Below are 57,671 nucleotides of genomic sequence, written 5' to 3'. Positions count from 1 at the left end.
AGGAGGGAGTACGATGACCGATTTAGTTCGTTATAATGAAGCCTCAAATAATTATGGTACATTATTGTATAGTGGTTGTAATATTCATGATTTTACCAGATCGTTGGTAGCGGCTAATATTGCTGCTAAAATTACTTCTTTTACTGTCGAAAATTCTATTGTAAAAAATGTGAATACTGCTGCAGGAGGTGATTTTATTGATTTCAGATTGAGTTACGTAGGAGATATAATGGTTAAAAATAATACTTTTAATAATTGTTCACCTGAAAGAGATTTTGTGAGAGTTGATGCAACAACCAATTTTACTGGGAATATCAATGTTACGTTAGAGAATAATACGATGTATAAAGTAAGCAATAGTTCAACGACTACTTACAGAAGAATATTCTATACTCGTTTTTCAACCCATACATTGGTTTCAAAAAATAATATTTTTGATAGCACCAATGCATTGTATGCTAATCAAAGTACAACAAGCACACCAACATTTACAAATAATAATTATACTAATACAGCTAATTTAATTACAGTTGCTGCATCACCTATCAAGTATGATGCTTCAGGGACTTCGTTAGATCCTGGATTTACAAATGCTGCAACGGGAGATTTTACCATTAGCAATCAAACTTTGAAAGATAGACTAGTAGGGGATTCCCGTTGGATTAAATAACAGTTTTTTTATATAAATATTGAATAATAAACCAAGAGGTATGTCATTGGCATACCTCTTTAGGTATGATATTCTTTTGTCTTATTTTATTGTTACAATAACAACAGCTTAGCTGTATTAACAATTAATTAATCATGAAAAATTTTTTTAAAATATTCTTTTTGCTTTTGCTTTTTTCTTGTTCTAAAGATGATGTAAAAGCTTCCGAAAATACAGATGTTAACGTGGTCTATGTTTCTTCAATTGGTATTTCAGGAACTGATATTACTTCGGGGACAACTTCACAATTAACTGCGAGTGTTTTACCTTCTGATGCTACTTCAAAAATAGTGACTTGGAGTTCGTCTGATAACAGCATCGCTACTGTTTCTTCGACAGGTTTAGTTACGGCTCTTAAAAACGGAACAGTAACTATTACGGCAACAGCATCGGATAAAAATATAATTAAAGCCACAAAAACGATAACAATTTCGTCTTTTATTACTGGGCCAACATACACCTATACCGTTTCAAACGCGACAGAATTACTGGCTGCTTTATCTAAAGTGAAGGCCGGAGAAACCGTATTTTTGAAAGGAGGAACTTATACAATGAATTCAAAAATTACTTTAAGTACTTCGGGAACTGATGGCAACCAAATTACCATTTTGGGGCAAATGGATGGAACTAGGGCGAAACTTGATTTTTCAGCAATAGGAGAAGGTTCTTCAAATCAAGGAATTGTGGTTGCTGGAAATTATATTCATATCAAAGCAATTGATGTTTATAAAGCAGGAGATAATGGAGTACAGGTGAAAGGAAGTAATAATACGATAGAATTTTGTTCGTTTTCAGAATGTTCTGATTCAGGATTGCAATTAGATAACGGAGCTTCAAACAACACAATTTTAAACTGCGATTCTTATTTCAATGCCGATTCTACTTTGGAAAATGCCGATGGATTTGCCTGTAAATTAAATGTGGGTTCAGGGAATAAATTTATTGGTTGCAGAGCCTGGCAAAATCTCGATGATGGTTGGGATGGCTATTTAAGAGGAGCGGATAATGTTACAACAACTTATACCAATTGCTGGGCTATCAAAAATGGATATTTAAAAGATGGTAGCAAAGGCGCCGGTGATGGAAACGGTTTTAAAACCGGAGGAAGTGATGACAAATTATTAAAGCATAACGGTATTTATAAAAACTGTATTGCAGCAGGAAATGTAGCCGATGGATTTGATCACAACAGTAACCGTGGTAATGTGGAAATTTATAATTGTTCGGCTTATGATAATGGGAACAATTATAATTTTAGTTCAACAAATCCTTTAGCTAAATTAACTTTGAAAAATTCATGTAGCATTGGAGCTTACGGAAGCGTAAAAGCCGATGTTTTAGATGTTACTAATAATGGATGGCTAAACGGTTTAGTTACTGATGCTGCCGATTTTGAGAGTACAGAAATCAGTCAGTTAATTCAGGCCAGAAAAGCGGATGGAAGTTTGCCGGACGTAACTTTTATGAAACTAAAAACAACGTCTGACCTTATTGATAAAGGAGTTGTAATCGAAGGGATTCCTTATCTTGGTGCAGCTCCCGATTTAGGTGCATTTGAGTTAAAATAATTATTTCTAAATAAAATCTAAACTATTCCTAAAAGCACAACTATTGTAAAAGTAGTGGTGTTTTTAGGAATAGTTTTTTTAAATTCATCCTTTCGAAAAAATAAAAAGATAAAATGGGAAAAATAAAGTGTTGTATTAAAAGTGTAAGCGTAGTGTTTTTGGGAATGCTTTCTTTTCAAAGTCTGAATGCCCAATATTTAAAGGGATTGACCAATGTTAGGGATACATCCTACAACACCAAAGCCGATTTTAAAAAAACACTGAAATACTTTCCTAAGGCTACAATGGTTCCTGAAATAAATTTTGAAAACGTAAAGCAAAAGAACGATATTACGTATTGTAGTTATGGCAAACGCAAGATGAAACTGGACGTTTTTTTTGATAAAAATGTGCAGCAAAAACAAACAGCGATTATCATTATCCATGGCGGTGGCTGGCGTTCGGGAAACAGACAACAGCATCATCCGATGGCGAAGAAACTGGCTTCTTTGGGCTATGTGTGTTTTACGCCCGAATACCGTTTGTCAACCGAAGCGCTTTTTCCGGCAGCTGTTTATGATGTTAAAGCAGCTATTAGATGGCTTCGAAAAAATGCGGCAAAATACAATGTGAATCCTGACCAAATTGTAACTTTGGGATTTTCTGCCGGTGGCGAATTAGCTGCCTTTATGGGAACTACAGGGAATATGCCTTTGTTTGAAGGTGTAGTGACTAATTCCGATTCGCAATCCCAAGTCAATGCAGTAGTCGATATTGACGGAACTTTATCTTTTGTACATCCTGAAGGAGGTGAAGGTGATGACAGCAAAAAGATTTCTGCAGGAACCTATTGGTTTGGCTATTCTAAAAAAGACAATCCGAAACTTTGGGAAGCGGCTTCGCCTTTAAGTTATGTTAGTGCTAAGACTCCGCCGTTTATTTTTATCAATAGTTCAGTAGCCCGCATGCATGCAGGACGTGATGATTTCAGAAAGGTTTTAGACCAAAACGGCATTTATTCGGAAGTACATGAATTTGAAAATTCGCCCCATTCTTTTTGTTTGTACAATCCCTGGTTTGAACCCACTATTGAGTATATCGATGGGTTTTTGAAAAAAGTTTTTAAGAACTAAATGGCAAAAAAAAAAGACAAAGCCTCAGGTGTTCTTAGGCTTTGTCATTTAATTTGCACGGGCGGAGGGATTCGAACCCCCATCAACGGTTTTGGAGACCGCTATTCTACCCTTGAACTACGCCCGTAGAAAAGGTTTGTGGGCGCAAATATAGCTTTATTTGGCTAAAAAACTAATAGCTTTTCAAAGCTAAAATCAATAAATATGATTTTTGTTTTTTAAGATGTTGTTAATCTGTACATTGAGCTTTGTTTTATTTTAAAATCAGGTTGATTTTGTTTAATTCTTCGGTGCTGAAAGCAGTATTTTCTATAGCTTTAATAGAATCCAAAATTTGTTCCGGTTTACTCGAACCAATTAATACCGAGGTTATTCTCTCGTCACGTAAAATCCAGGCCAAAGCCATCTGGGCTAATTTTTGACCTCTTTCTTTGGCAATTTTATTTAGTGCGACAATTTTCTCTAATCTTTTAGGAGTAATATGATCGGCTTTTAGGAATTGTCCGCTGGTGGCTACTCTGGAATCGGCTGGGATTCCGTCTAAATATTTATCGGTTAATAATCCTTGTGCCAAAGGTGAAAAAGGAATGCAGCCAACCTGTTCTTTTCCTAATAAATCCAAAAGCCCGTCTTCAACCCAGCGCTCAAACATCGAATATTTAGGCTGGTGAATCAGGCAGGGTGTCCCCATTTCTTTTAATAATTGAATTGCTTTTTCAGCTTCGGCTGGGCGGTAGTTGGAGATTCCCACATACAAAGCTTTTCCTTGTTGCACGATTAAATTCAGCGCCGCCATAGTTTCCTCCAGAGGAGTTTCAGGATCCGGACGATGGTGGTAAAAAATATCAACATATTCTAAATCCATTCTTTTTAAACTTTGGTCTAAACTGGAAACCAAATATTTTTTCGAACCCCAATCGCCATAAGGGCCGTCCCACATGGTATAACCCGCTTTTGACGAAATGATCATTTCGTCTCTGTGGTTTTTGAAATCCATTTTTAAAATTTTCCCCATACATTCTTCTGCCGAACCCGGAGGCGGACCATAATTGTTAGCCAAATCAAAATGGGTAATTCCGTTATCAAAAGCCGTTTTTATCAGGTTTCTGCTGTTTTCAAAATCACTGTTCAGTCCGAAGTTGTGCCAAAGTCCTAATGAAAAAGCCGAAAGTTTCAATCCCGAGTTGCCACATCGGCGGTATTCCATATTTTCGTATCGTTTGGCTGCTGGTTGGTATGTCATTTTTTATTGTTTATACGTAATCGTTTACGGTTATTATTTAAAATTTTTTTAGTTCTTTTTTGAAGATTCTCTTAGTATTAATGTTGGAGTCAAAACTCGTTTTTGGCTGTTTGTTTTTTCTCCTTTTTTCGAAATCAATTCATAAATAAGGTTGAAGGCTTCTTCGCCCATTTGCACTGTTTTTTGATCGACTGTAGAGAGTGAAGGTGTGATGTGTTCGCCAAATAAATCATTGCAAAAACCGATAATTCCAAATTCTTCGGGTACTTTGACTCCTATTTCTTTTAATTCTTTCAATGCTCCAAGGGCAGTAAAATCTTCGACTGCAAAAATAGCGTCGGGTTTGTTTTCTAAATTAAGAAAGTGTTGGACGCCTTTTCTTCCTGCTTCAATACTGATGTCGCCATTGTAAATGAAGTTATTGTCGAAAGGGATGTTGTATTGGTGTAAAGCGGCTTGATAACCCCGAACTCTTTCTGCAAATGCTTTACTGTGTTGAGGTCCGGAAATGTGAGCAATCCTGTTGTATCTTGATTTTATTAGGGATTCGGTTGCTAGGTAAGCGCCCAGATAATCATCTATACTAACAGACGAAATTCCCAGATTATCATTAGTGCGATCAAAAAAAGCAATGGGGATATTTTTTTCTTTAACCAATTCGAAATGGGAGTAATCAGTAGTGTTTTTAGAAATGGATACTAAAATCCCGTCGACTCTGGCGTTAATAAAAGTTTTGATGCCTTTTTTTTCAAATTCTTCCGATTCATTCGATTGGTAAATTAAAACATCGTATCCCTGTTGACTTGCCAGATTTGAAATGCCGTGAATCACAGATCCAAAGAATAAATGTTCGGCTGTAGGGATTAAAACACCTATCAGTTTTGTTTTTCCGGAACGTAGCGAGGAAGCCATTTTATTGGGGCTGTAGTTCATACGTTCAGCAACTGCTTTGACTTTTTTCTTGGTAGCGGCACTTATTTCTGGGTGGTTGCTCAGGGCACGAGATACTGTGGCGGGAGCAATTCCTAATTCTTTGGCAATATCGCTAATGGTGATTTTTGTTTTCATTTTTTTTCGTAATCGTTTACGAAAATAGAATTTTATTTCGAATTATGGTAATTTAATATGGTTTTCATTTTTAGAGTAGTTAAAAAGATGTTCGTTGGTTGTTTTTTAAAACGAAAGCATTAGACTGTTTGTAAGGTTAGTTTTCTGATAAAATAAAAATTTGTGTTAAATTTTTAAGATATTCGAAAATCAATTATTTATTTTTAGATTTGACGCAATAATGGCAAAATATAATCTAAATGACATTAGTTAAAGAATATACCGATATAGATCTTGTAAAGCGTCTTCAGGAAAATGAAGAAGAGGCTTTAACAATAATTTATAACAAGTATTGGGAGGTTATGTATTTAGCAGCTTACAATCTTGTTAAAGACCGGTCGGTATGTGAGGACATTGTTCAGGAGGTTTTTATTTCGCTATGGCAAAGAAGGGAAAAAGTACAAATAAAGGTTTCGTTGAAAAGTTATTTATATACCAGTACGGTTTATAAAGTCTATGATCATTTTAATAAGAATAAAAAAATGCTCAAAGATGAGTTGTTTGATGATTTTGAGAATAAAATTGAAACATCAAATCCCGAAACCAAATTAATGCATCAGGAATTGATAACGTATTTAGATGCGATTATTGAAACTTTGCCGGATAAATGCAAAGAAGTTTATAAGTTAAGCAGAGAAAATATGTTGTCTAATAAGGAAATTGCTGAGCAGTTAAATATTTCGCAGCGCACTGTTGAAGGGCATATTTCTAAAGCTTTGAAAATTATAAAAGAATCGCTTGGAGTAGCTGTGAGTATTGAGTTTATATCTTATTTTTTAAGATAAAAAAACGATATGTATAAAAAAAAGTAAAAATTTTTGCTAATTGAGCAGGTGTGAAATGTTTTTTTAGAGACTTAGTTATATAAGCACATAAAAAAACGGCTCGATGAATGTAAATCCACAACAATATATTTCAGAATTAGTCACTAAACTTCATGATGGTACAATTACCAAAGTGGAGTTAGATAGGCTATTGTATTTTTTTCTAAATAATCAGGAAACTGAAAACTGGCCTGATTATTTAGGTTCAAAAGAAGCCGTTCAAGAAAGGATTCGTGAGAAAATCCGATTGGAATTGGATTTTGATAAACAGCAAAAAATTAAAGTTGTTCCTTTCTACAAAAAAACATTGTTTAAATATGCTGTAGCTGCATCTGTAGTGCTGTTTGTTACATACACTACAGTTTTTAAGTTCCAAAATCAGGAGGAAACTATTGCTAAAGTTCTTCCTAATAAAATTGAAATTGGTACTGATAAAGCAATGTTAACTTTAGAAGATGGATCAACTGTTGTTTTAGAAAAAGGGAAAACCTATAACAATAAAAACGTAAACAGTACCGGAAAAGAGTTGTTGTATAAAAACTCTAAATCATCATCAAACAAAGTGGTTTATAATTATTTGACTATTCCAAGAGGAGGGCAGTTTGCCATTACACTGGCAGATGGTACCAAAGTTTGGTTGAATTCGGAAACCAAATTGAAATTCCCAGTCAATTTTGAAGAAGGTAAAAACAGAGGTGTTGAACTGGTTTATGGTGAGGCTTATTTTGATGTTTCTCCAAGTACGGCTCATCAAGGTGCTGGTTTTACAGTTTACCAAAAGAATCAGCAGATTCACGTTATAGGTACCGAATTTAATATTAAAGCCTACAAAGATGATTCTAATATTGCCACGACTTTAGTAGAAGGAAAAGTCGAAATGCAATTTGCAAATACGAAGCAAAAATTAATTCCAAATCAACGTGCCAACTTTGACCTTAAAACGCATAAAGTAAAAATAGCTAAGGTTGATGTTTACAGTGAAATATGTTGGAAAGACGGGGTTTTCAGTTTTGAAGACAAACCATTGGATGAAATTATGAAAGTACTATCGAGATGGTATGATATTCAGGTGGTTTTTGAAAATGAAACCATCAAGAAAGAGGAGTTTAATGGTGTTTTAATAAAAGACAGAAAAATTGATGAAATTTTGAGGTCGATTAAAAACTCAGGAATTATAAATAAATATGAATTTAAAAATAAGACTTTGATATTGAAATAAAAAAAAGAGGGGTAGTAGTTTAGATATTTAGCGGTTTCCTTACTACTTCCCTCCCTATACATTAATTAAACTATTGTTCAACTAACAACCACAAAACTATGAAAATTAATTCTATTAATTGTCGTTTTGAATTTCAAAAACGGCTTCTGTTGATTATGATGAAAACATTTCTAATCCTATTCTGTACAACCGTTTTCAGTTTTAATACTGAAATTACTTTTTCGCAGGCAAAAATATCTATTGGTGAAAATCAAATAGTATCGGTCAAAGAAGTTTTTAAAATAATTCAACAGCAAACCAACTACAGTTTTATTTATCCAAACGACTTTTTTAAAGACGCTCCAAAAGTGCAATTGAAAAAAGGTACCATTGAAATTTCTAAATTATTAGAACCAATTTTTAAATCGCGTAATTTAAATTTTGAAATCACAGCGGATAAAAATATTATAATCAAAGAAGCTTTAAAAACTGAAGTAAAAGAAAGAATCATTGAAGTAAAAGTAGCTCAGGACATAAAAGTTTCAGGTAAAATTACTGATGAGAATAATCAGCCTATTCCCGGAGCAAGTGTGCTTGTTAAAGGAACTCAAATAGCCACTCAGACTGATCTAGACGGTAAATATTCCATAAAAGTTCCATCAGAAGAGAGTGTTTTGGTGGTGTCATTTATAGGTTATGGAACCAAAGAAATAAAGACTAATAAACAATCGGTTATTAATTGCCAACTTTTGCCAGAAACCGCTAAACTGGACGAAGTTGTTGTTGTAGGATACGGTTCCAGTAAGCAAAAAGACTTGACAGGGTCTGTTTCTTCAGTTAAATCAGAAAACTTTAATAAAGGACCACAATTGAGTGCTCAACAGGCGATTCAAGGAAAAATGGCCGGTGTTGTAATCGCTCAGAATAGTGGAAAACCAGGAGGTTCTAATACGGTTATTATCCGTGGAGGAACTTCGTTAACAGGAACAAATGATCCTTTATACGTAATTGATGGTGTGCCCATTTCTACTACCGCAGGAGTGAGTTCGGCAAATATCAGAGGAAATGGAACTGACTTTTTTGATCAGGAACCTACGAATCCTTTGATGACAATCAATCCAAACGATATTGAATCAGTAACGGTTTTAAAAGATGCTTCGTCAACAGCTATTTATGGTTCGAGAGGAGCTAATGGGGTAATTGTTATTACTACTAAAAAAGGAAAATCAGGTAACCTAAAAGTAAACTTGGATGTTACAGGAGGAATTTCGACAGTTTCAAAAAAATTAGATGTATTATCCGCTGACGAATACAGAAAAATTAATACGGATTTGAATTTGACTTTTTCTGATTTAGGAGGAAACACTAATTGGCAGGATGAAATTTACAGAACCGCGAAAACACAGGATTACAATTTATCTTTTTCAGGAGGTACAGACAAAACAGCTTATAGAGCTTCATTAGGCTATGGAGATCAGGAAGGTGTTTTAATTGGGTCGGCATTACAAAGAGCAAACGCCAGAATTAATGTTAATCATACTGCACTTAATGACCGATTAACATTTGATTTAAAAGTGAATTACGGAGAAACATTTTCTAATAATTCTCCAGTATCTAATACAGTAGGTAGTGAGGCAGGGACAAGTATTAACTACGAATCCTATGTTTTCAACCCAACATATCCTGTGTATGATGCTAATGGAAATTACAACCACGTTCCTCCTTATAGAATCAATCCGGTTTCTTTTTCGAATGATGTTTTAGATGAGGTAAGAAACAATCGTTTTATAGGAAATTTATCTACGACCTATAAGATTTTCAAACCTTTAAGTTTTAATGTGAATTTGGGTTACACCAATCAGACTATCAGTAGAAATTCATATGTGAAAAAATCCAACCCATTGGGTGAGGGAATGGGCGGTTATGCGAGTGTTCAAAAATTAGGAGATTACAGTAAATTATTGGAAACAATTTTAAGATATGATGAACAATTTGGAAAACATAGTGTCAATGCTATTGCGGGGTATTCTTATCAATACTTCCTTAATGAAGGAATTCGTAATGTAGTTTCCGGATTTTTATCAGACGAATTCCGTTGGTATAGTTTACAGGCTGCCAGTACTAATCAAGGGGTAACTTCATTTATGGGAAGTAATAAATTGATTTCGATGTACGGTAGATTGAATTATAATTTTGACGATAAAGTTTTGCTTACAGCAACAGTTAGAAAGGATGGTTCCAGCCGTTTTGGTTCAGGAAATCAATGGGGGATTTTCCCTTCAGGGTCTATTGCCTGGAGAATTTCTAACATGGAATTTTTTAAGTCAAAAACAATTACTGATTTAAAATTAAGAACCAGTTATGGTGTTACAGGAAATCAGGAAATTGGTAACTTAAATTCGATTACAAGATTAGGTGCAACCTCTGCCGGATATATTGTAGGAGGTCAGAGAATTACAACTGTTTTACCATTACAATATGCTAATCCAGATTTGAAATGGGAACAAACAGCTCAGTTCAATACAGGTATTGATTATACTTTGTTAGGAGGGAGAGTAAGAGGTAGTATCGATTATTATATCAAGAAAACAACGGACCTTTTATTACGTATTCCAGTACCATCACCAACAGCTGTTAGTACCCAATTGGCCAATGTAGGAAGCGTACAAAATAAAGGTATTGAATTAGAAATTTCTGCTGATATCATTAAGAAATCCGATTTTACTTGGAGTACTTCTATTAACTATACCCGAAATAGAAATAAAGTTTTAAGTCTGTCGAATAGTTTATATAAAGGAGATAATATTCAGGTAGCACCATTACAAGGGCAAGGTTTAACAGCGGGTATTTATGCTCAGTTAATTCAACCGGGATTGCCTGTGGGGACTTTTTACGGACGCGAATTTAAAGGAATCGAGAATGGTGTTGAAATCATCGATCCTGAAATGAAAGTAATCGGTTGTGCTCAACCTGATTTTACTTTTGGTATTACAAACTCATTGACTTACAAAAGATTTTCATTAGGATTTAACTTTAGAGGATCTGTTGGTAATGATGTATACAATTTGACAGCAAATAACTTAGGTTATTTAAGTAATCTTCCTGGTCGAAATGTATTTAAAGAAGCAGTTACAAGTGGTGTCTTAAGAAGTCAGCCAAAACAATATTCTTCCAGATGGATTGAAGATGGTTCTTTTGTGAGATTGGACAATATTACTTTAGGTTATGATATCGATCTTAAAAATGTTCCAGCAATTACTAATGCAAGGTTGTTTATTACCGGACAAAATTTATTGTTGTTTACTAAATATTCCGGTTTAGATCCTGAGGTGAATTCAGATGTTTCAGCTACCGGAATTGCTCCTCTTGGTGTGGATTATTTAGCTTATCCTAAAGCTAAAACAGTAAGCGTTGGTTTGAGTTTGTCGTTTTAAGCATAATTTCAATTAATAAAATACTACTATCATGAAAATATATAAAATCAAATTAATATTGTGTTCATTCGTTGCTTTGCTTTGCATGCCTGGATGTACTAATTTGGATGAAGAAACATTCGGAAGTTTATCACCTGATACTTATTATAATAATGAAGCTGAGGCGCTTTCTTCTGTTGTTGGAGTTTATCAGTCATTGTCACAAGTTGTTCATATTGGAGATCCTTGGCGTATTGCCGAATTTGGAACTGATGAATTTATCGTTCCAGGTAGAGCCAGTGGAGGTTGGTTTGATCAAAATAACATTGATATAATAAATCATACTGTTGCCCCTACAAATGCGACTTGCGGAAGAGCATGGAAAAATATTTTTCAGGAAATAGGTGTTGCTAATGCTGTTTTGGAAAGTTTACAGGCTTCTCCAAATAGTGGTAATCTGAAAGCTTTAATAGCTGAAACGCGTGCTTTGCGTGCTTATGGTTATTTTTATGCTATGGATTTTTGGGGGAATGTACCTTTAGTAACTGTGGCCAGAATTGATCCTAATAATTTGCCTGGTAATACTCCACGAAAAGATGTGTTCACTTTTATTGAAACAGAAATGTTAGCAGCAATAGAAGATTTACCTTCGATTACTACTGTCAATAAAGCAAGTTATTATCCAAGATTTACTAAAGAGGCTATTTATGGATTGTTAGCAACTATGTATTTGAATGCAGAGGTTTACACAGGAACTCCAAAATGGACAGAAGCTGTTGCAATGTGTGATAAAATTATCAGTACGAATAAGTATTCTCTGGAGGCTGCTGTAGTTGATAATTTTAAAGCTACTAATGAGAAAAATTCAACAGAGATTATCTCTTCATTCTCAATTGCTCCGGCACAAAATGCAGGTGCTAATCAGTTTATTTTGTATACTCAAAACGGTTTAGATAAATTAAAATATAATTTGCCATTTACTCCGGCAAATGGATACAGTACGTATCAGGAAGCGCTAGATAGATATGAGAATCAAGATGTGCGTAAATCATTGATTGAATATGGACCACAATATTATTTGGATGGTGTCACTCCTTTGGCTTACCCAAATGGAACACAGTTAAATATCATTGCAGTGCAAAGTTTAATTAGTGCAGAGGATAATGAAGGTTACAAAGTTTTGAAATATACTCCTGTAGGAACTTCATGGTCTGGCTTTAATGCGGATAATGATTTGGTTTTAATGCGTTATGCAGATATTTTGTTGATAAAAGCTGAAGCTTTATTTAGAGGGGGTACTACTACAATTGCTGATACTCCATTAAATTTGATTAATACAGTAAGAGGAAGAAGTAATGCTTCTGTTTTATCAAGTTTAACATTGAAAAATATTGAAGACGAAAGAGCCAGAGAATTGATTTGGGAAGGGCATCGTAGAAGAGATATGATTCGTTTTGGTACTTATTTTACCGGAACTTGGGCATTCAAAACTACACAAACAGAAACTTTCAGGGGCTTGTATCCAATTCCTCAGGAGCAGAGAACAGCCAACCCAAAACTAAATCAGAATCCAGGTTATCCTGAAAATTAATATTTAATTTGGTTAGTAATTAAATTGTTGCCCCATGTAGGTGTAGATAATTCTAAACTACATGGGGTTTTTTCTTAATTTGATTTTGTAAAATAGCAATATGAATTTTAGATGCCCATTTCTTGTAATGTTGGTCTCAATATTATTTTTAAGTGAAGTATATTGTCAGTCTTATAAAGGTGTTACTGGAATAAGTGACACTTCTTATTCTACTAAAAACGCTTATAATCATGATGTAAAAACGCATCCGAACATTAAGATTGTTTCTGAATTTCATCTTGAAACAGTAAAAGAAAAACGAAATGTTGTTTATTGCGAAATTGGAAAACGCAAACTGAATCTAGATGTTTTTTATAATGCTGATAAGTCATATTCTAAACAAACGGCGGTTATTGTTATTCACGGTGGCGGTTGGCGTACCGGAAGCAGAACACAACATTATCCAATGGCTCAAAAGTTAGCCAGTTTAGGTTATGTGTGTTTTACACCGGAATACCGTCTCTCAACCGAAGCACTTTTTCCGGCAGCAATATTTGATGTTAAGTCGGCTATACGTTGGGTTCGAAAAAATGCTGTGGCTTATAATTTTGATCCTAATAAAATTGCCATTGTTGGTTTTTCGGCTGGTGGAGAAATGGCTGCTTTTATGGGAACAACGGCGAATATGCCGTTATTTGAAGGAACTTCTTGTAACTTAGACGCAAAATCCAATGTGAATGCAGTTGTTGATATCGACGGAACTTTATCATTTGTACATCCGGATGGGAGGGAAGGAGATGATTCCAAAAGTACTTCGGCAGGAACCTATTGGTTTGGTTATGCGAAAGCAGAAAATCCAAAATTGTGGGAAGCGGCTTCCCCATTGAGTTATGTAAGCGCTCAAACACCACCAACGCTTTTTATTAATAGCTCCGTACCCTGGATGCATGCGGGTAGGGAAGATTACATCAAAGTTTTGGATAAAAACGAAATTTATTCTGAAGTAAAAGAATTTGAAGAAGCACCACATTCTTTTTGTTTGTATGAGCCTTGGTTTAGTCCTACAATTGAATGCATAAATAATTTTTTAACTAAAGTTTTCAATAAATAGTACTATTGGTGTTTGTGAGAAAGACAAAGCTTTTAACCATTTAGTTATTTAAGAAAATTAAGATTTGCAGTTTTCTTAACTTTCTTAATTGGCTTAATGGTTTAAAAAAATAATATTCACAATGTTTCCAGTAGAAATAATAAATAAATTTTCAATGTTATGAAGCAGTTTTTTCAAAATGTATTTTGTGTAATTCTTCTTGTTTCTTTTGGTGCCAATGCGCAGCAAACCACGATTAAGATTCCAAAAGATACTTCTTTTACGGTAAAAAATGAATTCAAAAAATACCGAAAAAATTTCCCAAACATAAAACCGGCTAAAGATTCTTTGCCGGGAAATGTAAATGAAAGTCGGAATTTGGTTTATACAACACTAAAAAATACTCCTTTTGGAGATAGGGATTTGCATGTTGATGTTTTTTCGCCAAAGAAAAAAGGAAAATATCCTGCGTTGATCATGGTGCACGGCGGAGGATGGAGAGCAGGAGATAAAATGTTGCAGGTTCCTTTAGCTCAGAAATTGGCAGCCAAAGGAATTGTAACCATCTGTGTGGAGTACCAATTGTTGCAGGAAGCCAAATATCCAGCAGCGCTTTACAATATAAAATCGGCAGTGCGATGGACACGCGCCAATGCGGATAAATTCGGAATTGACCCGGATAAAATTGCTGTTTCAGGTTGTTCGGCAGGAGGACAATTGGCATTGTTAACAGGACTTACAAGCGGAATTGAATCGAAAGAAGGAGATCAGGGGAACTTAGGTTTTTCAAGTAAAATTCAGGCTATTGTAGATTTGGATGGAGTGGTCGATTTTATGGCGCCTTTGTCTTTGAATTTAAATCGAAAACCAGACTCGCCAGATGTGGAATGGTTAGGAGGTACTTTTTATGAAAAACCAGCGATATGGAAAGAAGCTTCGCCTATTTTTTGGGCCAATGAAAAATCATGTCCTATCATGTTTATCAATAGCGGTTTTCCAAGATTTCATGCCGGTCAGGATGAGCTAATCGGAATGATGAAAGATTGGGGAATTTATACCGAAGTGCATAAATTTGATATTCAACTCCATACATTTTGGTTGTTTCATCCATGGATTGATCCAACGGCTACTTATATCAATGATTTTTTAAATAAAGTTTTTAATAAATAATACATGAGAAAATTTATAATCCCTGCAATTGGTGTGCTAGCCAGTTTTACAATCATGGCTTTTAGTATACAAAAAACGAATGCAACCACTGTTTACTTAATCGGCGATTCCACAATGGCAGATTATGCCAATAATTACGAACCGGGCAAAGATTACATGAAAACCAGATATCCGGTTACGGGATGGGGGCAGGTTTTTCAGCAGTTTTTAGTGAAAGACAGCCTGCAAAAAGTAAATAAATTGATAAAAACCCAAAGTGCAGTTGTTGATGACCGTGCCAGAGGAGGTCGCAGTACGCGAACCTTTTTTCAGGAAGGAAGATGGCGGGCCGTATTTGAAAATCTAAAAAAAGATGATTTGGTGTTGATGCAATTCGGACATAATGATGCTGCCGAAGACAGAACCGAAAGATATGTTCCTATTGAAGGATATAAGGAGTTTTTGAGATTGTTTGTCAGTCAAACCAAATCCAAAGGGGCTCAACCTATTATTTTGACTCCGGTTGCCAGAAATTATCCTTGGGTAGATGGAAAATTGCAAAACGTTCATGGTTTATATGATCAGGCAGCCAAAGATGTTGCTCAAGAATTGAATGTGCCTCTTATTGATTTGAACAAAAAATCAATGGATTTTTTTACTAAAAAAGGAGAGACTTTTTCAGCCGAAAATTATTTTATGAATTTCCCGGCGGGTAAATATGAGGCTTATCCCGAAGGGCAAAAAGACAATACCCATTTTCAAACAAAAGGAGCAGTTGAGGTTGCCAGAATGGTTTTTGAAGGAATGAAAGAAATAAATGCTACTTTTAAAAAGTAATAAAAGATGATTTTTATGAAAAATAGATTTCGATTCCAGTTTGTTTTATTGTTGCTATTTATGACACAATTGTTTGTTGGTCAGACAGCAAATCCTGAAAAATACAAATACCAGTTTGTTGTAGCCAAAGACGGCAGCGGCGAATTCAAATATATTCAGGATGCCATTGATGCGATGCGAAAATTTCCTTTAGCTCCGATAACTTTGTATATCAAGAACGGAGTTTACAACGAAAAAATAGAATTGTCTGCAAATAATACCGATGTTACTTTTATAGGCGAAAGTGTCGATAAAACGATTATTACCTATAATGATTATTCCGGCAGAGGCAAAATGGGGACTTTTGATTCGTATACCGCTAAAATATCCGGAAATAGATTCAGGGCTGAGAATATTACGTTTGCTAATTCGGCAGGTAGAGTAGGACAGGCGGTTGCCTTGTATGTTGATGCCGATAAAGCGGTTTTTAAAAATTGTAAGTTTTTGGGAAATCAGGATACAATTTATAACGGTGGCGAATATTCAAGACAATTTTTTGTGGACTGCCACATTGAAGGAACTACCGATTTTATTTTCGGACCAGCTACAGTGGTATTTAAAAACTGTATCATTTTTGGAAAAACAAATTCGTACATAACCGCTCCCAATACGCCAAAAGACAAAGAGTTTGGTTTTGTTTTTCTGGATTGCAAAGTAATTGTGAATGAAGAAGTGGATAAGCTTTACCTTGGCCGACCTTGGAGAGCCTGGGCAAAATCAGTATTTATAAAATGCGAATTGCCTAAACAAACCGCCGTAGAAGGATGGGATAATTGGGGAAATGCTGAAAATGAAAAAACGGCCTATTTTGCCGAATACGAATGCACGGGCGAAGGTTTTAAACCAAAAGAAAGAGCAGCATGGACGCACCAATTAAAAAAATCAGAAGCCGAAAAATATACGCTTAAAAATATTTTAGGGAATGTAAAGTCTACAGAAAAAGAATGGTACGAGTTGTAGTATCGCTTTTTTGAAATCAAAATCAGCCGCAGGGATATTCTTGCGGCTGTTTTTTGTTATTCTATAAATAAAAATGCTCCTGATTTCTCTCAAGTTAATTAGTAGTGGGAAATGGACGATTCTTGAACCATTTTTTGATGATTTAAATGGATAATCTTTGTGTAATTTTGACTAATATCCTAAAAAACTATTCTTTTTTAAGAATCTTTAGGTTTTTAAAATTATCTAGTAATGTTGTAAGCATATAAGCAAAGAAGAAAGAAGTAATTACCTGAAACAACTGAATTATTTGTGTAGCTCTACCAATAGGTTTGATATTACTAAAAAGAAATATTGTTACTGAATCCAACCAAATATCAGCATAATGTGTATTTAATGTTGGATTTTTTAAATTTTTTTTAAGCTCTATACTTTTGTTGTATTTTAGATGAATAGCTTTAATAATACTTTCGTCCGTTGTTCTAACACTAGCTGTTTTTTTTGAATTTTTATCATAAAATATTACATCATAGAACTGATAATCCCTTTCTCTATCTTGAGGTCGCATTCCAATTGATTCGGGATCAATAATAAAAAAACCACTTTTATAATGATACTTTTTTCCTATTAGTGAATCAACGATGCTTAGATTTTGAATTTTAGTAGGAAGTTCTTTTGAAATTTTAATTAATTTATTGACATCTTTATAATCATCAAGTTGTAAAGTAATTTCTCTTTTTCTATGTTTTAGATAATCTTCGCTGAAAGTGTAATTATTACTTGTGTACTTAAATAAAATTTCATGAGACAATGGAAAGATGATAAAAAGAAATGTGCAAAGTAGAAAGAAAAGTGAAGTGTTGTTATATATAGAGGAATATTTAATGAATAATACTCCTATTATGAGAAATAATATCAAATAAAAAGAAATATTAAAGAAAGTAGATCCGTCCGAAATTATAACTACAAGAATTCTATAAATTAAAAAAAATAGAAGTGCAACAGTAAGTGAATGGTCGTTTTCTTTTTTTTTCATATTTTTTTTAAACTTACTTTTATAAATGATTTTCAATTGATAATAAGTACGAAGATAAGCTAATTGTTTTTGGTTTTATGAAGAGTTTTTAGTGAAAAAGTTGGGGAAATATCTCTGCATTTTATGGAATAAAACTTGTAAAAAACAAAAAAGCCTCAGATTTCTCTGAAGCTTTCTTAGTAGCGGGAACAGGACTCGAACCTGTGACCTTCGGGTTATGAGCCCGACGAGCTGCCTACTGCTCTATCCCGCGATGTGCGTTTTGTAATCTTAATAAGGCTACCTTAGTAGCGGGAACAGGACTCGAACCTGTGACCTTCGGGTTATGAGCCCGACGAGCTGCCTACTGCTCTATCCCGCGATGTTTCGGGTGCAAAGATACAAATAAATTCTACATTTACAACGATGAATTTTAAAAAATCTTTTTATTTCATCTATTGGCTTGATATGACTACCTTTGCAGCATTAAATTAAATAGAATGACAGCACATAAAGCAGGTTTTGTAAATATTATAGGGAATCCAAACGTTGGGAAATCAACTTTGATGAATGCATTTGTAGGGGAAAGATTGTCTATTATTACCTCAAAAGCGCAAACTACCCGTCATAGAATCCTAGGAATTGTAAACGGTGAGGATTTCCAAATGGTGCTTTCAGATACGCCGGGAATTATTAAACCGGCATATGAAATGCAGGAATCGATGATGGATTTTGTAAAATCGGCTTTTGAAGATGCTGATGTGTTGATTTATATGGTCGAAATAGGAGAGCAGGAATTGAAAGATGAAGCTTTCTTTAATAAAATTATCCATGCTAAAATTCCTGTGTTATTGTTGTTGAACAAAATTGACAATTCGAATCAGGAACAATTAGAAGAGCAAGTTGCTTTTTGGACGGAAAAAGTGCCTAATGCGGAGATTTTCCCGATTTCTGCCTTAAAGAATTTCAATGTACCGGAAGTTTTTGATCGAATTATTTCGTTGTTGCCGGAATCACCAGCTTATTATCCAAAAGACCAATTAACGGATAAACCGGAACGTTTCTTTGTGAACGAAATTATCAGAGAGAAAATCTTATTGAATTATAACAAAGAGATTCCTTATGCCGTAGAAATTGTTACGGAGGAATTTATTGAAACTGATACCATTATCCGAATTCGTTCTTTGATTATGGTAGAACGTGATACGCAAAAAGGAATTATCATTGGTCACAAAGGAGCCGCTTTGAAAAAAGTAGGTGTGGAAGCCCGTGAGGATTTAGAGAAATTCTTTGGAAAACAAATTCATATTGAGATGTACGTAAAAGTGAATAAAAACTGGAGAAGTAACGCCAATATGTTAAAACGATTTGGGTATAACCAGAAATAGTATTCAGTGTTCAGTAATCAGTTTTTAGTAAACAGTTCAACGCATTTTAAATACTGAATACTTAATGCTGTATACTGCAAACTAAAAGTGTACCTTTGCAAAAAATTTAAATAAAGCATTTTAGATTTTAGGTGATTCGGTTTTTAGGAAACTAATAATTTGAAATCTAGAATCTTAACATCGCCCTGAGCTTGTCGAAGGGCTAAAATTCAAAAAAATGAATAACATTGTTGCGATAGTAGGAAGACCTAATGTAGGGAAATCAACCCTTTTTAATAGGCTGATACAAAGAAGAGAAGCTATTGTAGATTCAGTATCTGGGGTTACCCGCGATAGAAACTATGGTAAAAGCGAGTGGAATGGAAAGGAATTTTCGGTAATTGATACCGGAGGATATGTGCGTGGATCGGAGGATATTTTTGAAGGCGAAATTCGTAAGCAGGTAGAATTGGCTATCGATGAAGCCGATGTGATTATATTTGTGGTGGATGTTGAAGAAGGCATCACACCAATGGATGAAACGGTGGCGAAGTTGTTGCGTAAAGTAACAAAACCGGTTTTATTAGCCGTAAATAAGGTTGATAATGCCATGCGTGAGAAAGATGCGGTGGAATTTTACAACCTTGGTTTAGGCGATTATTACACATTTGCCAGTATTTCAGGAAGTGGAACAGGGGATTTGCTAGATGCTTTGATTGAAGCTTTTCCAGAAAAACCGGAAGTGGTAGAAGAAGAAAAAGTATTGCCTCGTTTTGCAGTGGTAGGACGACCTAATGCGGGAAAATCAAGTTTTATCAATGCCTTGATTGGTAAAGACCGATTTATGGTAACTGATATTGCAGGAACGACTCGTGATGCGATTGATACAAAGTTTGACCGTTTTGGTTTCGAATTTAACTTGGTCGATACTGCCGGAATTCGTCGTAAGGCTAAGGTAAAGGAAGATTTGGAATTCTATTCGGTGATGCGTTCGGTACGTGCGATTGAGCATGCTGATATTTGTATCTTGGTTATCGATGCGACCAGAGGATTTGAAAGTCAGGACCAAAATATCTTTTGGTTGGCACAAAAGAACCGAAAAGGTGTGGTGATTTTGGTAAATAAATGGGATTTGGTTGAAAAAGATACCATGTCAACTCGTGATTATGAAGAGAAAATCAAGAAAGAATTAATGCCATTTACGGATGTGCCTATTCTTTTCGTTTCGGCGTTGACCAAACAACGTTTGTTGAAAGCGTTGGAAGCTTCGGTTCAGGTGTTTGAAAACAGACAACAACGTATTCCAACTTCTAAATTCAACGAGTATATGTTGAAGGTGATTGAGGCTTATCCGCCACCAGCAACTAAAGGGAAGTATGTGAAAATTAAATATTGTATGCAGTTGCCATCACCAACGCCTCAGTTTGTGTTTTTTGCCAACTTGCCTCAATATGTAAAAGAACCTTACAAACGTTACCTAGAAAATAAAATTAGAGACAATTGGGACTTTTCAGGAGTGCCAATTGATATTTATATCAGAGAAAAATAAAAATGAAAATCCCGAGCCATCGGGATTTTTTTATGGAGTGAAATTAAAGTTCAGGGATTTTTATTCCTGGACTTTTTTTGTAGTATTTATTGTCTGTTATCGGATTTGCGTGTTTTTTGTAGGATTTGTTTGTTTAGGAAAAATTGTATGATTATGTTTGAGGAAATAAGTGTTAATACAATCAAACAAAGTCAATTCTATTTACGTTGATTGGAGTGGTTTTATAACACATATAAACTAGTTGGGTGATATGAACGAAAAAAAAAAGAAATGAATAAAAACAAATTTTTTAAATTTTTTTTAATTTCACTAATTTCTATAGTGTTTCTTTTTCTGATTTTAATAACATTTAATTTAGCTAACGAAACAGAAAATTGGAAATTTCTTGGACTAGATTTTAATAATAAATACGAAATCATTTCATCTTACGGTTCGTTAATTGGAGGAATATTATCATTTTTATCAATCTTATTTGTTTTAATTAGTTTAGTACAACAACAGGAACAAATTAGAAATGAGAAAGATGAAAAATTAATAGATGAAAAAATAGAACTTTTAAATAGACTAAAGCTTTTAAGTAGTTTTTTTACATCTGCAATTGATAACATTGAGTTACAAGGAAAGCAAATGAAACAGTTCTTTGAAAAAGAAAAAGAATTTCCTTCACAGATGAATCAAATGTATTTCACAACCAACAAAAATTTCTCAAGGGTTATTGATTTAGATTCAACATCTATTTATAAAGCTATTAACTATAACTTTAAAAACAATAATGATTGGGAGAAAATTTTTTTAAACATATATAGTATTTTTGATTTCTATTCAGACGCTATATTAGAACTCAAAGAAAAACATCAATCACAAATAAATTTTAAAGTTGAAGAGCAGAGAAAAATAAGCAATGACTTAATGCAATTTCTAAATCTTGGTGCAAATTTAGTTGATGAATATAAAATCAATATAGGAGAAAGTTATTTAGACCAACCTTGGTCAAATTTAGTGAATGAGTTTACGCCTGAATATTATAAATATTTGGAAGAATGCGTTGAAAAAAATGAACCTACGGATTTAAGAACTATCTCAAATCTTTACTTGCTACCATTTTTAGAAAATGCAATGGATATAAGACAAGAATATGGTTATGACAATTTCGGAAGTAGATCTTTAGTAAACTTATCCTCTTACATCAGAAAAAGAATTAATGAACTAGAAGTAAATTGCGTTTATTATGCCGAAAATATTGAAAAACAATACAATGAGTATTTTAGTATTGAGAATGATAATTCTGAAAAATTGAAAAAATACAAAAAGCTATTTGATGAAATTCAAAACTAAATAAAATCACATCCCCCAACAGCCATTTGGCGAGATTGGGGTTAAAAGCTGAATTTAAAGATGGTTTTGTATTTGGGATGATTTGCTTCACCTGTTTGCTATCGCTCGAGTGGCAAATCTGAAAATAGGGCTTAATTTAATCACAAACCCGCTGTATAACCAGAACATTAGCGGTAATTTTAAAACAACAGAACAAATGGATGAATTTCTTTCAAAAATTGAAAACTTTTTCTTTGATATCCTTGGACTTATATTACCTGGATTTATTTTTCTAGGAATCCTAATAATACCTTTATCATTAGTCGATATAACGGCGATAAAAGTCAATGACTTGAATAATTCATATATTTTATCTGAATTGTGTACGCTAAGTGATTTATTCAAAAATTATTGGAATGAAAAGTCAAATCTAGTGATAGCCTTAATCATTATTCTGGCTTATTTACTTGGGCATTTTATAAAGGTATTTTCAATTATTAAATATGAAATTTTTGAAGCTCTTTTTGACAAATCATTTAATAAAGTTGTCTATTATGTTTTTAAAAATATTAAATGTTTTTTTAAATGGATATACAGTTTTATTTCAGAAAATAGTTTATACGACACTAAAATTTATTTATGGTTAAGAGATGTTTTTAAACCTATTAAAAGCATTCTTACAAAAATATTTACATTTAAATCTGATAACTATTTTACTGACAATTCAAGTTTAAGAACTGAATGCATAACTATAATAAATAGTAAATTAAACACTAACTATCCTGACAAGTGGTATTCACTGTATAAATTCTCTTCAGTTATAACAAATCAAGAAAACATCAAATCATTATCTGCATTTTTCTTAGCAAAGTATAACCTTTATAGATCTTTAGCTTTCACCTTTCTTTTTGCTACATTATACTTCCACTTTTTCTTTAATGCTGCTTCAAAATATGTAGCACCTGAGATTATTAAAGTTAATTCACTTATATCATTAACCTCTTTTTTACTTTGGTTCACATTTCATTATAAGTACAAAAGATATTGGACTCTATGTGGGAATGAAACTTTAGTATCTTTGTATTATTTTTTAAATAAGAAAAAAATCAATGAAAACTGATAAAATATTATTTATTGACACTGAAACAGGAGGATTAGACCCTTTAAACAATAGTCTTTTATCTGTGGCTTTTGCCATTTGGGATAATGGAAAAATATCTAATGCAAAAGAATTTTTAATCAATGATGGTATTCTAAATGTTTCACCAAAAGCATTAGAAATAAATAGAATTGACATTAATAAACATTCACAAGTTGCACTAAAATCAGAGGATGCTATATTAGAAATTGAAAATTATTTAAATGAAAATTTTCATAACGAAAAGATAATTTTGTGTGGACACAATATATTATTTGATATTAATTTCTTCAAAAACTTTTGGACTAAAAATAATCGTGACTATAACAAACAGTTTTCACATCGTTATGTAGATACGGCATCTATTTTGTTCTTTCTTTCTGTATCTGGCAAAATACCGACAAATACAATATCATCTCAAAATGCATTTGATTATTTTAATATTAATGTAAGCAAAAGGCATAGTGCTTTAGGCGATGTTTTAGCTACTGCTGAACTTTTTAATCACTTGATTAGGATCAGTAAATAATCAAAAACTACCGCTAACAGCGGTAGCTGTTGCACAACATCCCATAAAACTAATTTCTTCAATAAACTATAAAATAAGACTTTATTTAAGATTAAAAGAAAATCCCTTTACTAACCTTGAGTCTGTAAAGGGATTTTAATTTTGGATTAAACAGTTAGGTTTCTTCTTCATTTCCTTCATCCAAAGTTTCCATCGGATGATCTTCGTACCAGTCTTTGAATGTTTTATTGGTTTTGTATTTATCCGTGAGTACGCAGTACGTCATGTAAGGGATCAAAATAACACCTATAAGATGTAAACTCATTATAATTCTCAAATCAACACTCGTTTGATTGAGACCTGCAAATACAAACACATACACCGTTGTAAATCCTACCAGTTTCATTGCAAAATTTTTCATAGCCCCATTTTCTCTTAAAGTTACGATTTTTATGCTGAATTGGTTGTTAAGTTGTTGGTAATTAGTGTTTTGTTTTATAGCGTGTATTTCAAAGTAATGCCATAGGTTCTTTGGTCGCCCAATACTCCGGCATAATGTCCTGCATTTCCACCGGCTGGTAAAAGTTGTTCGAAATAGTCTTTATTGAAAAGGTTACGCCCCCAAATATGTGCCGATAAACCTTCTGCTACTCGGAAACCCAAACGACCGTTAAAAATCGCATAACCGGGAACGATTAAATATTTGGAAGCAGAGGGACTGGATGAAAATTCCGAACGAGAGTAGGCATCTAATCCAACAAAGAATTTCCCTAGGTTGCCAAATAATTTAGCGTCTTTTGTGTATTCTCCGCCAAGACTTCCTGCCCATTTTGAAACCCCAGGCAAACTTGTTCCAGAAACATCTTTAAATGAGATAGAAGCTCCTGTTTCTTCTAAGGGTAGTGGGGCATTGATAAATTTGATATATTTTCCATCGGTATAGGTGGCTGCACCATTGATACTAAAGTGGGAGTTGATAGTAACGCTAAAATCAACTTCGGCACCTCTTACTCGTACTTTATCTGCATTGGCCAAATAACCACGGTTGACACCTAATTCAGCCGCCTGAACATTGGTTTGGTAATCGGTAATATCTGTATTAAAGAAAGTAATGTTGAAAATCGTATTGTTGAACGGCGTTGTTTTAGCACCAATTTCATAATGATTTACTCTTTCTGGTTTAATAACAGCCAAATCCAGTGCTGGTTGACCGTTAACAGTAGGAAGACCAGCAACGTTTACGCCCACAGGTTTGTAACTTTTGGCATAAGTAGCGTAAGTATTTACTCGGTCAGTAGGTTTATAAGATAGTGTTAGGTTACCTGAAAAGTCGGTAGCATCGGTATTTTTAGCAAAATTTTGGTCGCTGTATACTAATTTTTTTAAGGCAATTAATTCAGGGTCGTTCGTTTGTAAACCGCCATAAGTACTACGGTTGTAAGTAGCATCTTTCTTATCGTAATTGTATCGTACTCCAGGTAAAAGATGTAATTTTTCCGAAATTGTCCAGTCTAATTGTCCAAAAATAGCTGCTGATACGGCATGAATACTAGCGTCAGTATTAATTCCGTAGCCTTCAAATAAACCAGGAGTAGCCCATTTAGAACTTGTTGTGCTTTGTGAAAAACGCCATTGTGCATTTCCTGATTCTTCTGTTCCGGTGGTGTGTGAATTTTGGTCGATAAAAAAGATACCTCCCACAGCACTAATGTTTGAGGCGATTTGTCCTGCATAACGTATTTCTTGCGTGAATTGCGTTTGTCTGGTAGGATTTTGTGATTTAGCCAAAACTTGTAATCCTGTAAAATCTCTATCATTAGATGGATCCCAGTTCCAAAAACGCCAAGCCGTAGTTGAAGTTAGTGTTCCTTCGCCAATTTTTGTGTCGATATTTAAAGAAGCACCTCCTAAATCTTGACCCGAACGCCAAGGGGTATCATGATCAATTTTTCGGTCAAATGGATTAGTACTTGGTAATTGATAATTTAAATCGGCAATGATTTGGTTGAATTGTCGGTAAGCGGCTCTTTGGGTTGGAGCAACTCCTGCAATAACTTGGGCATAGCCGTCAGGACGTTGGGTAGTAACATCTGCCGAAAATAAGACATTAGTATTGGCCGTTGGGGTATACAATAATTGTCCTTTAATCCCTAAATTGTTCAAAGTGTTGGTCGATTTTCCTGTAGCCACATTGTCAATTAGTCCATCTCTTTGGGTTCCTGAAAAGGATATTCTTCCCGCAATTTTTTTAGTTAATCCGCCTGTTACCGATGCTTTTGCTTGTAAGAATGTGTAATTTCCATAGCTCACTTCAAAATTTGCTCCCGGTATGAAACTAGGTTTGCGAGTCGTAATGTTAAAGGCACCTGCGGTGGTGTTTTTTCCAAATAAAGTTCCCTGTGGTCCACGTAATACTTCAATCTGACTGATGTCGACAAAGTCTAAAGTCGTAGCAGCTGGACGTGCATAATACACACCGTCTACATAAAAACCTACTCCAGGATCAATTCCGTCATTGGTCAATCCAAAAGGCGAACCTAAACTTCGAATGTTGATTCCGGTATTTCTTGGGTTTGATGAATATAATTGTACCGAAGGGATGAGTTCTTTGATTCGATTCACATTAAAAGCACCTGCTTGTTCGGCTTGTTTTCCACTTACCACCGAAATAGGAATTGGTACATTTTGAGCTTTTTCAATTTTCCTTCTGGAAGAAATGACCACTTCGGCAAGTTGGTTGTCTTCTTTCAAAAGAATAGTTAATGGAGTAGAAGGTATTGCGGTTAAGTATATTTTTTCGGTTTTATATCCTGTGTATTGGATAGACAGGGTAATGGGTAATTTTCCTTGTGTATCAATAGTAAAATCACCGTTTTTATCTGTTGTTGTGCTAATTGTTGTTCCGTTTATCACAGCATTAGCTGATTCTAAAGGATTGTTATCTATTGTATTTACACGTCCCGAAATGGTTTGTGCCAATGTGCTTGAAAGACTTAGTAATAAAAGAGTTGCAAATGTATTTTTTATAATTGTTTTCATTATTTTAGTAATTATATATGATTAGTAGAATTTAAACCTAAATTTTTTTTACTGACATATACACATCATGCAATAATGAATTGTTGTATTTGAATTTGATAATGTTTCTTTTTTTGCGCTTTTTTGAATGAAGCTTGTTTGAATTGTTTTCATCGTTTAATAATTATAGTGATAATTGTAAATCGATGCAAATATATATAAATTCTATAAAAATAGTAGAATTAAAGAAATATTTTTTTTATTTGTTCACTAGAGAAGCGATAGTAATCCCTTGCATGGCCTTTAAAGTTTCGTCTCTAATGGTCATCAAGCCGTGTCGTAGCAGGCATTCTGACTCGTCCGTACAATCTGAACAACGTTCGTAAAAATTTAAAGAAGCACAGGGTAATAATGCGATAGCACCATCAAATAAGCGGTGAATATCGGCTAAAGTGATTTCGTCTTTGGATTTTAAAAGGTAGTATCCGCCTAATTTTCCTTGTTTACTGCCTACTAAATGCCCACGTTTTAAATCCAATAAAATCTGTTCTAAAAACTTTTTAGGGATATTAGCCGATTCGGCAATATCAGTAGTTTTAGAAATATGATTCGCTTCCTGTTGCGCTAGATAGAGTAGGGCTTTGAGAGCGTATTTGGTTTTTTGTGAAAGCATATACGGTTGTATCTGGCTGGTTTAAATTAAAATCAGGATAAAGATAAATAAATTTATAAATCAGTCAAGAAATTTTTAGAATCTTTTGAAAAGCTATTCGGTAAAATAAATAAACCACTCCAAAATGAAGTGGTTTATTAGATATAATTTGAATAATGTATTCGTTGCTTTACCAACTTCCGCTAGAACCACCGCCAGAGAATCCTCCGCCGCCAAATCCTCCTCCGAAGCCGCCTCCACCAAAACCACCGCCTGAAGAACCTCCAAAGCCTCCACCAAAACCACCGCTGTTTCGACCTAGATTGCTTAAGATAATCACATCTAATAAACTAGGGCCGCCACCGCCATTATTGCCTGAATTTCCGCCACCACCTTTATTTCTGGAAGCTAAAATGATGATAAAAACAATGATGATAATGAATGGCAAGATGGGAAAATCTTGTTTTTGTTGGTTTTGTTTTCGAGTCCCTTTGTATTTGCCTTTAAAAACGTCAAATAAAGCATCGGTTCCTTTGTCAACACCGTTGTAATAACTACCTGCTTTGAACTCAGGAATAATAATATTTCTAATGATTTCACCACCAATTCCTGCTGTCAATCTATCTTCTAAACCGTAGCCAGGATTAATGGCTATTTTTCTATCGTTTTTAGAAATCAGAATAATCACTCCGTTGTCGTCTTTGGCTGTGCCTCCAACTCCCCAGGTTTGACCCCATTTGGTAGCCAGTAAACTAACATCTTCGCCTTTTAAGCTTTCTATGGTAATGACTACAATTTGTGTAGTTGTAGTGTCAGAATAGCGAATGAGTTTTTCTTCCAGTTGCGTTTTTTCATTCTCGTTAAAGAGTTTGGCGTAATCATAAACCGAAGTTTGCAAACTAGGTTTTTCCGGAATGGTAAATTGTGAAAAGATACAATTGCTAGAAAAAAGTACAAATAGTAAGAGTACAAATTGAAAAATTCCTTTGGAATTTGAGTTTTTCTGAGTTGGAATTTTCATTATTTATCCTTTTGAGATTTCGTTAGATAATTCATTGGTGTCGCCTTCTTGCCAAGGGAAATATTTTTTAAGCTGTTCTCCGGCTCTTAAAATTCCGTCAACAAGTCCTTGTTTGAAATTGTTTTGTTTGAATTGCACTACCATGGCATCACGGGTACAGTTCCAAAAATCAGCACCAACAACATCGTTGATTCCTTTATCACCACAAATCACAAAGTTATGATCGTCAACCGCTAGATAAATTAAAACACCATTTTTAAGAGCTGTTTCATCCATTTTTAATTCATGGAACACCTCTTTGGCACGTTCGTAAGCGTCCATAGTGGTAGTTCGTTCGATGTGCACTCTAATTTCACCAGAAGTATTTTTTTCGGCTATTCGTATAGCTTTAACAATTTCGAGTTCTTCTGCTGGAGTTAAAAAATCTTCTACTTTTGACATGGGAATTATTTTTGAATGAAGATTAACGATTTTTGATTGTAGAAGTTTATATTCTGCAATCAAAAATCGTTAATCGAAAATCTGCAATCTGTTAGAATTTTACTTCCGGAGCTTTATCAGCACCTTCAACAGCATTGAAATAGGCTTTTTCTTTGAAACCAAACATACCTGCAAACAATGAATTTGGGAAGGTTTTGATGTGGGTGTTATATGGTTTAACAGCCTCGTTAAAGCGAGTACGAGCCGTTAAAATTTGATTTTCTGTACTAGCTAATTCATCTTGTAATTTCAAGAAATTTTGGTCTGCTTTTAAGTTAGGATATTGTTCTACTGATACTAATAATCTTGAAAGGGAACTACTTACTCCGCTTTGCGCTTTGTTGAAAGCTTCTAGTTGTTCTGGTGTAATATTAGTTGGATCTACTGTAGTTTGGGTAGCTTTGGCACGAGCCTCAATTACTGCTGTCAAAGTACTTTTTTCATGCTCTGCATAACCTTTTACGGTACTTACAATGTTTGGAATAAGATCATTTCGTCTTTGATAAGCTGTTTGTACATTTCCCCAAGATTCTTCAATGTCTTGACTTAAAGTTACTGCTGTGTTGTTGATTCCTTTAACCCAGCCGTAAATTCCAAAAATAATAACTGCACCTATAATCCAAGGTAAAAATCTTTTAAAATCCATGTTTGTTTAATTTAAAGTTTATTAATTTATTTTTATTTATTTCTAACTCATAACTCATTTTTAATATTAGTCAACTGTACTTTTATAGCTTCTAGTTTGCTAATAATTTCAAATTTGTCTAAGGTTTTCTTTTGTCCTTCTTTCAAATGGGTCTTAGCGCCTTCAAGTGTAAAACCTCTTTCTTTAACCAAATGGTAAATGAGCTGAAGGTTCTTGATGTCTTCGGGTGTAAACATTCGATTGCCTTTGGCGTTCTTTTTAGGCTTTAAAATGTCAAACTCACTATCCCAAAAACGAATCAATGAAGCATTGACATCAAATGCTTTGGCTACTTCACCAATGCTATAGTATCTTTTTCCTGGTTGTAATTCTATGTGCATGTTTTTTTAAATTCCAAATTAATAAATTCCAAATTCCAATATTTTAATTCTAAAATGAGCAATTAACAGTCAAAAAACGTTAATCAAGTGACTGATTACTCTAAAGCTGAACACTGAATACTAATCCAGAGATTGATTTTCTTGGTTAGCTAATTTAGATATAGCAACGTATTCTGCAGCAGAAATATTACCATAATAAAAATTAAGCGGATTTACGACACGACCATCTTTATGTACTTCATAATGCAAATGTGGCGCTTCTGATCGTCCTGTGCTTCCTACATAACCAATAATGTCTCCACGTTTTATTCTTTGTCCTGGTTTGCAATTGTATTTGCTCAAATGCGCATACAAAGTTTCGTATCCATAACCGTGCCTAATCACAATATGATTACCATATCCTGACGCTCTGTTGTCAGCTTGTTTTACAACTCCGTCACCTGTGGCAAAAACAGGAGTTCCTTTTTTTGCTGTAAAATCCATGCCTTCGTGCATTTTTCTTACTTTGGTGAAAGGGTCTGTGCGATAACCAAAACCAGATGCCATTTGTTTTAAATTTTCATTTCTGACAGGTTGGATGGCAGGAATGGCAGCTAATAATTTGTTTTTTTCTTTAGCGAGTTTTAAAATATAATCTAAGGATTTGGATTGTATAGCTAATTCTTTGGTTAATACATCCACTCGTTTAGTCGTTTGTAAAACCAGTTGGGTATTGTCATAACCTTCCAGCGCTTTGTATCGATTTACATCAGTAAAACCTACTTTTCTTTCTTCTGCTGGAATAGGTGCCGTATTGAAATAAGTGCGGTATAAATTATTGTCTCGTTCTTCAATGGCTTCGATGGCATTATCAACCTGATCCATTTTTTTATTCAAAACGGCATAATTTAGCTTCAGATTTTCAATTTCACGAAGTAACAAGCGGTCTTTTGGGGTGTCAAAATAGGGAGTGTTTAATAAAAGAACAAAGCTGAGAAATCCAAATAAAGCTGAAGCTAGTAAAAACAAGGCTACAAAGCCTACTTTTTTTCTCTTCTTGACTTTAATTTTGCGATATGCCAGATTTTCAGAATCGTAATAATATTTTACTTTCGCCATATTTTAAAATACCCTATTTTTGCAGCTCCAAAAAAAGCGCATTGAACAAATTTAATAAATGTTTTAGTTGTTCGACCCTTTTTTTAGTATTAAATATAATATAAAATTGATTGAAAGAGCTAAAAATTCAGTGATTTAAAAATTGTTGAATTTAGGAGTAAAAAAAAAAATAAATAAAAACTTTGTGCCTTAGCGCCTTAGTGGCAAAAAAAAATAAAAATGAAATCACAAGACATTCGCAAAGCGTATTTACAATTCTTTGAAAGTAAAGGACATTTAATTGTTCCTTCGGCTCCTATTGTTCTAAAAGACGACCCAACTTTGATGTTTAATAACTCAGGTATGGCACAGTTTAAAGAGTATTTCTTAGGAAACGCCACACCAAAAAGTAATCGTATTGCCGATACACAAAAATGTCTTCGTGTTTCAGGAAAGCACAACGATTTAGAAGATGTAGGTTTTGATACCTATCACCACACCATGTTTGAAATGCTAGGAAACTGGTCTTTTGGAGATTATTTCAAAAAAGAGGCTATTCCATGGGCTTGGGAATTTTTGACTGAAGTGTTGAAATTAGACAAAGACCGTTTGTATGTTTCTGTTTTTGAAGGAAACGAAGCAGAGAATGTGCCTTTTGATCAGGATGCTTTTGATATCTGGAAACAATTCGTTTCGGAAGACCGAATTATCCTTGGAAACAAAAAAGATAATTTCTGGGAAATGGGTGATCAGGGACCATGCGGACCTTGTTCTGAAATTCACATCGATTTACGTTCAGACGACGAAAGAGCTGCTGTTTCTGGATTCAGTCTGGTAAATGCCGATCATCCGCAAGTAGTTGAAATCTGGAACAACGTATTTATGGAATTCAACCGTAAAGCCGATGGTTCGTTAGAAAAATTACCAGCACAACACGTTGATACCGGAATGGGATTTGAGCGTTTGTGTATGGCGATGCAAGGAGTAACATCAAACTACGATACGGATGTATTTACACCTTTGATTGAAAAAGTAGAGCAAATTACAGGATTAAAATATACTTCAAACGAAGTTAAAAATATTAGCGAAGAGCAAAACAAAATCAACATTGCAATTCGTGTTATTGTAGATCACGTGCGTGCGGTAGCCTTTGCGATTGCCGATGGACAATTGCCATCAAACAACGGAGCAGGTTATGTAATTCGTCGTATTTTACGTCGTGCGATTCGTTACGGATTTACTTTCTTAAATACCAAAGAGCCTTTTATTAACCAATTAGTCGCTGTTTTAGCGGATCAAATGGGTGAGTTTTTCCCAGAAATCAAAAAACAACAAACTTTGGTTACAAATGTAATTCGTGAAGAAGAAGCTTCTTTCTTGAGGACTTTAGATCAAGGATTACAATTGTTAGAAAATGTAGTGGATGAAACAAAAGGAACGGAAGTTTCTGGAGTAAAAGCATTCGAATTATACGATACTTTTGGTTTTCCAAAAGATTTGACAGCTTTGATTTTGAAAGAGAAAGGCATGTTGTTTAATGAAGCAGAATTTGATGCTTCGATGCAGGAACAAAAGAACCGTTCCCGCGCAGCTTCTGAAGTTTCTACCGATGACTGGAAGATTTTAGTAGATGGAAATGTAGAATCATTTGTAGGTTATGACCAAACGGAAAATGAAGTGAAAATTACGCGTATTCGTAAAGTAGATTCTAAAAAAGATGGGGTAATGTACCAGATTGTGTTAGATGCTACGCCGTTTTATCCAGAAGGAGGAGGACAAGTAGGAGATAAAGGAGTTTTAGTTTCAGCAAATGAAACAATCGAAATCATTGATACAAAGAAAGAAAACAATTTGATTTTGCATTTTGCTAAAAAATTGCCTGAAAATCTTACGGCTTCATTCGTTGCAAAAGTAAATACAGATTTAAGAATCAATACTTCTAAAAATCACTCGGCTACGCACTTGATGCACCAGGCTTTGCGTGCTATTTTAGGAACTCATGTGGAACAAAAAGGATCATTGGTAAATCCTAAAAATTTACGTTTTGACTTTTCTCATTTCTCAAAGGTAACGGATGAGGAATTGCAACAGGTGGAAGATTTTGTGAATGCCAGAATTCAGGAGCAATTGCCATTAATTGAAAGAAGAAGCATTCCTATCCAACAAGCTTTAGACGAAGGTGCAATGGCATTATTCGGTGAAAAATATGGTGATAATGTTCGTGCGATTAAATTTGGAGACAGTATGGAGTTGTGTGGAGGTATTCACGTAAACAACACAGCTGATATCTGGTCTTTCAAAATTGTTTCGGAAGGAGCTGTGGCAGCTGGAATTCGTCGTATTGAAGCGATTACCGGAGAAGGTGTAAGACAGTTTTTTGCTTCGCAAGAAGAATTGTTGAGCGAAATTAAATCGGCATTAAAAAATCCTCAGGACGCTGTAAAAGCAGTGGTTTCATTGCAGGATGAAAATGCGAAGTTAAAAAAACAGATAGAAGCTTTGTTGAAAGAGAAAGCTAAAAATATGAAAGCCGAATTGGCAAATGAACTTCAGGAAGTAAATGGCGTTCAATTCTTGGCAAAACAAGTAGATTTGAACCCAGAGGGGGCGAAAGATTTAGCGTATGAGTTGGGCAATTTAGGGAATAATTTGTTTTTAGTTTTGGCTACTGCCGAAGAAGGAAAACCAATGTTAAGCTGCTATATTTCGAAAGAATTAGTAGCAGAGAAAAACTTAAATGCCGGACAAGTTGTTCGTGAGTTAGGGAAGTTTATCCAAGGTGGCGGTGGAGGACAGCCGTTCTTTGCTACTGCAGGAGGTAAAAATGCAGCTGGAATTCCAGAAGCTTTAGCAAAAGCTATAGATTTTGTGAAATAAATTCCAAAGTACACTATAATAGAAAACCCTTTTAGTTTGAAAGTGAACTAAAAGGGTTTTCTTTTTAATGGGATTTTATTTTTCTGTATGTCTAACTTCTATTCCGTTTTCTTCCAGGATATCTAGCAAGTAATTATTTTCATTAGGATCGTATTGCTCAATACCGCTTTGATACCATTTTAGCAAAATACTAATCTGGAAATGGGTGTAACCATCAGTATCAACATTGATACCTAATAAACCGGCTAACAGAAATTCATCTAAAATTTTTTCGTTAATAATTTTTTTCGGAATTCCGTCTAGTATATTTCCGTTTAGACTTTCATAATCAAGTCTGCCTGAATTAAAACCTTCATTAAAAGCCAAATTTGAAGTGTTGTTATTTGCTTTTGAATAAGGATTTTGACCATTAGAATAACCTTCTAAAAAATCGTGTCTGTAAACAGGGTTGAATATATTTTTCATAGTAGTTGTAATGCTATACGTGTCAAATGTAGATGCATTTTGTTTTGAAACAACTTAAAATCGTTGAAAGGAAAAAAAACTCTTTAAACCGCTATGCCTGTGTTTTTAATCGATGAAAAATTAAGTCTTATGGTTATTGCAATTATGTTTTTTAAAAAATTGTTGTTGTTCTGTTTTGAGTTTTTATTGAAATATAAATATGCTTTTTTTTGATTACCAGAGAAAAATATTTTGACAATTTAGGAGACTGTATTTATTAGTTGTAACTTTGTTATTGTGTTGTTATTCAATGTTTTGATTTTGATATTGAGAATCATGAAAAGGAGTATATTAGTAGAAATTGGTAGTTATTTGTTTTTTTTGCTGTGTCATTTTAATCTTTCGGCACAGATGATGCGTATGGATAATATGGGGAGAGAATTGGCTAATTCAAAATTGATTCATGCTTCAGAAATGATACTTGAACCAGGAAAAAAAACAATCATGCACACGCACCCGGCACATTTTTATTATGCTTTAACTGATGTAAATTTAAAAGTAAGTTATCAGGATGGGAAAGTAGCCATGTATAAAATGAAAGCAGGTGAATCAGGGGTAAGCGAACCGGAACGTCCTCATGTGACTCAAAATGTGGGAAGTAAGACCGCTAAGTTTTTAGTTGTAGAATTAAAAGAACATCCTTATAAACCTTCTAAGTCAAAAAAATAATAAAAATTAACATGTTAAAAAACGAGTCTAAAAAAGACTCGTTTTTATTTTATAAATAGTCTTTGAACGATTTTTTAGGTCGTTGAACTTGTTTAGTTGGCGTAGCTGTATTAAATATCTAGTTTTGGAGACCCAAAAATATCAAGTTCAATTAACCTAACCGATATGAAAAAATTAACCAAAATATTTTTTTTGATTTCTATCATTGTTAGCTTCTTAAGTTCATGTGCTAATGACAAAGACGATAAAAGTAAAAACTTTGTCAAAATGATAGAGACGAACGAGAATGGTGTCTCAGAAAATTCCGTTTTTAAATATATTGAAAATCAAATTCTTAACGCTGAAAATTCTAAGCAAAAAATTGATTATACTTACAACGATGGTTTGATAACTAAAATTGTAATTTATAATAAGGAGAAAGAGACTACTACAGTCTTACATTACAAATATGATAATGAGAAATTGGTTCAAGTAACATCTTCTGAAGATTATGAAATCAATTATACGCACAATACGGATGGTACGGTAACTTTTGAGAAATATAAAGACGTAGCTGAAGGAGAAGGTATTAAAGTGTATCATGGTGTTTTGTATTTTAAAAATGCTAATCTCATAAAGAAAGAATGTTTTTATGATGTTGTTGATGAAGACAAAGTGATTACTTCAAAAGTTACTTTTGATTATGACACTTACAATAATCCTTATTTCAGTATTTTAGGTTATGAAAAATTACTTGATAAAGGAGCTCTTATTTCTAAAAATAATGTTGTCATGACAGTTGCTGAAACGACAGTTTTTGAAGGATCTCAAACCATATCGGCTGCAAAAATGTATACTTCAACTTATAAATATGACACTGATAATTATCCAGTTGAGCAAGAGTCTGAAGCAAGTTTGAATAATCCGAATTATTCTAAAATCCAATATTTGTATTAATAATTTATACTTATTTTTGGAAAAAATATCCAATGCAATTTCGTACCGCAATAACTATTTCAGAGAATCAGTATCCTATTGATTATTATTCCGAAATTCTAAGTTTGGGTTCTTGCTTTGCCGTCAATATGGCAGCCAAATTGGATTATTATAAATTTAAAAATACTTGCAACCCTTTCGGGATTATCTTCAATCCGCTTTCTATTGAGAAACTAATAGAGCGTAGTGTTACGAAACAATATTTTACGGAAGAAGATATTCTCTTTCACAATGATTTATGGCATTGTTTTGAAGTACATTCGGAGTTGTCTAATCCTGACAAAGAAGCTTTTTTAAGTGCATTAAATCAATTAATCGATTCAACAAATCATCAGCTTTCAATAATTACCCACTGTATCATTACTTATGGTACTTCCTGGGTTTATCGTCATTTAGAAAGTGACCAGATAGTAGCCAATTGTCATAAAGTGCCACAAAAAAAGTTTGCAAAAGAACTTCTTTCGATTGAAACAATACAGCATTCGATTACCAATACTATTGCATTGATTCAAAAGATAAATCCCGATGCTCAATTTACGTTTACGGTTTCGCCAGTACGTCATATCAAAGATGGTTTTGTAGAAAATAATCTGAGTAAGGCACATTTAATCAGTGCGATACATTCAACTGATAATACACAACAAACCACTCATAACTATTTTCCGAGCTATGAAATCATGATGGACGAATTACGTGATTATCGATTTTATGCCGAAGATATGTTGCATCCTAATCAGGTGGCTATAGATTATATCTGGCAACGATTTAAGGAAACACAACTTGCTAAATCAGCTTTTCCGATTTTGGAAGAAATAGGAAGTATTCAAAGTGGTTTAAATCATCGTCCGTTTAATCCTGAATCAGAAAGTCATCTTAAGTTTGTAGCCAAACTACAAGCTAAAATTGCATTTCTACATACGCAATTTTCACACATTCAATTTTAAAAATACGCATTTTATCGTATTGATTCCCTTTTATTAAAAAATCAACTTTGTGTAGTAACTTTTAAATTATACAAAGATGAAATTATTTCGATATGCCTTAGTTCTAGGGCTTCTTTTTCTGTTTTGTTCAAATCCAGTTTTTGCCCAAAGAAAAGTTTTGACAGATGAAGAAGTAGTAAGTGAAGCAGTTACTGCAGAAGTTGATGCCGTATTCAAATCAGAAGATTTTTTGAAAAAGAAAGCTAAAAAATTTAATGATGTAAAAGGAACTATAGTCGCCGATATTGGAGTGATTCAAAACGGTAAGGTTTCTACATTCTTCAAAGTGGATAGTGATATCGATAATGCGATGTTTACCAATTTTATTTCGGAATACATCTTGGATCACAAATTCAATTTTAAACTACAAAAACAGCAACGTTATAAAATCCGATACACAGTTGCATTTTAGATTAAATCAAACACAATAACTTAAATACAAACAACTTAAAAACGCAAAAAATGAAAAAAATTACTTTAATAATGTTAGCTTTCTGTATAGGAAGTACATTGCCGGCATCGGCCCAATTTGGGAAGCTATTAGAAAAGGCTAAAAGTGCCGTTTCAGGAGGAAGTGCAGGAAAAAAAACTGGAAGTTTTTCAACGGTTTGGGAATCTGAATTTGAGAACAAAGCGACTAGGTTAGCTGTTGTAAACAGTAAAGGAAATTTGGTTGTAGGAACCGATGATAATTCGGCTTCTGCATTAGATAGAGAAGGTAAAGCAATTTGGAATGGTGATTATAAAAAAATCACGACCAATAATACCAATAAATCCGAAATGCAATTTACCATCTTTACAGAAAAAGGGGGTTACATTTTTCTTTTTGATCAAAGAAAATTGGGTACAGACAGAGTAGCCTGTATTGATATTGTAACAGGAAAAGAATTATGGAATTCTGAAGCTTATCAGGATTTAATTCCAAAAGGAACTAAGGCCGAAGAAGGTGTTGATCAGGGAGAGTTGGAGACCGTGAAATATATTTTTGAGTTGGATGCTTTTTTAATTTCACAACGAGCTTCGGTTATTTTAGTAAAAGCAAAGAATGGTGAGAAAATCTGGGAAACAAATCGTTTTAAAGGAAGTGTAGGTAAATACATCTATGATGCAAAAAGAAACGAAATCATAATGGTGAATTTTAAGCCAACAGCTTTAGGAGCTTTGTTTGCAGGTTTTAAAAATCAACTGGTTAAGATTAACGCTTCTAATGGTGATGTTGTTTGGGATGCCACTTTTACAGGAACAATTGAGAAAGAATTGGTAACACGCAGAGCTATTATAGATCTTTGGGTTAAAGGCGATAAGTTGTTTATGTATTTAGACGGAATTCAGGTATTTAACATCAATAATGGTCAAAAACTATGGGAGGCTATTTATGAGAATGATATGCAGGGAGCTAATGGCGGTATGTTTAGTGGAGGAAAACGTTCTAAGATCTACAGAACTTTAGCCCAGCCATTATTCACCGAAGACGCAGTTTATATTGTTATTTTAGGAACAAGAGACAGAACAAAATATGTAGAAAAACACGATTTAGAATCCGGAAAATTACTTTGGGCCTCTGAGAAAATAACTGGTGCTTTATGTATGCCAAATATTTATAAAACCGGCAATAAAGTGATGGTTCAGGTAGGAGGAAAAGTGCAGGTTCAGGAATATCGATTAGAGACTACTACTTATGGTTTAGGGAGTTCTGTCAAAGAATGGGTGCCTTATATCTTTTGGGATTATAAAGCACAAAAAAATAGTGTTCTTGCTTTGGATGATGCAACGGGTAAAACTTCTTGGAGATCTGAAAAATTTGATAAACGCATAACCGATTTGATTATAGATAACGATAAAACTGTTTTTGTAGGAGATGGAGATGAATTTTATGGTTATGATATTGCTTCAGGTAAACAATTATTTGATGTAAAACATAATGATGCCAAAGTGGGTAAAGCAACAGATGTAATTGATTTTGGGGATAAAGTAGTTGTTCTGTCAGAGAAAGGATTGGCTTCTTACAATAAGAAAGATGGTTCCAGAGTGTATGCTACGGAGAAAATTAAAGGAGTAGATTATTTTTATCATATAGGTGATAATTATTTCTTGAGAGATCAAAGAGATAGTAAAAATATTATTTACGGTATTGATATGACTAATGGAGAAACCAAAGGTTCTGTTCAGTCCAAAGGTAAGGGAGGAAGTCCTCAATATGGAGCAGGTATTGATATTACTGATGATGGCGAATATATTTTTGCTTTCAAAGGAAGAAAAGTAGAGAAAATCAAAGTAAACAATTAAGCGTTTTTAGTTGTAATTGAAAGGGGGTGTGGATTTTTTCATAGCCCCTTTCTAAATTCTATATACTATGAAAAAAATAATAATTCTTTTTTGCTTCTGCTTTGTTTTTTTGAATGTTCAGGCACAACAAATACAATGGGCATCAAAAGTCATTAAATTTTCTTCAGATTTGGGAGGAAAACAAAATGGTATCAAGCGAATTTTAGGAAAACCGGATGTTTTTCCGCAGGGAGGTAATAGTGGGAATGCCTGGACGCCTAAAAATGCTCTCGACGGAAGAGAGATTGTTGAAGTTGGTTTTGAAAAACCACAAACAGTGAAGCAAGTGGCTGTTTTTGAAAACTTAAACGCTGGTTGTGTTAGTCGTATATGGGTTGATAAAGGTTCTGGAAATTATGATGTTGTATGGAGTCGTAAAAGTGATTGGAGAACTCCTACTTTTAAATCTACAGCCAGAACCGATCATGATTATTATTTTAAACGAAAAAGAAGAAAAATTAATGAAACTCCAGATGTTTATAATCCGGGTATCGAAAATGCTGTTTTAGAATCGGCTGTTGCCAATGTTGTAGCGGTAAAAGTAGAATTTAATTTTGCTTTGCTTCCTGGTCAAAAACAAATTGATGCTATTGGTATTTCAGATTCTGAAATTCCTATTCAGGCGACTATCAATACAAGTGCTGAATTTGAAAATTTGGCTAACAAAAACACCTTAAATCTAAATGTAAATGAAATAGGAGGTTTTTCTTTTTCGGTTGACGGCCAAAATATGTTTGTAATCAATAAAACCGATGGTGCCGATCAGGTGTTTACAGCTGAGAGACAAGCGGATGGAAAATGGTCTGAAGCTAAATTTAATACCGATTTGAGTACGAATGAAACCTATAATTATGTGGTGTATTCAGATGCAAATATTTTGGTAAAAGGTGGGGCAAATTACACCAGAAATTCAACCGAAACCGGTTTTCATTTTTTTGAAAATAAAAATGGAAATTATCAAATGAACTCGCCTTTAAAAATTACGGCCTATAATAATTATCAGGATACTGCAGATATGAGTATGTCTCGTGATGGCAAAATTATCATCATGGGAATCGAAACCGATTTTTCTCAAGGAGGTACTGATTTGTATTTTGCTAATAAAAAAGAAGACGGAACTTTTGGGTTATTGCAAAATATGGGTAAAAATATAAATTCGGCTGCCGATGAGCTTTTACCACAGTTGTTGTCTGATAATAGCACACTCATTTTTAGCAGTAATGGTTATAGCGGATATGGCGATTATGATCTTTTTGTTAGTTATCGATTAGATGATTCTTGGAAAAAATGGTCTGAACCAATAAATTTAGGAAGCAAGATTAATTCGGCTGATTTTGAAGGTTCTCCATTTTATGATGAGCAAAATGAAATTTTTTATTTTTTGAGTGTAATTGATGGTAAATCAACCTGCAATTATATAAAATTTCCAAAGGCAATTTTGATGAAAAAGTTATAGTTTATTCTTGATTAGTAAATAATTATGGAATTCTTTGTGTTGGTATTGGTAATATTAAGCGGACTGATAATCATTTATTGTCTGTTTACTATTTCCATGGAAAAAGAAGTTTTTATGAAAAGAATTTCAAATTTAGAAACGCAATATGAGCAACAAACACAAAAGCAATTTTTTTATAAAACACAACTTGAAGAATCACAAGAGCTAGAGAAAAAGATTCGGAGTGCAAACGTTTTTTTAAATGAAGCTATTTTTGATTTGAATAAAGAATTGTTTGGTGAATTGTTTCTCAAAAATAATTTGTAATAAATAAGTTAATACGATTTTTTTTATCTTTAGACTGCTTAAATTTCATATGAGAAGGAGTCTGTTTTACATTTTATTCTTTGCCAATATCGCTTTTTCTCAAAAGGCTAATCCTACTATTGATAGTTTAAAAAATGCGTTGAAAACGGAGACTAAACTAGAAAAATTAAAAACATTAATTAAACTTTCGGATGAATATAGTAGTGTCGATTTAGAACAGTCAAGAAAGGTTTCGTATCAGGCATTACGTTTGTCAAGAGTATTGAACAATGCTACTTATATAGCCATGTCTTTTAATTGTATTGCCAATGTGCATCAATATAAAAGCGAACTAGATTCAGCCTTGTATTTTCATAAAAAAGCCTTGTGTGTTCGAAATTCGATTAAGGATTCACTAGGTATTGCCGATACGTATAACAATATCGGAATTGTATATGACACTAAAGGACAATTTGATACAGCCTTGAAATATTATTTTAGAGCACTTTATTTTTACGAAAAGAAAAATGATATTGCTAAGCAGGCAATGACAAATACTAATATTGGAATCATTTACAGAGCTGAAAAAGAATATGATAAAGCTTTGTTTTATTACCGAAAAGCCCTTTCGCTTTATTTAAAAACCTCAGATAAAATAGGTCAAACCATTGCAGCAGGAAATTTAGGAGGCATTTTAATTAATTTTAAAAGATATCATGAATCGTTAAAATATTCATTTATAGCCAGACAGGGCTATCAGCAATTGGGCTATAAAAGATATTTGGCTTATCCATTGTCTAATATTGCCATCGTTTATGATAGTTTACATCGATATGGACTTGCTGAGAAAAACTATGAAAAAGTAATTCAGTTACATCAGCAGTTCCAGAATGCTTTTGAAGTTGCCGAAAATGCCAATGCTTTTGCGCAATGTTTAATCAAACAAAAGAAATACAAAGAAAGTATTAATTTGTCTCTGAAAGCAGTAGAATATGCTAAAAAGTCCGATGCTTATTTATTAGAAGTGTATGCGTATAAAAATTTGCAGAAAGCGTACACTTATTCAAATAATTTTGAGAAAGCCAATCATTATGCAGGTCTATATATTGTGGGGAAAGATAGTTTGTTTGAATCAGAAAAAACAAAAACTATTTTTGATTTAGAAACGAAATACCAAACCGCAAAAAAAGAGCAATTGTTGATTCAAAAGGAGGCAGAAACCAATCAGAAGAATATTTTATTAATTGGCCTTTCTGTATTGACTGTATTAGTTGGATTAATAGGTTTTCTAATTTACCGTCAGCAAAAACTTCGAAATATCCAACAAGAACAGGAGTTTGAACTTAAAAATGCTATTTCAGAAATTGAAACCCAAAATAAATTGCAACAACAGCGATTGGATATTTCAAGAGATTTACATGATAATATTGGTGCCCAATTAACATTCATCATTTCATCAGTGGATAATATCAGATATGCTTTTGAAATTACAAATAAGAAACTCGATGATAAGTTGTCTAACATAAGTTCTTTTGCAAGAGCTACAATTATAGAACTTAGAGATACGATTTGGGCGATGAATAATAGCGAAATTACTTTTGAAGATTTAAATATTCGAATTCATAATTTTATTGAGAAAGCTAAGGAATTTAAAGAACAAATCAATTTTTTATTTATAGCATCAAAGGAAATTATGTCTGTAAAATTGACTTCTGTAGAAGGAATGAATTTGTATAGAATTATTCAGGAAGCTGTCAATAATAGTATTAAATATTCGGATGCTAATGAAATTTCGATTGATGTAAACCAAGTAGAAAATCAAATTCAAATAACTATTAAAGATAACGGACAAGGTTTTGATCCAGAAAATATTGAAAGAGGAAATGGTTTGCAAAACATGCAAGATAGGATAGAAGCGATGCAAGGCAAATTTAATTTAATGTCTGAGTCAGGAAAGGGGACTAAAATTGTTTTATCGTTTTCAAAAAATACTTAAAAATGAAGAAGCTGGTAATAGTAGATGATAATACTTTTTTAATGAAATCTGTTCAGGAAAAATTGTCTTTTTTTGATGATTTTAAAGTACAGTTTACCGCTGTAAACGGACAGGATTTACTCCAAAAACTGGATAAAAATCATAATGTTGATTTGATTTTGATGGATATTGAAATGCCAAAAATGAATGGTATTGAAGCTACTGATATGGTTAAAAATAGATTCCCAAATATTAAAATCATCATGCTTACTGTTTTTGATAATGATGAAAATATTTTTAAATCCATCAAAGCCGGAGCTGATGGCTATTTGCTAAAAGAAGTAAACCCAAAAGATTTGCAACAAGGAATATTGGAAACACTTAATGGAGGAGCAACTATGACACCTTCGATAGCTATGAAAACCTTGAAATTATTTCGTAATCCAATGACTTTCGAAACGGTTTCAGAAACAGAAGCCTATAATCTTACACCTCGTGAAACTGAAGTTTTAGAGCAATTGAGTAAAGGATTGAAATACAATACTATTGCGGATAATTTATTTCTCTCGGCGGGCACTATTCGCAAGCATGTTGAAAATATTTATACCAAACTACAGGTTCATAATAAGTTAGAAGCCATTCAAAAAGCAAGGAATAATAATTTAATTTGATTGAGAAATCTCGATTTTAATCTTGAATTTCTTTCTTATCTTCGTTGACAACAAAGTTTAAAAAGATGAATCAACTTGCTGAATTAAGAAAATGGATAGTGCTAATAATTATTAGTTTGCTACTAATTGTAGGATATTATTTTTTTTCAAAAAAAGAAGACAATAGTGTTTTAGATTACAATACCAATTTAATTCAACAACAAATAGTAAATGTTGGGAAATTAGTAGTAACAGAAGGACATTTTGCAGAGGTGATTACCTATAAAAACCAACAAAAATACCTGATGAACATGCTTTCGTTTGAAAAGAAAGCACTTTTGGTGGTGAATGCTGATGTGACGGTGGCTTATGATTTGCACCAAATGAAATACGATATCGATGAAAAAAATAAAACTATCACGATTTTAAATATCCCAAAAGAAGAAATCAAAATCAGTCCAGATATCAAATTCTATGATGTAGAGCAAAGTAAGTTAAATCCTTTTACAGGTGAGGATTATAATAAAATCAATAAACAGGTTAAAGCCAATTTGCAGAAGAAAATTGCTAATTCTTCTCTGAAAAAAAATGCTCAAAACCGATTGATTTCTGAACTTTCTAAAATGCTTATCCTAACTAATAGTATGGGATGGAAACTTCAATATGAAGACAAACTCATAGAAAGCGAAAGTGATTTGGGACAAAAGATTAAAATGTAGTTTTTAGCTTTCGAAGAAATTACGGCCACCGGTTCTAAAATACTCAATTTTATAGAAGAACATTTCGGCCATATTTTTAGCGCGGAGTTTCGCTTCTTCGGCTAAAGCTCCTTTGTAGAGACCGTCAATTGTTTCGGTAAAAATTTCCATCCATCTGTTAAAATGGGCTTTCTCCACAGGCAAATGTTTATGTGGGGGAAATGGACTACCCGAATAAGTATGTTCTTCCAGAAGGATAGTTTGCCAAAAGCGATACATTCGTTCTAAATGAGCCGTCCAGTTGTTCCCGATTTTTTCGTTAAAAACAGGGCCAATAAGTGTGTCTTTTTGTACTTTTCCATAGAAAGTATTGACTAATAATTTGATGTCATCGAGATTCTGGATGTCTATTAATTCAGGCATATCTTTTGAAAATAAGGATTTGCAAATTTAGGCTTTTTTTAGCCTATAAGCTGGTTGAATAATTCTTGTTTTTCGTTCAGATATTCATATTCAAATCCTTTGTTTTCCATTTTTTCTTTGATGGCAAAAATGTCATTTTTGTTTTTAAGTTCTAATCCCACAACAGCAGGACCTACTTCGCGGTTGTTTTTCTTCGTAAATTGGAAATAGATAATGTCATCATCAGGTCCTAAAATATCAGTAACAAACTCTTTGAGCGAACCTGGACGTTGCGGAAACTGAATCATGAAATAATGCATTAAACCTTCGTAAAGTAAAGAACGTTCTTTGATTTCTGCGGTACGTTCAATGTCATTATTACTTCCGCTTACAACGCAAACAACTGTTTTTCCTTTTATTTCTTCTTTATAAAAATCCAAAGCAGCTATAGATAATGCGCCTGCAGGTTCTACTACCATAGCTTCTTCATTATACAAGCGTAAAATAGAAGTACAAACCTTGCCTTCAGGTACTAAAATGATGTCACTTAGGTTTATTTTACAGATATCAAAAGTTATTTTACCAACTTGTTTAACAGCAGCGCCGTCAACAAATTTGTTAATATTATCCAGGATTGTTACCTCTCCATTTTCGATCGAAGTTTTCATAGAAGGCGCGCCTTCTGGTTCAACTCCAATGATTTTGGTATGTGGACTTAGATGTTTGAAAACTTCTGAAAGTCCGGCAGCAAGCCCGCCACCACCTATGGGAACAAAGACATAATCGATAGGTTTTTTATAGCTTTCTAAAATTTCAAGCCCCACGGTTCCTTGACCAGCAATTACTTTTTCATCATCAAATGGGTGAATGAAAATTTTATTGTTTTCTTTTGAATCTTTCATTGCAGCTGCAAAAGCATCGTCAAAAGTATCTCCAATAAGTACAATTTCAACAAATGATTTCCCAAATAGCTGAACCTGTTTTATTTTTTGTTTTGGCGTAGTTGAAGGCATGTAAATTTTGCCTTTTAGTTGTAATAAATTGCAGGAATAAGCAACTCCCTGAGCGTGATTTCCAGCACTGGCACAAATTACTCCCTGTGCTTTTTCTTCCGCACTTAGGGAACTTATTTTATTATATGCACCTCTAATTTTATACGAACGGACTGTTTGTAAATCTTCCCTTTTTAATAAAACAGTTGCGTTAAATTCGTTAGAGATATTTATGTTTTCTGTTAGTGGAGTTGCCATGACAACACCTTGCAGTTGTTCTTTTGCTTCTTGTATTTGTTGGAATAAATTCATCTTTAACTGTAAAAAAAAACCTCCATAAACAGGAGGTGTGATAAATTGTATTTTTATAACTATGTTATACAACGCCCCGACTTTATTATTGAATAATAATATTACATACGATGCTGTTGTTTATAGTCTTGTTCATTGTTTTAATTGCGTTGCAAATATATGGATTTTGTTGTGATTTTAGTGAAATGCTTATTTTTTTTCAATGTTTGGCGGGAATTGGGCTAAAATTTTTGCGACAAATTCATTGATTTGCTTTTCTTTTTCACGGTTGTTTTCAGTAAGTATACCGGAACCTTTTCCTTCCCAAATCAATTCTTTTTTCTTAGCATCGATTAAATCGATGAAAAGTGTTCCTTCAGTAGATGAGGTTACATAGCTGTTACCGCCCCAAAAATAAGGATTCCATCCCCATCCCCAGCCGTATCCCCAGCCCATATTGAATTGGTTTACGTTAAGATGTTCTCTTTCTTTGGTGAAAATGTTTACAATTAAGTCCGGATTCTCACTTTTGGTCATCCCTTTTTGTCCTAATGAAGCGTCAATAGCACGAAGAATTCTTTTCTTGTCTAATTCGGAAATTTCTACCTTATCAATTCCATTTTTGTGGAATGCATAGGTCTTGTATTGACTAAAATCAACATGGCTGTCGTAATCAGAATCGACTCTTATTGAGCTACAGGCACTTAGCAGAAAAAGAAATAACAACGGAATTATTTTTAATGTTTTCATAATGCAAATGTTTGATTACTAATGTATAATTAAAATTCAGGTTTTATTTTGAACAAAAAAAAGAGTAAAAGTTTTAGTTTATGTCACTTTTTATTAGTTCCTGTTTTTTTATCGTATCCATAAGGGCAATGTCGGCAACCACTTTTGCAACAATAGCCTCTTTTTAAATGATATTTCTCTGTAAAACATTTGTATCCTTCTGGAGTGTAATAGAAATCTTCGCCTTCTATTAATTTATTTTCATTACTTTGTCCTATCATTAATTTTAATATTGATGTTCATTCATACAAAATTATAAATTTAAAATCCAATGTTTTTTGTCGTTAACAAGTATTTAATACCAAAAGGTTTTCGCGGTTTAACGCTTTATCCCTTTGTGTTTTTAAAATACCAAGTCGATAAAAATAATCTTGTTTTTGTAAATCATGAACGTATTCATCTAAGACAACAAATTGAGATGTTAATACTCCCTTTTTATATTTGGTATCTATTGGAATTTTTATTTTTTCTGTTAAAATACAATAACAAAAATCGTGCCTATAAAAGTATATCGTTTGAAAGAGAGGCATATAGTAATGAGTTTGATTTGAGTTATTTGTCTAGAAGGAGATTTTTTGCTTTCTGGAAATATTTTTTGAATAGAAAATAATAGCCAAGTCTAATACTTTGATTATTTGTTTTTGTTTAAAGATGTGCTCTAGTAGATAAGTTTTATCTTTGCTAAAAATAATTGCTTTGAATCAAGAACTGCAAATACAATTTCCCAATTCGATTTCTGTTACCATAAAAAGAGAAGATTTGCTTCATCCCGTAGTTTCGGGTAATAAATTTAGAAAACTCAAGTATAATTTGCTTCAGGCAAAAGCCGAAAATAAAAAAACACTTCTCACTTTTGGAGGGGCTTTTTCTAATCATATAGCGGCTGTTGCTTTTGCAGCTCAGGAGCAGGGTTTACAATCCATAGGGATTATCCGAGGTGATGAATTGGGAGATAAAATCGAGAGCAATCCTACACTTCAATTTGCTCAGGAATGCGGAATGCAATTTCAATTTGTGTCCAGGGATGAATATCGGTTGAAAAAGGAAGCCTCGTTTTTGGAGAAATTAAAGCAAGAATTTGGAGAATTTTATTTAGTACCTGAAGGAGGGACTAATGAATTGGCTATAAAAGGCTGTCAGGAAATTTTAATTCCAGAGGATAGTAAATTCGATTATATTTGTTGTGCTGTTGGAACAGGAGGTACTATTTCCGGGATCATCAATAGTGCATTGCCGCATCAAAAAGTTTTAGGATTTCCAGCGCTTAAAGGCGATTTTTTAAAGGATGAAATCCGTATTTTTGTGCAGAATGAAAATTGGGATGTAATAACAGATTACCATTTTGGCGGATACGGCAAAGTTAATGAAGATTTGATTCGTTTCATTAATCAGTTTTATATGGAAAATCAAATTCCGTTAGATCCTGTTTACACCGGAAAAATGGTTTTTGGTGTTATGGATTTGATACAAAAGAATTATTTTCCGGCTCATTCGAATATTTTACTTATTCATACCGGAGGATTACAAGGAATTTTTGGAATGAATGCCAAATTGAAAAAGAAACAATTATCAACAATAAATATCGATGTTTAAGAAAAGCCTACTACTCTTGATTGTTTTAACCTTAATTAGTTGTCATGCTACAAAATCCCCAATTGTAACAACTAAAAAATCTGCCGGTAAAAACAGTACTTATTCTTCCGGAAATAAAAAAAACACTAAAGACAGAAACGAAGTTATTACATCAACTTCAAAGACAATAGTTACTAGTGAAGTAGTAAGTAATTATGTAGCTCAATTCAAAGATATTGCTATGAGTAACATGAAAAATTACGGCATTCCGGCAAGTATCATTTTGGCTCAGGGTATTTTAGAATCAGGAGCAGGAAGAGGCGATTTGGCAGTGAGTGCCAATAATCATTTTGGTATTAAATGCCATTCTGATTGGACTGGAGATTCGGTTAAACACGATGATGATAGTAGTCAGGAATGTTTTAGAAAATACAATAAAGTAGCTGAATCTTACAGGGATCATGCTTTGTTTTTAAAAGGAAAAGTAAGATATGCTAGTTTGTTTGAGTTGGATAAAGATGATTACGAAGCCTGGGCGAGAGGTTTAAGAAAAGCTGGTTATGCAACCGATCCTAAATATCCGGATAAGTTGATTTCGTATATAGAGCGTTATAATTTGGCTCAATATGATGCGCAGGTTTTGGGTAATAAATATGTGTCTAGAGAAAGTCGAAACAACACCGTAACCGATAGGCGCTTAAAAAATGAAGAGTATTATGAGGTTCAAAAAGGAGATACTTTATATTCAATTTCTAAAAAATACAATGTCTTGATTGATGATTTAAAAGAAAGAAATAAGTTGTCCGATAATACGCTGTTTGTGGGGCAGAAATTGAAAGTGAATTAATTAGTTATTAAAATAATAAGTTTGTTAGAGAGTAAGATTGTAAATCTAAATTCTAAACTCTAAAATCAGAAATTTTAAATTAAATGTTATACCAAAGAAGTAGTCAGCTATTTGCTGAAGCAGAAAAAGTAATTCCGGGAGGTGTAAATTCGCCGGTTAGAGCATTCAAATCGGTAGGAGGAACTCCTATTTTTGTGAAACAAGCCAAAGGTGCTTATTTATATGATGAAGACGGAAACCGATTGATTGATTATATTAATTCATGGGGCCCAATGATTTTGGGTCATGCTTATGAGCCGGTAGTTGAGGCGGTAACTGAGAAAGCTAAATTGGGAACATCTTTTGGAATGCCAACTGAATTAGAAACTCAAATCGCTGCTTTGGCGGTTTCAATGGTGCCTAATATTGATAAAATTCGTTTTGTAAATTCAGGTACCGAAGCTTGTATGAGTGCGGTAAGATTAGCGCGCGGATTTACTAAAAGAGATAAAATAATAAAATTTGCAGGTTGTTATCACGGTCATTCTGATTCTTTCCTGATTCAGGCCGGAAGTGGTGCCATGACATTTGGAACACCTAATAGTCCTGGTGTTACAGCCGGAACAGCTAAGGATACTTTATTGGCTAAATACAACGATTTAGAGAATGTAAAGAGTTTAATCCAAGCGAATCCTAACGAAATTGCAGCCATCATAGTGGAGCCGGTTGCTGGAAATATGGGTTGTGTTCCTCCAATCAAAGGTTTTCTGGAAGGCTTACGCCAATTGTGCTCTGAAAACGGAATCTTATTGATTTTTGATGAGGTAATGACTGGTTTCCGTTTGGCTAAAGGTGGTGCTCAGGAATTATTGAAAATTGATGCTGATATCGTTTGTTTCGGAAAAGTGATAGGTGGCGGATTGCCGGTGGGTGCTTTTGCAGCCCGCGAAGAAATCATGAATTATTTGGCGCCACTTGGACCAGTTTATCAGGCGGGTACTTTGTCAGGAAATCCATTGGCTATGGCTGCAGGTAAAGCGATGTTAGAATCTCTAAATAATGATGTAGCTATTTTTCAAAGATTAGAAGAAAAGACAGCTTATCTGGAAGCTGGAATTCATAGAGTATTAAAAGCAAATAATATCGTTTATACTATTAATAGAGTAGGTTCGATGATTTCAGTACATTTTGATGCCAGTCCGGTTGTTGATTTTCAAACGGCGGCTAAGGGAGATAATGATACTTTTAAGAAATTCTTCCACGGTTTATTGAAGGAAGGAATTTATATCGCACCATCAGCTTATGAAACCTGGTTTATAACGGATGCTTTAAGTTATGAAGATTTGGATTTTACTATAAATGCAATCGATACCGTTTCGAAAACATTATAATTTTAAAGAGCAAAAAAAAGCTTCGAGTTGGTTCTCGAAGCTTTTTTTTTAGTTTTCCATATTACCGCCGGCTGGTCTATCATCTCCCATTCCGCCGCCTTGTCTTTCACTCATTCTTTGTTGCATTCTTTGTTGCATTTTTTCCTGATTGCTTTTCCATTTTGCTAATTGCTCAGGGGTTAAGATAGCTGCCATTTTTCCTTCCATAGCTTTTCTTTGTTCAGCCATCATTTCTCTGCCTTGACCTTTCTTTTCTTTCATTTCGGCCATTCTGGCTTCTCTGTTTTTTGCTTCGTCAGCATAAAGTTGTTTTAGTTGTTCCTGTTGTTTAGCATCTAAGTTTAGATCTTTTGTCATTCTAGCGATACGTTGCTCTGTACGTTGCTCAGGTGTCATGTTACCTCTTTGTGGTCTGTCATTGTTGTCCTGAGCAAAACTTGCTACTCCAACAAGTAATAATGCGGCAATAATTAATTTTTTCATTTCTTTTTTGATTTATGTTAAAAGTTATAGCAGTAAGATAGTAAAAAGAATAAAAGGTTTAATTATCAGTAAAAAAAAGAATATCTTTTTTGATTACTAAAATTAGTTTAGGAATTTTTATTGCCGAATGGTGCCGAATCAAATTTTACAAAACCACCACGATTTTCATGTCTCTCGATAGATTGTGTCACAATCAAGTATCCTATAGTTATCATGTTTAATAATTCAAAATAGGAAGTGTTAATTTGTTGCGTTTTGCCAATTGTTTCTAATTCTTGTTTCCAATTTAAAAGCTGTTCTTTGGCTTTGATCAAATCGGAGTCGTAACGAACAATACCTGCATTTTGCCTCATTAAAAGTTGAAGATCTGCTTTTAATTTTGCTAAATACTCAGCGTTTATTTCTGGTTTTTCTGTAGCTTCGATTTCCTGAACATCCTTCTTTATTGTTTTTATTTCCAAATTAGGATTGGCCAAATATTCGTAAATTCTACTCGAATACACTAATGCTTCTAGTAATGAATTGGATGCTAATCGGTTGGCGCCATGTAGACCTGTTTGAGAGCATTCGCCACAGGCAAATAAATTGGTTACCGATGTTTTTCCGTTCATATCAACTACAATTCCGCCACAGATGTAATGCTGTGCAGGAACTACCGGAATCCAGTCTTTAGCAATATCAATTCCTGATTTTAAACAATGATTGTAAATCATCGGGAAATGCTTTTTGAAAGCTTCGATATCAAGATGAGTGCAGTCTAAATACACACAGTCATCACCTGATTTTTTTAATTCTAAATCAATGCTTTGGGAAACAATATCTCTGGATGCCAATTCTTCTCTGGAATCATAATCGATCATGAAACGATGCCCTTTTTTGGTACGCAAATAAGCACCAAAACCGCGAACTGCTTCTGAAATTAAAAATTTTGAACCAGTAGATTTTTCATAAAAAGCGGTAGGATGGAATTGGATGAATTCCATTTCTTTAATCTTGGCGTTAGCACGGTATGCCATGGCAATTCCATCTCCGGTTGCAATTACAGGATTAGTGGTGTGTCCATAAAGATGACCAATTCCGCCTGTTGCTAAAAGTGTGATATCGGAGAGGTAAGTGCTTATTTGTTTGGTGCTTTCGTCCAAAACAATAGCACCTAAACAGTAATTATCGGCCGTGATTAAATCGGCGGCAAAATGATGATCTAAAACGGTAATGTTTTCTTTTTGATACACCTGCATCAAAATAGCGCGTTCTATCTCATGACCTGTTTGGTCTTTATGATGTACGACGCGATTTTCAGAATGTCCACCTTCTTTACCTAAATTAAGATTTCCATCAGAGTTTTTGTCAAATTTAGCGCCCCATTCGATTAGTTCTTTTAATCGTTTAGGACCTTCGGTAACGACCATTTTTACAACGGCTTCATCACATAAGCCGTCACCACAAATCAAAGTGTCTTCGATGTGTTTTTGATAAGAATCTTCCGTTTTATCCGTAACAATGGCTATACCGCCCTGAGCGTATTTAGTGTTAGATTCGTCAGCATTTGCCTTGGTTACAATGGTAATCTTTTTGTTTGGAAATTGCTCTGCTATTCTTAGTGCAAATGTCAAACCGGCAACACCAGAACCTATAATCAAGTAATTGGTATTTGTCATTATTTTGATAATTCAAGCATTCTCTCAATTGGAACTAATGCTTTTTGGATAATGTCTTCGGCTACGTGAACTTCAGGGCTTTCGTTTACTAAACAATCGTAAACTTTTTGTAAGGTGTTCATTTTCATATAACCACATTCGCTACAGGCGCAAGTATTATCCTCTTTTGCCGGAGCAGGAATTAAGATTTTATCAGGTACTTCCTGTTGCATTTTGTGCAAAATACCAAATTCAGTAGCTACAATAAATTTATTGTTAGGATTGTTTTTTACATAATCAATCATTCCAGAAGTAGAACCAATATAGGTCGCAGTGGCCAAAATATGAGTTTCTGATTCTGGGTGTGCAATAATTTTTGCATCTGGATGTTGCTTGTGTAATTCGATTAATTTATCTAATGAAAAGGCTTCGTGTACAACGCAGGAACCATCCCAAAGTAACATGTCACGACCTGTTTTGCTCATTACATATTTTCCTAAATTCTTATCCGGAGCAAATATGATAGGTTTGTCTTTTGGAATTGATTCTACAATTTTCACCGCATTTGCAGAAGTAACTACAATATCAGTCAAAGCTTTTACTTCGGCAGAGCAATTTACATAAGTAATAACAGTATGGTCAGGGTGCTCGTCGATGAATTTTTTAAATAAGTCCGGAGGGCAGGATTCTGCCAAAGAACATCCTGCATTCAAATCCGGAAGAATTACTTTTTTTGTTGGATTTAAAATCTTAGCTGTTTCGGCCATAAAATGCACCCCAGCAAAAAGAATAATATCGGCATCCACTTTCATTGCTTCTTGTGATAATCCCAAGCTGTCCCCTACATAATCCGCGATATCCTGAATATCATTTTCCTGATAATAATGGGCTAGAATAACCGCATTTTTCTCTTTCTTTAGTTGTAATATTCGTTCTTTTAGATCTTTTATTTTGTTTGTATCCATTGTTAATCTTGATTACAAGCGTTGTTTAATTGTAATATGTTGTTTGTTGTTTTGTAAAGCTAATTTAATTTAAAAAGTTAATACCTTAAAAAAGTATCTCCTGATTTAATTCCCATTGCTAATTCCTCCAAATTAGTGTTTTCTAACATAAAAGCCAATTCATTTCTAATCGATTTGAATTTTTCATGTACCGGACAAGGATGTTCCTCAGAACAATGGCTTAAACCCAAACCACATCCGGTAAAAACAGAATCGCCTTCCAGTGCCGTTACAATTTGAGACAATTTGAGTTGACTCATTTTTTCTTTTGGAATCTCAAAGCCACCGCCCACACCTTTGATAGAATTGATAATATTGTTTTTGGATAAAATCTGTAATATCTTGGCAGTAAAAGCCTCAGGAGAATCTATCTTTTTTGCAATATCTTTCAGTCCGACTCTATTGTTTTGATAGGATTCAGATGCAATGAAAATAGTTGCCCGAATCCCGTATTCACAGGTTTTAGAGAACATAATTAGTTTTTTACAAATTTATAGAAAATAAGCGTTATTATTCGACTCAATTTTCAGTATTTATGTGATTTAATTGTGCCTTTAAAAAGCCCTAAAACAAGCATAAAAATAGCTATAGGTAAGAAAATACTAGATAAAAATAGATTTTGGTAATAGCAAGGGAATTGTCCAAGGCCAAAAAAGAGATAAATGCCTTGTCCGAATAACAACAATTCGGTTAGTACAAAACTAAAAATGAATAGTTTTATTCCCCAATTGGATATTTTTTTTGACTCGTTTAAAAAAGAATTTTTCAACAAAAAAGCAAACAAAAAACCGGTGATAATCCCTAACATCGTCAGATGAATATAACCGATTACAAAATTCCGAATCTGATGTGAAATTTGAGCTAATTCCGGAATTAAAACCACTAATTGAATGATTACTTTTAGGAATAATGAAGTGAATGCAAAACCATAAACGAGTTTTTCAACGGGTTTTAAAGCGGTGAAGAAAGTTGGAAAATGGGGTCTAATTATTTGAATAAAAATAAAAAAAGAAAGCAGTTGTAGTAGCACTCCCAGGCTGTTTATCCAATGAAAAACGGGATTAGGAAGATACCAACTCATCGGCAAAGCCAGAGTTAAAATGGTAGCTGTAACCAAAAAATTATAGAACAATCGAAATTGCTTTTCGTTGATATTGCCTTTTAATTGATTAAAAAATAAAGCTAAAATGGCAAACAAAAACCAACCGTTGAATTGGAAATGCAGGAAAAACTGAATGGCTATTTGATAAAAAGCACTGGCTTTACCCAATAATCCAACTGCCGGTCCCAGACACCAAACGCCCAGAGTCGATAGAATCATGAAAAATAAAGCTATTCTCAAAAGTAGTTTTTCCGGCAGTGAATCAGTACGGGCATCTTTCCAGGCTAATCGGCAGAAATAATAACTGCAAAAAATATGCAGTGTAGAAAAAGCTATCGAAAACAATGCATATCCTTCAACAGGAAAGCGAAACATCATACCGATAACAGCAATTTCAGTTAGCCAGAATAATCGGTTGTAAACGGGTTTTTGCTGTGCTGTTTTTGGAATAAAAAAATGAACAATCAAACTGAAAATCATCAGGTAAACCCAGCCTAACATGGCTACATGGGAATGACCGTGCAATAAAAACTGATAATTGATACTCTCAATAGGGAATACATACAGCAATCGAAGCAGTAATCCCATGAGTGCTGCGATAAAGAAATTGATAAAACAGATTAAAAGCCAGGATTTTTGCATAATTATCCTCTAAAATGGACGTTGATTTTTGGTGTAGAAAGTTTTTGACTGTCTAATTCCCGGAACGAATGTTCTAATTTGCCCAGGGTTTTTACATCATTTACAAAATGCTGGATGTAATAATTTCCGGTGTAATTTTTCTTTTCTAAATAAACAATCATTTGTTGGATGTCTTTCTCAGTAAGCAATTCCGAATGAACAGTGGTACGTACTTCAAACGGAAGCGGGCTTTCCAGCAATAAATGTAAGGATTTTTCAAACGGAGAAAAAAGCAATGATTGGGTTATTTTTTCAAAATGCTCTGACAGGGCTTTAAAGTCCAAAGCGACATAATCAATTAATTGCTTTTCAATCAGTGTTTTTAGGAGATTTGGTTTTGAGCCGTTGGTGTCAATTTTTACTAAGAAGCCCATTTTTTTGACTTCGATAATCAGTTCAATGATGTTTTTGTGTAACAAACATTCGCCTCCGCTAAAGACAACGGCATCGAGTAAATTTTTACGGGAATGAAGAAAAGCAAGCGTTTTTTCGAAAGAAATACTTCCTTTTCCGAGAACAATTTCGGGATTGTAACAATAAAGACAGCGCATATTACAGCCTGCAAACCAAAGAATACAGGCTGATTGATGCGCATAATCTAATAATGTAAAAGGCGTTATGCTGTAAATAGGTGTACTAACATTTTCCTTCATTGAAATGAGTGCGTTGTTTGTGTTCTCCTTTTTTTCCAATGTTGAAACTTTCTACAGGTCTGTGATAGCCCATTACTCGGGTGTACACTAAGCATTTGGTTCTTAAATGCTGTTTTTCTTCTAAAATAGGGTTCGTGGCTGTTTTCATGTTTTTTGGATTATGAGTTATGAGTTATGTGTTAAGGGTTACGAGTTATGAGTTAGTTGCTAATTTTTAGATAGCTGACACTTAACTCATAACTTTTAACTTTTTTCCATTAATAAAAGATCATCACATTTTGGGCAATATTCATGCTCACCATTCAAATAACCATGAACCGGGCAAACACTAAATACCGGGGTTACGGTGATGTAAGGCAGTTTAAAGTTAGACAACACTTTTTTTACAAATTGTTTACAGGCTTCAGGAGAACTGATTTTTTCACTCATATACAAATGCAAAACCGTTCCTCCGGTGTATTTGCATTGCAATTCATCCTGTAAAAACAAGGCTTCGAAAGGATCTTCAGTATGATTTACCGGAATTTGTGAACTGTTAGTGTAATAAATATTTTCTTCCTGTCCCGCCTGATAAATATCGGCAAAGCGTTTTTTGTCTTCTTTAGCAAAACGATAGGTAGTTCCTTCGGCTGGCGTGGCTTCCAGATTATAGAGATTTCCGGTTTGTTCCTGAAATTCTTTCATTCGGTTGCGAATATGATCCAGAATTTCAGAAGCCAATGCAATTCCTGTGTTGGAAGTTATGGTATCCTGGTTTTCGGTAAAATTGACAATCATTTCGTTGATTCCGTTTACGCCAATGGTAGAAAAATGATTTCTGAAATGTTGCAGGTAACGCTTGGTGTACGGATACAAACCACGGTCGTACATTTCCTGAATAAAGATTCTTTTTTTCTCCAAAGTCGATTTCGAAATGTATAATAATCGGTCTAATTGTTCGAATAATTCGGCTTTATTTCCTTTGTATAAATAGCCCAAACGCGCCATGTTGATGGTCACAACACCAATACTTCCCGTCATTTCGGCACTTCCAAAAAGACCATTTCCACGTTTTAACAATTCGCGTAAATCTAATTGCAAACGACAACACATGGAACGAACGGCATTGGGTTTATAAGCATTCGGATTTTCGGATTTATTTCCGTTTTCATCTAAAACATATTGGCTCCCGATGAAATTTTGGAAATAAGAAGAACCAATTTTAGCTGTATTTTCGAAAAGCAAATCGGTATTTTCTCCGTTCCAGTCAAATTCTTCGGTGATATTTACCGTTGGAATCGGGAAGGTAAAAGGCTGTCCATTGGCATCGCCTTCGGTCATTACGGTGTAATAGGCTTTGTTAATGAGGTTCATTTCGGCTTGAAAATGCTCGTAACGCAAATCGGTTAATTTAGTTACGCCTCGTTCTTTGGCTCTGACCAAAAGATCATAATTGAAATTTCCCTCAAAAAAATGTAAATCATTTTTTGTCGGAATCTGCGTTTTCAA

General features: G+C 33.9%; 54 protein-coding genes and 3 tRNA genes (2 of these 57 cut by a window edge). 30 read left to right on the top strand and 27 right to left on the bottom strand.

The annotated features are described in order from the left end of the window. The 3 genes from AAEO59_RS01870 to AAEO59_RS01860 form a co-directional block, all read left to right on the top strand. Positions 1-670 carry the 3' end of a DUF5123 domain-containing protein gene (locus tag AAEO59_RS01870; RefSeq protein ID WP_341699047.1) on the top strand. 875 nt of this gene lie to the left of the window's left edge, so only the last 670 of its 1,545 coding nucleotides appear in the window; the start codon falls outside the window, past its left edge; it ends in the stop codon at positions 668-670. A 134-nt stretch (positions 671-804) separates the two neighbouring features. Then, entirely contained in the window at positions 805-2,277 is a 1,473-nt protein-coding gene (locus AAEO59_RS01865; RefSeq protein WP_341699046.1) for an Ig-like domain-containing protein, read from the top strand. Between the two features lie 113 nt (positions 2,278-2,390). Further along, entirely contained in the window at positions 2,391-3,389 is a 999-nt protein-coding gene (locus tag AAEO59_RS01860; protein ID WP_341699045.1) for an alpha/beta hydrolase, read from the top strand. Positions 3,390-3,445: 56 nt separating this feature from the next. On the opposite strand, the gene AAEO59_RS01855 is transcribed toward AAEO59_RS01860, so the two are convergent. The 3 genes from AAEO59_RS01855 to AAEO59_RS01845 all read right to left on the bottom strand — a co-directional run bounded on the left by AAEO59_RS01855 (position 3,446) and on the right by AAEO59_RS01845 (position 5,700). Then, a tRNA-Trp gene (locus AAEO59_RS01855) sits at positions 3,446-3,516 on the bottom strand. Positions 3,517-3,642: 126 nt separating this feature from the next. Continuing rightward, positions 3,643-4,632 carry an L-glyceraldehyde 3-phosphate reductase gene (gene mgrA, locus AAEO59_RS01850; protein ID WP_341699044.1) on the bottom strand — a complete coding sequence of 330 codons (990 nt, stop codon included), beginning with the start codon at positions 4,630-4,632 and terminating at the stop codon, positions 3,643-3,645. 48 nt (positions 4,633-4,680) lie between these two features. Continuing rightward, positions 4,681-5,700 (bottom strand): LacI family DNA-binding transcriptional regulator, encoded by a 1,020-nt coding sequence (locus tag AAEO59_RS01845; RefSeq protein ID WP_341699043.1) that lies wholly within the window; start codon positions 5,698-5,700, stop codon positions 4,681-4,683. Positions 5,701-5,939: 239 nt separating this feature from the next. Here AAEO59_RS01845 and AAEO59_RS01840 point away from each other — a divergent pair, with 239 nt between their 5' ends. The 8 genes from AAEO59_RS01840 to AAEO59_RS01805 all read left to right on the top strand — a co-directional run bounded on the left by AAEO59_RS01840 (position 5,940) and on the right by AAEO59_RS01805 (position 16,819). After that, a complete protein-coding gene (locus tag AAEO59_RS01840; protein WP_341699042.1) occupies positions 5,940-6,524 on the top strand; it encodes an RNA polymerase sigma factor in 585 nt (194 codons plus the stop codon). 103 nt (positions 6,525-6,627) lie between these two features. After that, positions 6,628-7,782: a FecR family protein gene (locus AAEO59_RS01835; protein WP_341699041.1), complete on the top strand. Its 1,155-nt coding sequence runs from the start codon at positions 6,628-6,630 to the stop codon at positions 7,780-7,782. A gap of 98 nt (positions 7,783-7,880) precedes the next feature. Continuing rightward, a complete protein-coding gene (locus AAEO59_RS01830) occupies positions 7,881-11,195 on the top strand; it encodes a SusC/RagA family TonB-linked outer membrane protein (protein WP_341699040.1) in 3,315 nt (1,104 codons plus the stop codon). A 31-nt stretch (positions 11,196-11,226) separates the two neighbouring features. Beyond that, complete coding sequence (locus tag AAEO59_RS01825; protein ID WP_341699039.1) at positions 11,227-12,765, top strand: RagB/SusD family nutrient uptake outer membrane protein; 1,539 nt, start codon at positions 11,227-11,229, stop codon at positions 12,763-12,765. Positions 12,766-12,865: 100 nt separating this feature from the next. Further along, entirely contained in the window at positions 12,866-13,855 is a 990-nt protein-coding gene (locus AAEO59_RS01820; protein WP_341699037.1) for an alpha/beta hydrolase, read from the top strand. Between the two features lie 159 nt (positions 13,856-14,014). Then, the gene (locus tag AAEO59_RS01815) at positions 14,015-15,004 is read left to right on the top strand and encodes an alpha/beta hydrolase (protein WP_341699036.1); all 990 of its coding nucleotides are present in this window, start codon (positions 14,015-14,017) and stop codon (positions 15,002-15,004) included. Between the two features lie 3 nt (positions 15,005-15,007). Next, on the top strand, positions 15,008-15,820 hold the full coding sequence (locus tag AAEO59_RS01810) for a rhamnogalacturonan acetylesterase (protein ID WP_341699035.1): 813 nt from the start codon (positions 15,008-15,010) through the stop codon (positions 15,818-15,820). 15 nt (positions 15,821-15,835) lie between these two features. Beyond that, positions 15,836-16,819, top strand: a complete 984-nt coding sequence (locus AAEO59_RS01805) for a pectinesterase family protein (protein ID WP_341699034.1) — start codon at positions 15,836-15,838, stop codon at positions 16,817-16,819. Between the two features lie 187 nt (positions 16,820-17,006). On the opposite strand, the gene AAEO59_RS01800 is transcribed toward AAEO59_RS01805, so the two are convergent. The 3 genes from AAEO59_RS01800 to AAEO59_RS01790 form a co-directional block, all read right to left on the bottom strand. After that, positions 17,007-17,834: a hypothetical protein gene (locus AAEO59_RS01800; RefSeq protein ID WP_341699033.1), complete on the bottom strand. Its 828-nt coding sequence runs from the start codon at positions 17,832-17,834 to the stop codon at positions 17,007-17,009. Positions 17,835-18,014: 180 nt separating this feature from the next. Continuing rightward, positions 18,015-18,087: transfer RNA gene (locus tag AAEO59_RS01795), tRNA-Met, on the bottom strand. A gap of 35 nt (positions 18,088-18,122) precedes the next feature. Next, positions 18,123-18,195: transfer RNA gene (locus tag AAEO59_RS01790), tRNA-Met, on the bottom strand. Positions 18,196-18,313: 118 nt separating this feature from the next. Between AAEO59_RS01790 and era the strand changes: the two genes are divergently transcribed. The 5 genes from era to AAEO59_RS01765 all read left to right on the top strand — a co-directional run bounded on the left by era (position 18,314) and on the right by AAEO59_RS01765 (position 23,710). Beyond that, positions 18,314-19,201: a GTPase Era gene (era, locus tag AAEO59_RS01785; RefSeq protein WP_341699032.1), complete on the top strand. Its 888-nt coding sequence runs from the start codon at positions 18,314-18,316 to the stop codon at positions 19,199-19,201. A 217-nt stretch (positions 19,202-19,418) separates the two neighbouring features. Continuing rightward, the gene (gene der, locus AAEO59_RS01780) at positions 19,419-20,729 is read left to right on the top strand and encodes a ribosome biogenesis GTPase Der (protein WP_341699031.1); all 1,311 of its coding nucleotides are present in this window, start codon (positions 19,419-19,421) and stop codon (positions 20,727-20,729) included. Positions 20,730-20,999: 270 nt separating this feature from the next. Further along, complete coding sequence (locus AAEO59_RS01775) at positions 21,000-22,064, top strand: hypothetical protein (protein ID WP_341699030.1); 1,065 nt, start codon at positions 21,000-21,002, stop codon at positions 22,062-22,064. 196 nt (positions 22,065-22,260) lie between these two features. Further along, entirely contained in the window at positions 22,261-23,163 is a 903-nt protein-coding gene (locus AAEO59_RS01770) for a hypothetical protein (protein ID WP_341699029.1), read from the top strand. Next, positions 23,153-23,710: a 3'-5' exonuclease gene (locus tag AAEO59_RS01765; RefSeq protein WP_341699028.1), complete on the top strand. Its 558-nt coding sequence runs from the start codon at positions 23,153-23,155 to the stop codon at positions 23,708-23,710. Before AAEO59_RS01770 ends, AAEO59_RS01765 begins: the two co-directional genes overlap by 11 nt. A gap of 154 nt (positions 23,711-23,864) precedes the next feature. Here AAEO59_RS01765 and AAEO59_RS01760 read toward each other — a convergent pair whose 3' ends face one another. The 8 genes from AAEO59_RS01760 to AAEO59_RS01725 all read right to left on the bottom strand — a co-directional run bounded on the left by AAEO59_RS01760 (position 23,865) and on the right by AAEO59_RS01725 (position 30,984). Beyond that, on the bottom strand, positions 23,865-24,110 hold the full coding sequence (locus AAEO59_RS01760) for a hypothetical protein (RefSeq protein ID WP_341699027.1): 246 nt from the start codon (positions 24,108-24,110) through the stop codon (positions 23,865-23,867). A 74-nt stretch (positions 24,111-24,184) separates the two neighbouring features. Further along, positions 24,185-26,728: a TonB-dependent receptor gene (locus AAEO59_RS01755; protein WP_341699026.1), complete on the bottom strand. Its 2,544-nt coding sequence runs from the start codon at positions 26,726-26,728 to the stop codon at positions 24,185-24,187. Between the two features lie 238 nt (positions 26,729-26,966). Continuing rightward, complete coding sequence (locus AAEO59_RS01750) at positions 26,967-27,380, bottom strand: RrF2 family transcriptional regulator (protein WP_278034989.1); 414 nt, start codon at positions 27,378-27,380, stop codon at positions 26,967-26,969. A 169-nt stretch (positions 27,381-27,549) separates the two neighbouring features. Continuing rightward, positions 27,550-28,380, bottom strand: a complete 831-nt coding sequence (locus AAEO59_RS01745; RefSeq protein ID WP_341699025.1) for a TPM domain-containing protein — start codon at positions 28,378-28,380, stop codon at positions 27,550-27,552. Positions 28,381-28,383: 3 nt separating this feature from the next. After that, a complete protein-coding gene (locus AAEO59_RS01740; protein WP_341699024.1) occupies positions 28,384-28,821 on the bottom strand; it encodes a TPM domain-containing protein in 438 nt (145 codons plus the stop codon). A 91-nt stretch (positions 28,822-28,912) separates the two neighbouring features. Next, complete coding sequence (locus AAEO59_RS01735; protein WP_278034994.1) at positions 28,913-29,506, bottom strand: LemA family protein; 594 nt, start codon at positions 29,504-29,506, stop codon at positions 28,913-28,915. Between the two features lie 47 nt (positions 29,507-29,553). Beyond that, entirely contained in the window at positions 29,554-29,886 is a 333-nt protein-coding gene (locus tag AAEO59_RS01730; RefSeq protein ID WP_026713247.1) for a MerR family transcriptional regulator, read from the bottom strand. 120 nt (positions 29,887-30,006) lie between these two features. Further along, complete coding sequence (locus tag AAEO59_RS01725) at positions 30,007-30,984, bottom strand: M23 family metallopeptidase (RefSeq protein WP_341699023.1); 978 nt, start codon at positions 30,982-30,984, stop codon at positions 30,007-30,009. A 219-nt stretch (positions 30,985-31,203) separates the two neighbouring features. Here AAEO59_RS01725 and alaS point away from each other — a divergent pair, with 219 nt between their 5' ends. Beyond that, the gene (gene alaS / locus AAEO59_RS01720; protein ID WP_341699022.1) at positions 31,204-33,840 is read left to right on the top strand and encodes an alanine--tRNA ligase; all 2,637 of its coding nucleotides are present in this window, start codon (positions 31,204-31,206) and stop codon (positions 33,838-33,840) included. Between the two features lie 75 nt (positions 33,841-33,915). On the opposite strand, the gene AAEO59_RS01715 is transcribed toward alaS, so the two are convergent. Beyond that, positions 33,916-34,305, bottom strand: coding sequence for a hypothetical protein (locus AAEO59_RS01715; RefSeq protein WP_341699021.1), 390 nt, complete (start codon positions 34,303-34,305; stop codon positions 33,916-33,918). A gap of 315 nt (positions 34,306-34,620) precedes the next feature. Here AAEO59_RS01715 and AAEO59_RS01710 point away from each other — a divergent pair, with 315 nt between their 5' ends. From AAEO59_RS01710 to AAEO59_RS01665, 10 genes are all read left to right on the top strand, one after another. Next, positions 34,621-35,013, top strand: a complete 393-nt coding sequence (locus AAEO59_RS01710; protein ID WP_341699020.1) for a cupin domain-containing protein — start codon at positions 34,621-34,623, stop codon at positions 35,011-35,013. Positions 35,014-35,280: 267 nt separating this feature from the next. Then, positions 35,281-35,949 (top strand): hypothetical protein, encoded by a 669-nt coding sequence (locus tag AAEO59_RS01705; RefSeq protein ID WP_341699019.1) that lies wholly within the window; start codon positions 35,281-35,283, stop codon positions 35,947-35,949. Positions 35,950-35,981: 32 nt separating this feature from the next. After that, the gene (locus AAEO59_RS01700) at positions 35,982-36,932 is read left to right on the top strand and encodes a GSCFA domain-containing protein (RefSeq protein ID WP_341699018.1); all 951 of its coding nucleotides are present in this window, start codon (positions 35,982-35,984) and stop codon (positions 36,930-36,932) included. Between the two features lie 76 nt (positions 36,933-37,008). Continuing rightward, entirely contained in the window at positions 37,009-37,383 is a 375-nt protein-coding gene (locus AAEO59_RS01695) for a hypothetical protein (protein WP_341699017.1), read from the top strand. A 50-nt stretch (positions 37,384-37,433) separates the two neighbouring features. After that, positions 37,434-39,257, top strand: a complete 1,824-nt coding sequence (locus tag AAEO59_RS01690) for an outer membrane protein assembly factor BamB family protein (protein ID WP_341699016.1) — start codon at positions 37,434-37,436, stop codon at positions 39,255-39,257. A gap of 67 nt (positions 39,258-39,324) precedes the next feature. Continuing rightward, a complete protein-coding gene (locus tag AAEO59_RS01685) occupies positions 39,325-40,752 on the top strand; it encodes a hypothetical protein (protein WP_341699015.1) in 1,428 nt (475 codons plus the stop codon). Positions 40,753-40,866: 114 nt separating this feature from the next. After that, a complete protein-coding gene (locus AAEO59_RS01680; protein WP_341699014.1) occupies positions 40,867-41,058 on the top strand; it encodes a hypothetical protein in 192 nt (63 codons plus the stop codon). Positions 41,059-41,107: 49 nt separating this feature from the next. Then, positions 41,108-43,033, top strand: coding sequence for a tetratricopeptide repeat-containing sensor histidine kinase (locus AAEO59_RS01675; protein WP_341699013.1), 1,926 nt, complete (start codon positions 41,108-41,110; stop codon positions 43,031-43,033). A 2-nt stretch (positions 43,034-43,035) separates the two neighbouring features. After that, entirely contained in the window at positions 43,036-43,683 is a 648-nt protein-coding gene (locus AAEO59_RS01670; protein WP_341699012.1) for a response regulator transcription factor, read from the top strand. A gap of 65 nt (positions 43,684-43,748) precedes the next feature. Beyond that, on the top strand, positions 43,749-44,381 hold the full coding sequence (locus tag AAEO59_RS01665; RefSeq protein WP_341699011.1) for a DUF4230 domain-containing protein: 633 nt from the start codon (positions 43,749-43,751) through the stop codon (positions 44,379-44,381). Between the two features lie 3 nt (positions 44,382-44,384). Here AAEO59_RS01665 and AAEO59_RS01660 read toward each other — a convergent pair whose 3' ends face one another. From AAEO59_RS01660 to AAEO59_RS01645, 4 genes are all read right to left on the bottom strand, one after another. After that, positions 44,385-44,783 (bottom strand): group III truncated hemoglobin, encoded by a 399-nt coding sequence (locus AAEO59_RS01660; RefSeq protein ID WP_341699010.1) that lies wholly within the window; start codon positions 44,781-44,783, stop codon positions 44,385-44,387. Between the two features lie 38 nt (positions 44,784-44,821). Next, positions 44,822-46,066: a threonine ammonia-lyase IlvA gene (ilvA, locus tag AAEO59_RS01655; RefSeq protein WP_341699009.1), complete on the bottom strand. Its 1,245-nt coding sequence runs from the start codon at positions 46,064-46,066 to the stop codon at positions 44,822-44,824. A gap of 189 nt (positions 46,067-46,255) precedes the next feature. After that, positions 46,256-46,795, bottom strand: coding sequence for a DUF4136 domain-containing protein (locus AAEO59_RS01650; RefSeq protein ID WP_341699008.1), 540 nt, complete (start codon positions 46,793-46,795; stop codon positions 46,256-46,258). Between the two features lie 83 nt (positions 46,796-46,878). Beyond that, positions 46,879-47,055, bottom strand: coding sequence for a DUF5522 domain-containing protein (locus AAEO59_RS01645; RefSeq protein ID WP_278035012.1), 177 nt, complete (start codon positions 47,053-47,055; stop codon positions 46,879-46,881). A 475-nt stretch (positions 47,056-47,530) separates the two neighbouring features. Here AAEO59_RS01645 and AAEO59_RS01640 point away from each other — a divergent pair, with 475 nt between their 5' ends. From AAEO59_RS01640 to hemL, 3 genes are all read left to right on the top strand, one after another. Continuing rightward, complete coding sequence (locus tag AAEO59_RS01640) at positions 47,531-48,427, top strand: 1-aminocyclopropane-1-carboxylate deaminase/D-cysteine desulfhydrase (RefSeq protein ID WP_341699007.1); 897 nt, start codon at positions 47,531-47,533, stop codon at positions 48,425-48,427. Further along, positions 48,420-49,253: a glucosaminidase domain-containing protein gene (locus tag AAEO59_RS01635; RefSeq protein ID WP_341699006.1), complete on the top strand. Its 834-nt coding sequence runs from the start codon at positions 48,420-48,422 to the stop codon at positions 49,251-49,253. The genes AAEO59_RS01640 and AAEO59_RS01635 overlap by 8 nt, the downstream gene beginning before the upstream one ends. Positions 49,254-49,336: 83 nt before the next feature. Further along, positions 49,337-50,623, top strand: a complete 1,287-nt coding sequence (gene hemL / locus AAEO59_RS01630) for a glutamate-1-semialdehyde 2,1-aminomutase (protein ID WP_341699005.1) — start codon at positions 49,337-49,339, stop codon at positions 50,621-50,623. A gap of 48 nt (positions 50,624-50,671) precedes the next feature. Here the strand turns inward: hemL and AAEO59_RS01625 are convergent, their stop codons facing one another. The 8 genes from AAEO59_RS01625 to AAEO59_RS01590 all read right to left on the bottom strand — a co-directional run. After that, the gene (locus AAEO59_RS01625) at positions 50,672-51,106 is read right to left on the bottom strand and encodes a hypothetical protein (RefSeq protein ID WP_341699004.1); all 435 of its coding nucleotides are present in this window, start codon (positions 51,104-51,106) and stop codon (positions 50,672-50,674) included. Positions 51,107-51,213: 107 nt separating this feature from the next. Continuing rightward, on the bottom strand, positions 51,214-52,764 hold the full coding sequence (gene nadB, locus AAEO59_RS01620) for an L-aspartate oxidase (protein ID WP_341699003.1): 1,551 nt from the start codon (positions 52,762-52,764) through the stop codon (positions 51,214-51,216). Beyond that, positions 52,764-53,708: a quinolinate synthase NadA gene (gene nadA, locus AAEO59_RS01615; protein ID WP_341699002.1), complete on the bottom strand. Its 945-nt coding sequence runs from the start codon at positions 53,706-53,708 to the stop codon at positions 52,764-52,766. The genes nadB and nadA overlap by 1 nt, the downstream gene beginning before the upstream one ends. Before the next feature lie 77 nt (positions 53,709-53,785). Further along, positions 53,786-54,220 carry an RrF2 family transcriptional regulator gene (locus AAEO59_RS01610; RefSeq protein ID WP_188494437.1) on the bottom strand — a complete coding sequence of 145 codons (435 nt, stop codon included), beginning with the start codon at positions 54,218-54,220 and terminating at the stop codon, positions 53,786-53,788. 53 nt (positions 54,221-54,273) lie between these two features. After that, positions 54,274-55,491, bottom strand: coding sequence for a hypothetical protein (locus AAEO59_RS01605; RefSeq protein ID WP_341699001.1), 1,218 nt, complete (start codon positions 55,489-55,491; stop codon positions 54,274-54,276). A 2-nt stretch (positions 55,492-55,493) separates the two neighbouring features. Beyond that, complete coding sequence (locus AAEO59_RS01600) at positions 55,494-56,183, bottom strand: anaerobic ribonucleoside-triphosphate reductase activating protein (RefSeq protein ID WP_341699000.1); 690 nt, start codon at positions 56,181-56,183, stop codon at positions 55,494-55,496. Continuing rightward, positions 56,167-56,331 (bottom strand): anaerobic ribonucleoside-triphosphate reductase, encoded by a 165-nt coding sequence (gene nrdD, locus AAEO59_RS01595; RefSeq protein WP_155960748.1) that lies wholly within the window; start codon positions 56,329-56,331, stop codon positions 56,167-56,169. The genes AAEO59_RS01600 and nrdD overlap by 17 nt, the downstream gene beginning before the upstream one ends. A gap of 95 nt (positions 56,332-56,426) precedes the next feature. Then, on the bottom strand, positions 56,427-57,671 hold the 3' portion of the coding sequence (locus AAEO59_RS01590) for a ribonucleoside triphosphate reductase (protein WP_341698999.1). It continues 846 nt past the right edge of the window; the window shows 1,245 of its 2,091 coding nt (coding positions 847-2,091); its start codon lies beyond the right edge, outside the window; its stop codon occupies positions 56,427-56,429.

This window comes from Flavobacterium flavipallidum (assembly GCF_038289905.1).
In the GTDB taxonomy this organism is placed as follows: domain Bacteria; phylum Bacteroidota; class Bacteroidia; order Flavobacteriales; family Flavobacteriaceae; genus Flavobacterium; species Flavobacterium flavipallidum.
Note: the sequence above shows the minus strand (reverse complement) of the source record. Positions and strands in the feature narration are given on the sequence as shown.

Excerpts from the sequence above, each read along its gene's own strand:
- AAEO59_RS01865 (WP_341699046.1), top strand. The coding sequence starts at position 805 with ATGAAAAATTTTTTTAAAATATTCTTTTTGCTTTTGCTTTTTTCTTGT.
- AAEO59_RS01860 (WP_341699045.1), top strand. The coding sequence starts at position 2,391 with ATGGGAAAAATAAAGTGTTGTATTAAAAGTGTAAGCGTAGTGTTTTTG.
- mgrA (WP_341699044.1), bottom strand. The coding sequence starts at position 4,632 with ATGACATACCAACCAGCAGCCAAACGATACGAAAATATGGAATACCGC.
- AAEO59_RS01845 (WP_341699043.1), bottom strand. The coding sequence starts at position 5,700 with ATGAAAACAAAAATCACCATTAGCGATATTGCCAAAGAATTAGGAATT.
- AAEO59_RS01840 (WP_341699042.1), top strand. The coding sequence starts at position 5,940 with ATGACATTAGTTAAAGAATATACCGATATAGATCTTGTAAAGCGTCTT.
- AAEO59_RS01835 (WP_341699041.1), top strand. The coding sequence starts at position 6,628 with ATGAATGTAAATCCACAACAATATATTTCAGAATTAGTCACTAAACTT.
- AAEO59_RS01830 (WP_341699040.1), top strand. The coding sequence starts at position 7,881 with ATGAAAATTAATTCTATTAATTGTCGTTTTGAATTTCAAAAACGGCTT.
- AAEO59_RS01825 (WP_341699039.1), top strand. The coding sequence starts at position 11,227 with ATGAAAATATATAAAATCAAATTAATATTGTGTTCATTCGTTGCTTTG.
- AAEO59_RS01820 (WP_341699037.1), top strand. The coding sequence starts at position 12,866 with ATGAATTTTAGATGCCCATTTCTTGTAATGTTGGTCTCAATATTATTT.
- AAEO59_RS01815 (WP_341699036.1), top strand. The coding sequence starts at position 14,015 with ATGAAGCAGTTTTTTCAAAATGTATTTTGTGTAATTCTTCTTGTTTCT.
- AAEO59_RS01810 (WP_341699035.1), top strand. The coding sequence starts at position 15,008 with ATGAGAAAATTTATAATCCCTGCAATTGGTGTGCTAGCCAGTTTTACA.
- AAEO59_RS01805 (WP_341699034.1), top strand. The coding sequence starts at position 15,836 with ATGAAAAATAGATTTCGATTCCAGTTTGTTTTATTGTTGCTATTTATG.
- AAEO59_RS01800 (WP_341699033.1), bottom strand. The coding sequence starts at position 17,834 with ATGAAAAAAAAAGAAAACGACCATTCACTTACTGTTGCACTTCTATTT.
- era (WP_341699032.1), top strand. The coding sequence starts at position 18,314 with ATGACAGCACATAAAGCAGGTTTTGTAAATATTATAGGGAATCCAAAC.
- der (WP_341699031.1), top strand. The coding sequence starts at position 19,419 with ATGAATAACATTGTTGCGATAGTAGGAAGACCTAATGTAGGGAAATCA.
- AAEO59_RS01775 (WP_341699030.1), top strand. The coding sequence starts at position 21,000 with ATGAATAAAAACAAATTTTTTAAATTTTTTTTAATTTCACTAATTTCT.
- AAEO59_RS01770 (WP_341699029.1), top strand. The coding sequence starts at position 22,261 with ATGGATGAATTTCTTTCAAAAATTGAAAACTTTTTCTTTGATATCCTT.
- AAEO59_RS01765 (WP_341699028.1), top strand. The coding sequence starts at position 23,153 with ATGAAAACTGATAAAATATTATTTATTGACACTGAAACAGGAGGATTA.
- AAEO59_RS01760 (WP_341699027.1), bottom strand. The coding sequence starts at position 24,110 with ATGAAAAATTTTGCAATGAAACTGGTAGGATTTACAACGGTGTATGTG.
- AAEO59_RS01755 (WP_341699026.1), bottom strand. The coding sequence starts at position 26,728 with ATGAAAACAATTATAAAAAATACATTTGCAACTCTTTTATTACTAAGT.
- AAEO59_RS01750 (WP_278034989.1), bottom strand. The coding sequence starts at position 27,380 with ATGCTTTCACAAAAAACCAAATACGCTCTCAAAGCCCTACTCTATCTA.
- AAEO59_RS01745 (WP_341699025.1), bottom strand. The coding sequence starts at position 28,380 with ATGAAAATTCCAACTCAGAAAAACTCAAATTCCAAAGGAATTTTTCAA.
- AAEO59_RS01740 (WP_341699024.1), bottom strand. The coding sequence starts at position 28,821 with ATGTCAAAAGTAGAAGATTTTTTAACTCCAGCAGAAGAACTCGAAATT.
- AAEO59_RS01735 (WP_278034994.1), bottom strand. The coding sequence starts at position 29,506 with ATGGATTTTAAAAGATTTTTACCTTGGATTATAGGTGCAGTTATTATT.
- AAEO59_RS01730 (WP_026713247.1), bottom strand. The coding sequence starts at position 29,886 with ATGCACATAGAATTACAACCAGGAAAAAGATACTATAGCATTGGTGAA.
- AAEO59_RS01725 (WP_341699023.1), bottom strand. The coding sequence starts at position 30,984 with ATGGCGAAAGTAAAATATTATTACGATTCTGAAAATCTGGCATATCGC.
- alaS (WP_341699022.1), top strand. The coding sequence starts at position 31,204 with ATGAAATCACAAGACATTCGCAAAGCGTATTTACAATTCTTTGAAAGT.
- AAEO59_RS01715 (WP_341699021.1), bottom strand. The coding sequence starts at position 34,305 with ATGAAAAATATATTCAACCCTGTTTACAGACACGATTTTTTAGAAGGT.
- AAEO59_RS01710 (WP_341699020.1), top strand. The coding sequence starts at position 34,621 with ATGAAAAGGAGTATATTAGTAGAAATTGGTAGTTATTTGTTTTTTTTG.
- AAEO59_RS01705 (WP_341699019.1), top strand. The coding sequence starts at position 35,281 with ATGATAGAGACGAACGAGAATGGTGTCTCAGAAAATTCCGTTTTTAAA.
- AAEO59_RS01700 (WP_341699018.1), top strand. The coding sequence starts at position 35,982 with ATGCAATTTCGTACCGCAATAACTATTTCAGAGAATCAGTATCCTATT.
- AAEO59_RS01695 (WP_341699017.1), top strand. The coding sequence starts at position 37,009 with ATGAAATTATTTCGATATGCCTTAGTTCTAGGGCTTCTTTTTCTGTTT.
- AAEO59_RS01690 (WP_341699016.1), top strand. The coding sequence starts at position 37,434 with ATGAAAAAAATTACTTTAATAATGTTAGCTTTCTGTATAGGAAGTACA.
- AAEO59_RS01685 (WP_341699015.1), top strand. The coding sequence starts at position 39,325 with ATGAAAAAAATAATAATTCTTTTTTGCTTCTGCTTTGTTTTTTTGAAT.
- AAEO59_RS01680 (WP_341699014.1), top strand. The coding sequence starts at position 40,867 with ATGAAAAGAATTTCAAATTTAGAAACGCAATATGAGCAACAAACACAA.
- AAEO59_RS01675 (WP_341699013.1), top strand. The coding sequence starts at position 41,108 with ATGAGAAGGAGTCTGTTTTACATTTTATTCTTTGCCAATATCGCTTTT.
- AAEO59_RS01670 (WP_341699012.1), top strand. The coding sequence starts at position 43,036 with ATGAAGAAGCTGGTAATAGTAGATGATAATACTTTTTTAATGAAATCT.
- AAEO59_RS01665 (WP_341699011.1), top strand. The coding sequence starts at position 43,749 with ATGAATCAACTTGCTGAATTAAGAAAATGGATAGTGCTAATAATTATT.
- AAEO59_RS01660 (WP_341699010.1), bottom strand. The coding sequence starts at position 44,783 with ATGCCTGAATTAATAGACATCCAGAATCTCGATGACATCAAATTATTA.
- ilvA (WP_341699009.1), bottom strand. The coding sequence starts at position 46,066 with ATGAATTTATTCCAACAAATACAAGAAGCAAAAGAACAACTGCAAGGT.
- AAEO59_RS01650 (WP_341699008.1), bottom strand. The coding sequence starts at position 46,795 with ATGAAAACATTAAAAATAATTCCGTTGTTATTTCTTTTTCTGCTAAGT.
- AAEO59_RS01645 (WP_278035012.1), bottom strand. The coding sequence starts at position 47,055 with ATGATAGGACAAAGTAATGAAAATAAATTAATAGAAGGCGAAGATTTC.
- AAEO59_RS01635 (WP_341699006.1), top strand. The coding sequence starts at position 48,420 with ATGTTTAAGAAAAGCCTACTACTCTTGATTGTTTTAACCTTAATTAGT.
- hemL (WP_341699005.1), top strand. The coding sequence starts at position 49,337 with ATGTTATACCAAAGAAGTAGTCAGCTATTTGCTGAAGCAGAAAAAGTA.
- AAEO59_RS01625 (WP_341699004.1), bottom strand. The coding sequence starts at position 51,106 with ATGAAAAAATTAATTATTGCCGCATTATTACTTGTTGGAGTAGCAAGT.
- nadB (WP_341699003.1), bottom strand. The coding sequence starts at position 52,764 with ATGACAAATACCAATTACTTGATTATAGGTTCTGGTGTTGCCGGTTTG.
- nadA (WP_341699002.1), bottom strand. The coding sequence starts at position 53,708 with ATGGATACAAACAAAATAAAAGATCTAAAAGAACGAATATTACAACTA.
- AAEO59_RS01610 (WP_188494437.1), bottom strand. The coding sequence starts at position 54,220 with ATGTTCTCTAAAACCTGTGAATACGGGATTCGGGCAACTATTTTCATT.
- AAEO59_RS01605 (WP_341699001.1), bottom strand. The coding sequence starts at position 55,491 with ATGCAAAAATCCTGGCTTTTAATCTGTTTTATCAATTTCTTTATCGCA.
- AAEO59_RS01600 (WP_341699000.1), bottom strand. The coding sequence starts at position 56,183 with ATGAAGGAAAATGTTAGTACACCTATTTACAGCATAACGCCTTTTACA.
- nrdD (WP_155960748.1), bottom strand. The coding sequence starts at position 56,331 with ATGAAAACAGCCACGAACCCTATTTTAGAAGAAAAACAGCATTTAAGA.